Raw genomic sequence first — 54,683 nt, forward strand, 5'->3', positions numbered from 1 at the left:
GGCTAGTGTGATCAGATGACAGAATTCAGCATCCTTGGTGACACCACGCAATGACAGAAGGACTTCGACCGGCGGCTGCACGCCTCCTACACGGCGGCCGGGCTCGGCACAACCACGGCGAAGCACATGCTCGAGGATGTACGCACCGGCCTCGGCGACTGGACCGTCGCCGAGATCACGGACGCCGGGACCCGGGTGGGATACGTCGCCGTCGTCGTGGCTGACGACAACGGCGCGCTCGCAGGCCGTATCGGCGACCTTTGCGTCGACGCGCTCCACGCCGGCCGGGGCCACGAGCACGCCGCCCGGGACTGGGCCGAGCAATGGTGCGCGCAGCGCGGCGCACGCCGGCTGGACATACGGCTCACCGAGCCCGCCGGCGAACTGTTCGACAGCTACCGTGTCCGCGGCCAGCTCAGGACACGGCCCCTCAGTTCCCCGCCAAAACCACTCGATGGCGTCACCGCACGGCCGATGACACAGGCCGAATATCCCAAGTGGCTCGCCTCCGAGAAGGTCGCCTACGCCGGCGACATCGTCCGGGCGGGAGCCCTGAGCCCCGAGGAGGCCGTACGCAAGTGCGACCACGACTTCGCGAAGCTGATCCCCGACGGCCTGACGACGCCCGACCACACGTTCCTGGTGCTCGAGGCGGCAGGCGAACAGATCGGCACCGGCTGGTTGAAGCACGGCTACCTCCCGGAGGTCACCTACGGCTACTCGCTGAACATCCAGGACCAGCACCGCGGCAAAGGATACGGTCGGGCCGCGATGGCAGCCGGCGAACAGACAACGCTCGCAGCCGGTGACTCGGCACTGATGTTCACCGTGTGGGGCGGCAACGAGGTGGCAATGAACCTGTACACGAGCACCGGCTACCACGTCATAGAGGAAATCCGTTCCATTGACCTCCCCCGCTCCGCGGCCTGACACACATCACCAGAACACAACGAAACCACGCCCCCGCTACCCGACTTCACAGACCGACCGCACGAAATGCCATGTCCCTCAGAACCGCTCGCACGTCAAGAGGCCTCGTGGACCGGCCAGATGACGAGCAGCGACCTCACGGCCTCACCCACGATCGACAGCGGGAGAAAGAACGGCGCCCGCGGCCGTCGAATCCACAGCGCAGGAGAGAGAGCGATGGCGGGCGGGGCCTCCCCTGCTCGAGCGAAGCCGAGAACTCGGGAAAAAACACCGCGACCGACGACAACGCCGAAGGCGAGGACCCCAGACACCGGAACACCGCTGCCAATCGTGAGTCAGGCCATAAGCCTGCCCCGCCTGCCCACGAGGCCTCCAAACTCACCGTCCGCCAAGGACATTGTGCTCCAGCCCGCCCCGGCACGCAGACGATCCGGGTCGAGCAGCCGTCGCTGTCCTCGCCGATCCAGTGCCGGAAACCGTCGCGCTCGCAGCCGTCACGAACCCCATCCACTGCCCGGATCCTCGCGATCGCCCCTGCGAGAGACAGGCCGCCACCCCCCGCCGAAACGCCGGACACCACGGGCACGCCGCTCCACGAGGAGGCAGACGAGGGTCTGTGTAGCGAACGGTGGAACTCGTTCGGATTTCTTTAGCGGCGTCCGGCGGTGAGTCGTCCGTCGAAGGTGATGTCGAAGGCCTGGAGTGCGGCCTTCCAGCGCATGGTCCAGCGTTTACGGCCTGCGCCGGTGGGGTCCAGGCTCATCACGGCCAAGTACACGCACTTAAGGGCTGCTTGATCGTTGGGGAAGTGTCCGCGGGCCCTCACGGCCTTGCGGATGCGTGCGTTGACGCTCTCGATCGCATTGGTCGTGCACACGATCTTGCGGATCTCCACGTCGAACTGGAGGAAGGGCACGAACTCCGCCCAGGCCGTCTCCCACAGCCGGACGATCGCCGGGTACTTCTTGCCCCAGGCCTCGCTGAACTCCATGAAGCGTTCCAGGGCCGCGTCCTCGGTCGGCGCGGTGTAGACCGGCTTGAGCGCCTTGGCGATCTTCTCCCAGTCCTGCCGACCCGCGTAACGGAAGCTGTTCCTCAGGAGGTGGACCACGCAGGTTTGGACGATCGTCGCAGGCCAGACGGTGTTCACCGCGTCCGGGAGCCCGGTCAGACCGTCGCAGACCAGCACCAGGACGTCGGCCGCGCCGCGGTTCTTGATCTCGGTCAGGACCTGCAGCCAGTACTTCGCGCCCTCGCTCCCGTCCCCGACCCACAGACCCAGGATGTCGCGGTGCCCCTCGGCGGTGACCGCCAGGGCCATGTAGACCGGCCGATTGGCGACCTGTCCGTCCCTGACCTTCACGTTCACGCAGTCGATGAAGACGACCGGGTAGACGCGGTCCAGCGGCCTGTTCTGCCATTCGGCCATGCCGGCCATCACGCTGTCGGTGATCGTGGAGATCGTGGACTTGGAGATCTCGGTGCCGTACACCTCGGCCAGATGCGCGGAGATCTCCCCGTGCGTCAGCCCCTTCGCCGACAGCGACAGCACCATCTCGTCCACTCCACCCAGGCGCCGCTGCCGCTTCTTGACCAGCTGCGGCTCGAACGTCCCGGCCCGGTCCCGCGGCACCGTGATCTCCACGGGACCGGCCTCGGTGGTCACCGTCTTGGACCGGTGGCCGTTGCGGTAGTTCTCCCGGCCGCCCTCGGCCCGCTCCCCAGGCTCGTGCCCCAGGTGATCGGTGAGCTCGCCCTCCAGGGCAGACTCCAGCACCCGCTTGGTCAGCTGCTGCAGCAGACCGCCCTCCCCGGTCAGCCTCACCCCGTCGGCCTGGGCCCGGGCCACCAGCTCGGCGACCAGTCCGTCATCCACAGCGTTCGTCGCCTCCACGGCGGCCTCCCCGGCCTCGATGTCACTCGTCACGTCAGTCATCAACTGTCGCTTCCAGCTCGGGAGTTACACCACTCACCGTACAGACCCGCAGACGACGCAGCATTGGTAGACGCAGGCGACACTGCATTGGTAGAGGCAGGCGACACTGCGTTGGTAGAGGCAGGCGACGCTGCGTTGGTAGAGGCAGGCGACGCAGCATTGATGGAGGGCGAGCGGCGTTCGGTGGCTCGCACGGCCCGGTGGGGCAGATGGCAGACAGACAGACTGACAGTTCCAGGCGACAACGCACCGGTCATGCCGAGCCAGGCCATCGAATAACGCCGTGCCCTACCGCCGGTGAACGTGCAGACTCGTTCCATGGCGCAGATGCAAACGCTCCGGGACGAGGTCAATCGCTGGGCAGCCGGCGGTCCCGGCGAGACGGCGAGTGATCTGGCTTCGCAGCTGGGAGTCCACACCGCAGTGCTGCTGGAAGGACTCAGCGACCTCGCAGCCATCGAAACACTCGCCGCCCGGCGCGGCCGCGACCTGGCGGCCGAGGGAATATGCGTCGTACCGATGGGCGGAGCAACGAACGTAGGCCGCTACGCCCGCCTCCTAGGACAGCCCGGCCTCGGCCTGCGCCTGGCAGGACTGTGCGACCAGAGCGAACAGCACTTCTACGACCGCAGCCTGAAACACGCACGAACACCCCACCAAAACATCTTCGTGTGCGTAACAGACCTGGAAGACGAACTCATCCGCGCGCTCGGCACGACAAGAACCCAGGACGTCATCCAGGCCGAGGGCGACTTCCGCGCCTGGCAGACCTTCCAGCACCAACCCGCACACCAGGACCGCACCCCACAACAACAGCTACGACGCTTCCTCGGCACAAAAAAAGGCCGCAAGATCCGCTACGCCCACCTCCTCATCAAAGCCCTTCACCCCGAACACATACCAACCCCGCTCAACGACCTCCTCACAAGCCTCTGACACAAAGAAACAAGAAAGCACAACCACAAACGAAATCAAACCAGAACATCAACGAACCAACCCACCAACACCAACACACACAAACCCCCGCAACCACCTCAATGAAAGCCATGATGTCGCGCACTCCCATGCCCGCCAGGCCGGTGCCCCCGCTGACCGAATGGATCAGGATGCGTTCCCCCCGCGCGCGGCCGGGCGACGTGGCGCAGCGCGTACCAGGCGGTGAGGAAGGCCGTGCGTAGTCCTGCCGCAAAGACGGAATCGAGTCCGGCCGGAATCGGTGCGGTCACGGTCGCGGGCCCAGTGATGAACGAAGCGAAGGCGCCGCCTTCGAGGTGAACGGCGAGGACCGGGCCGCCGACATTCAGGTATTCGACGCCGGGTCCGACTTCGGTCACCACGCCTGCGCGCTCAAACCCGATCCCGTATTGGATGTCCTCTTCGCCGGGCAGGAGCCCCATGGCTGTGAGTACGTCGCGGCCGATCGAACCCACCGGAGACATGAACTGATGTACGCATTCTGATTCTTGGGACGTAGGTTGTGCGTTGACAGTTCACTCCTCGGTTGAAAGACGGACGGTACCCATGACCGACCACGCGACGTCGCTCGGACCGGCGGTGCATCAGAAGATCGATATGTCGGTGCCGCACTCGGCCCGGATCTGGAACTACTGGCTGGGCGGGAAAGACAACTACCCCGTTGACGAGGAAGCCGGCGACGCGTACAGCGCCGTCTTCCCCGGCATCGTCACCATCGCTCGCAGCAGCCGCGCCTTCCTGCGCCGCACCCTCACGTACCTGGTCACCGAGGAAGGCATCCGGCAATTCCTGGACGTCGGGACCGGCCTGCCGACCGTGGACAACACCCATGAGGTCGCCCAGCGGCTCGCCCCCGAGACCAGGATCGTCTACGTCGACCACGACCCGATGGTCCTTGCACACGCCCGTGCCCTGCTCACCTCCACCGCCGAGGGGGCTACCTCCTACATCGACGCCAACCTGTTCGACCCTGATCGCATCCTGGCGGCCGCCGCCGAGACGCTGGACCTCACCCGCCCCACCGCCCTGATTCTCAGCAACATCCTGGGCCACGTCGCCGACTACGAACAGGCACACGCCATCGTCACCCGCCTGATGGACGGGCTGCCGTCCGGCAGCTACCTCGCCATCAACGATGGTTCACGGGGCACCGACGCCGACTACGAACAGGCCCAGGACGCGTACAACGAATCCGGCGCCGTACCATACTTCCTGCGCCCCGTCGACGAAATCGCGGCGCTCTTCGACGGCCTGGAACTTTTGGACCCTGGCGTCGTCTCGGTCCCCTTCTGGCGCCCCGACCCCACTTCGCCCACCCCAGAACCCATCGGCGAGCACGGCGGCCTTGCCCGCAAGCCGTAACACCCTGACGGAGCAGGGCCCGCACACGGCTGGACAGACCGCCATCCGCGACGTCAGCGCGACCTCGGTCCACCCCGCTCTGCACCTCCAGCCGCCTGCCCGTGCCTACGCCGACATCTCGCTGGCCCCATGAATGCATGCCGCCGGTCCCGTACACCCTGCCGATCACTGGGTGTACGGAACCGTGCGTGCCGGTGCTCGGTCACTTGATGAGGCGGCCGATTCCCCACCGGCCGATCGACTAGGTCCTGTCGATCTTCGTGGATCAGCCCGGGGCGTCTGGTGCGGTGCATCGCAAGGCGGAGGATCGTCCTCGTACTGGACCGTACTCGGGCGACTGACGACAACGCGGCGAGGTGCCGTGCCAGGCGTTCCGGGCCCGCGAAGATTGGCAGGACAGGGCCTATTCACTCGAAGCCGACCTCGGCGACAGGCACCCGTACAGCCCGGCAGACCCGGAGCTGAGCTGGGTCGAGGAGCAGTCCGGCAGTCCCTGCTCCTACAGCCTGATCGACGCCGAGGGCCGGTCCGTCGGCGGATAGGGCACGGGTCGCGTACGGGTGCGGTCCAGACCCAGCCGCAGCACCATGGCAAGCAGAGCGGCGACCGCGAACCCGGCCCCGGTCCATGCGAGTTGGCGCGTGCCGTACGTCGCCATGACCCAGCCGCCGACTGCGGTTCCGACGGTGATGCCGAGGTTCGAGAACGAGATGAAGAGGCTGTTGCCGAACTCGGGCGCGTCGACGGCGTCCCTCCCCAGCCAGCTCTGGCTCACGATGAGCCCTCCGGAGTGCACGGCACCCCAGATCAGCACGGCCGGAACCATCGGTGCGAACAGCGGGCCGACGGCGTACAGGAGCACGTAGACGAGCAGACACAGAACGGGGTAGGCGATCACCGTACGGATCAGGTTGCGTCGCAACAGCCCACCGAAGACGAAGTTCCCGAGGATCATCACCATCCCGAACGCCATCAGCATGGTGCTGACCCAGGTGCCGTCCATGTGCGTGACCTGACCCAGGTATTCGGCGAAATAGCCGTAGACCGAGAACATAGCCGCGAAGACGAGGACGATCGACGCAATGGTCAGCCACATCCGGAACCGCTTGAGAACGCTCAACTGGGCGCCGTAGGAAACTCGTTGACCGACGGGCATGGGCGGGACAAACCGCAGGATGCCGAGGAAGGCGATCAGGTTGACGAGTGCACCGAACCAGAACGCCGACGGCAGGGACACATGCTCGGCGAGGTACGAGGTCAGCGGCACGCCGAAGGCGAAACCGACGGTGACTCCACCGAACACGGTGGCCGTGGCCCGGGTCGCGTCCTCGGCCGGCACCAGCCGTGCGGCGGTCGCGAGCGCGACCGCGAAGAAAACCGGGTGGAAGAGGGCAGGGATGACGCGGAAGGCAAGCATCACCTCGTACTGCGTGGTGAGCGCGTAGACGGCGTTGGAGACGGCGAACACCGCGATGGCGGCGGCGAGCACCTTCTTGCGGTCGACGCCGGAGGCGAGCAGCGTCGTAAACGGCCCGGATATGGCGATGACCAGGGCAAAGGCCCCGACGAGCCACCCGGCGGCGGATGGCGAGACACCGAGCTCGGCCGAGACCTGGGGGAGCACGCCGACCATGCCCATCTCGGTGGTGATGATCCCGAACACGCCGAGGGCGAGCACCAGGACGGTGAGGGAGGCCTTCCTCATCGCAACCTTTCATCAAATCTAGAAACGTAGATATACTGACACCCAAGAGAGGGTGGAGCGCATGCATGACATCCGGGCGTGCGTGTTACAGCTCGTCGCGGACGTGTGCCGCGAACTCTTCGATCACCGGCTCATTGCGCCGGTAGTACGTCCACTTGCCGATGCGTTCCGAGGTGAGCAGTCCCGCATCCTTCAAGGTCTGCAGGTACCCGGACACCACCGACTGCGCCAGCCCGGCACGCTTCTGGATGTCGCCGACACACACGCCGATGTGGAATCCCAGCCCCTGCTGCTGATAGGAGTCCTCGTCGAAGTACTTCTCCGGCTCCCTCAGCCACTGCATGAACTGGAGGCGTGCGGGGTTGGCGAGTGCCTTGTGTACGGCCAGGGGGTCCACCGTTCATCACCTCTCCGTGCGACTCATGGGATATATCCAGTTTTCTCGATATGTAGGGGCAAGTCAAATCACTGGGACCTTCGCCGGTCGATCGTGCTCGGCCCGGCAGCAAGCACCGTCTGATCGTCGACCGGCAAGAATAAGGCAACGAGACCCCGAGCCCAGAACCCTGCTGTCCTTCGCCCGGTCCGCGTCGGAATGAGATCAAGTCAGACTCCGAAGAGTTCCGCAGCCAGATCGTCCAGCGTCGCGATGTCTTGCAGCGGGAGAAGTGCCGCTACCGGTTCAAAGACATCCATCGTGTGATGCTGGGCGATGCCACGCGCCTGGCGGTGCAGGGCGAGACCCATCGCTTGGCGCGCGAAGTTTTTCTCGGCCGGCCATGAACTGGCATCCAGGAAGGCCCGCAGTAACGTCTTGTCGCAGCGGAAGACGTCGCGGTGCACTTGACAGAGTTCGTAGTGCCGGTCGGTCACCATGGTGTCGCCCCAGTCGGTGATTCCGGTGAAGCGGCCCCCTCAAGAAATATATGACGTGCTGTCAGGTCGCCGTGCACGACGACGCGGTCGAAGGGCTGGAGTCCATCGAGGTACTCCTCGACCTGCGCGACCAGATGCTCCGGCAGAGAACTCTGTGTGCGCGTCCGGCTTCGGCTTCCGCTTCACATCGGTCACCTTCACGTCCTCCGTCTCCGGGACCCCGAACGCTTCGACAATTGCCCCGCTGCTGGTGCCGTTGACCTCCAAAGCCAAGTGGCTGCCCATCATGCGCAAGTCCAGCCTTGCCCGGGGTGCGCCAGCATGGTTCGGCATCTGATGAATCCGCGACGCCGGGTAGTCCAGGCCCGTCAGCTTCTCGTGCATCGCGTGGTAGTCGGTCGTCTTCGTGTTCTTGAACGCCTCGCTGACACGCTTTGCGTGCTCGCTGCCGCTGCACTTCTCGATACCGGTCAGGGGCACCTCCTTGACCGGCTTGGGCCCGGTGGAGTCTGGGGTCGGCTTCGAGGACGCGGGATCACCCAGGGGAACCGGTATATCGTCCTCGACGTTTGAAACACCCGGTGGGGTCTCGCCCGGCCCGTACCTCGGTGTGGGCGCACCCTCCCGACTCGGCAGGTCCTCGGGCTTGGGCACGCCACCGCTGCCGCTGGGGACGTCCGGAGCGCAGCCCTGCGTGATGCGGGTCATCAACGCAAGGAACCGCATCTCCGGATCGTTGTTGCTCGGCGGAGCATCCAGCGGGGTTGTCGCCGAGACGGCGCTGCCTGCCGAGGTCTGATTGCTGGTGGTGTTCTGAGTGCCGCAGCCGGACAGGACCATGCAGCCGAGCGCGGCCACCAGCACAGGCTTCGGGAGAAATATCGATCGCATGCACGCAACATGCAGGATGCTGACCATTGCGCACATGAGTTCTCATACTCACCTTCACTCGGAGCTAACGCTCGGGGCGCTCCACCTTGACCAAGGGCATCGCCGACGGCATAGGCCCACAGCTATCAAGGAAGCCCCATACCTGCCCATTGGGGGTGCCACCAGCCCGGGTGCCTCCCGTTCTCGTGAACACCAACTCTGACCGTGGCGGGCCGCCTCCCGGACTGCTGTACATCTGATGTCGGAACTCGGGTTCTGGCGCAACTCTGTGGTGTGTGCACTCCGAGTAACAGCTGAGGCTCTTCAATGGACTTGGGAAGCTGTCCAGAATTGTGTGGACAGACCAGGCTCTGCCCCAGGACGACTCAGCCCGCGTCCGCTTTGAAAGTCACCTCCGCTGTATCGGCGGTCCCCGCGCGGCGTCCGGGTGCACTTTGCCACTGCCAGTAGAGATTGGTGTGCGCGATCACCTGGTCCGGGGCCGGCGCGCCGTACTCGCTGAGGTCCTGCGTCGTATGGGCGTCGCCGACCAGCGTGACGTCGTACCCGCGGACGAAGGCCCCGTGTAGCGTCGATCGGATACACCCATCGCTCTGGGCACCCGTCACGACAAGCTGGCCCACACCACGCTCGGCGAGCAGCGCCTCCAACGCGGTGCCCTCGAACGAGTCACCGTAGGTCTTGTGGACGAGAGGCTCTTTATCTCGGCGAACCAGCTCTGACACGTACTGCCAGGGCCCGCTGTCTCGCTCGAGACCGTCGTCGGAATGCTGCACCCACACCACGGGCACGTCCTCAGCACGAGCCTTACCCACCAGGATGTTGATGTTCGCGATCACGCCGTCGCGGTTATGGGCGCCTGCCACCACCCCGTTCTGGACATCGATGACGAGCAGGGCGGTGTTCGGCCGATCGGGCAGAGTCGTCAAGGGAAACTCCTGTTCATGGTCATGGGACTTGAATCGCCCCCAGAGTAGGCTGGGCCACCGACAGCGGCACGGGGTCGGGCGGGCCCCCAAGAGGCCCCGGCATTTCATTCACGCCAGCAGGACCCGCTTCCGGAGAAGTCGGAAGCCTGCATGACCGAAATCTGGCGCTTGAGCATTTTGATTCTGTTGACATGGCCTTCGACGACACCCGAGCTCCAGGGCAAGGTGAGGTGGGCGATGACGGCACAACGATGGTGGTCGATGCCCTTGGCGAGGAGGCGGAGGCTGGGTAGGTCGTCCTCTCCGCGTCGGGCCAGTCCGGCGGGAACTGGCCCTGGCGTTCGGTGAGCATGTTTGCGAAGGAACGGACGTGCAGGGTGAGGGCGTCGAGTTCGGGGCAGTGGGCCCGTACGTTCTTGAGCTGGAGCTGTTCGGGTTCGGTGAGGGATTCCGGGCGGAGCAGGATCCACCCGGCGACGGTCCGGGGCGAAGGCGGGCGGGCAGTCACCGGTCGTGGCGACGTGCGTTTAGGACTGGACCGGCGGCCGAGTCCGTTTGCGGCCCGTGTGGCTTCGTGCGGTCACCTCAGCACCCCAGGCCCCTGGTGTACCGGCCGGATCGCGCCCTACCGCACCTGACGACAAGTCCGGACCCTTTCATTCATGGGGGACACCGAGAACACCGCACCCTGGCCCGGCCACCCCGACGACGAGCTGCAAGCCCTCCGCGAAGGCGCCACCGCACCAGCACCGCCCGCCCCGCCAGAATGCCCGGACTGCGGACTCCGACAAGACCGGTACGCCACCTTTCACGACGGCCACTGGGTACTTCTCGAACCCGATGTCACGGTCCCCTCCCATCACCTGCCGCCCCGCCGGCGATGGCTCATCACCCTCGACGGCATCGCGTGGAACACGTGGGACGCCGAACCGACCCCCGGCGCGCTGTGCCGTGTAGAATGCGGCCGTCGCTGGTGCCGATGAGGAACCGGCCGGTGGCTGTGACGGTGAGAGCGGTCGGTACAACGGAGACCGCGCCGACGGTGAGGTGCTGCCGCCAGCGCACCGTGCCGTCGCCCAGGTCGAGCGCCACCGCCTCTCCATCGTCGTACCCGACGTAGACGGTAGCCGCGTTAGCGTCCAGTGCGGTGGCTTTCCGGTCGGTACGGAACACCCACCGCGAGCGCCCGTCGGTCGGCTCACGCCGGACAACGAACGACCCGCCGGGCTGAAGCCCTTGGCCGTGGTACACGGTGCCGGCGTGGACCAGGGTTCCGCCTGCGGCCTCGATACCCGGACCGCCGAAGTGTGTCTCGCCGGGCTCCCAGGAGTACGGGAACATCCACCGGACGGAAGGATCGAGAGGCTCGACCGGTCGCGCGGTCGTGGGCCCTTGCAGGTCCATGGCCGTAACCCAGCGCTCTCCCTTGTAGGGGTTCCGTTCGCCCGGGGGCTGGAGGGTCGACTGGAAGTAGATGCGGCTTCCACCCCGCACGGGAAATCGGCTGCGGGCACCATTGCGCCCGTCCGGTGACAAGGCCGGCCGACCGTCAGCACAGCGCACCAGCGAGACGAACGACGACGGGACGATGCTGTCGAGTTGTTTCCCGTCAGCGAGAGAGAGCCGGACGACCGACTGCGGCACGGAGTCGCGCATGCCGGGGCGGCGTACGAGCCCGACCCACGCGGATCTTTCGTCCGCAGCGACGACGATCTCGCTCCCGCCCTCCTCGTCCGGAACCATCCACGCTCGCTCCCCCGAGGGCAGCCAGGATTCCAGTTGTACCCCGTCGAGCGTGGACAGGATCCGGCCGTCCGACAGTGCCTCGACCGCGCGGACATTGCGGCGCGATTCCCAGTCCGCGCTCAGCTCCGTGACCATCCGGCAGGCAGCTGCGCTGCCGTCGGGACGCGGCGCCGCCACCCGCGGGCCGGCCAGGTCGTGACTGGTGAGGGACTTGGCAGGCACGGCGGTCCAGTCCAATCTCCGCACCACGGCGACATGACCCTCGACGCTTGCGGTCTCGTCCTGCCAGTCGTCAGGCGGCGCCATCACCACCCGCAATGCCTGTTCGTCAAGCCATTCCAGCTCCAGGACCTGGCGGCCCAGCCCGTGCTCGATGAGCGATATGGCCGTGCCCGTCTCCAGGTTCAGAAGGAGGAGCTGGCCTTCGAAGAAGTAGCCGCCGTCGTATCGGCCGGTGCCGATCACGAGCAGCGGACGCGTGGGATGGAAGGCCATCGCGTGTACTGGGTAATGTGAGCGGACGAGGGCACAGCAGGCCAGGTCACCCGTGCCGTAAACACCGACGGGTGCAGTACCGCCGAACTCGTACGCACCGGCCACGGCCAGCAGGCCACGTCGCTCGTCGGCGGTGGCCAGCACAGGGTCACCGATCTCGGCGAAGGAACGGTTTCCGAGGATCCGGTCGACGGAGAGCGGGATAGTCATAGCGTCGATCTTCGCAACATCCAGGACCTGCGCCCACACCCAAAGCCTCGGCTCACGCTGACACCACATGTCGCCAAGCACTGACATTTCCGTGTCGCCCGACAGCAAAATGCAGGATCGCGTTGGACGCGTTCACCCGCGCCCATGCAGATCTACTTTGCGAGCGACAGGTCACCGCGTACGGCACTCGCAAAGCTGTGCTGTAACGGACACCACTGTCCAGTATGTGGGCCGACACGAGAACGTCAGCGGGTTCTGACAGCTGACGTCAGTGCTTCCGACATGAGGTGTGTCGGTAGGCAGGTGGAGGCTCGTCGGCGTCGAGGGCGCGGAGGCCGTACCGGACATCGTCGGCCAGGACCTCGATGTCGGCGTCGATGAGGACTAGGAGCCCGGCGTCGAACAGGCCGGCGATGGCGACGTCCTCACCGATCTCGACGCCACGGTGCTGCACGAGCAGGCAGTGGGACCATCCCCGCGGGTGCAGGGAGCAGCCCGTACGCGTCATCAGCAGCTTGATCGTCTCGGGACCATCCCCGCGGGTGCGGGGAGCAGGCCGCCGATGCTCTCTCCCGTGGCCGCGCCGGGGCCATCCCCGCGGGTGCGGGGAGCAGACTGCGCTCCTGCTGCCTGGCCAGCAGGTGAAGGGACCATACCCGCGGGTGCGGGGAGCAGGCGGTCATCCGGCGCGAGGGCAAGACCGCCGTGGGACCGTCCCCGCGGGTGCGGGGAGCAGCTGGCCCAGGAGCTTCGGGAGCATCCCGAGGAGGGACCATCCCCGCGGGTGCGGGGAGCAGCGTCGTCTCCGCTCTCAGTGGTTGACGGTGGTGGGACCATCCCCGCGGGTGCGGGGAGCAGTGGGCGAGACGGATGCGGAAACCTCGGTTTGAGGGACCATCCCCGCGGGTGCGGGGAGCAGGTGGCGAGCTCGGTTGCGCGCGCCTCGGCCTGGGGACCATCCCCGCGGGTGCGGGGAGCAGCGGTTGGAGTGCGGGCCCACCCAATGCGCCTTGGGACCATCCCCGCGGGTGAGGGGAGCAGTACTGGTCGTTGCCGTCGAGGGCGACCTGGAGGGGACCATCCCCGCGGGTGCGGGGAGCAGTAGCTCTCGCCGGTCTCGGAGTCGGTGAGGTAGGGACCATCCCCGCGGGTGCGGGGAGCAGGATTCGTAACCCGTCAACCGAGCGCGTACAAGGGGACCATCCCCGCGGGTGCGGGGAGCAGGGCGTCATCTATGCATACAAGCACTGGGATTGGGGACCATCCCCGCGGGTGCGGGGAGCAGCGGGAAGCCCAAAGCTCCGGAATGAAGGTACCGGGACCATCCCCGCGGGTGCGGGGAGCAGATACCGGGCGACGCGCTCGGGGGTTCCGGTGAGGGACCATCCCCGCGGGTGCGGGGAGCAGGACGATCCGCCCGCCCGGGTCACGGTCACGTCGGGACCATCCCCGCGGGTGCGGGGAGCAGCGCCGCGAAGCAGCCGAGGGGTACCGGCACGAGGGACCATCCCCGCGGGTGCGGGGAGCAGAGCCCCACGGAATGACCTCCCCTGGGGCTCTGGGGACCATCCCCGCGGGTGCGGGGAGCAGCGCAGCATCATGCCGACCGTGGAGGAGGGCCTGGGACCATCCCCGCGGGTGCGGGGAGCAGAGGTGCCGCAGCAGTACGGCCCCTCCGGTGTCGGGACCATCCCTGCGGGTGCGGGGAGCAGGGCGAGACGTCCGAAGAGAGGAAAGGTGCCATGGGACCATCCCCGCGGGTGCGGGGAGCAGCGCTGTTGCTTGTAGCGCTTGCTCGCGGTGCGGGGACCATCCCCGCGGGTGCGGGGAGCAGAGGACTCCGGGCAGCTGCGGGTAGCGCAGCATGGGACCATCCCCGCGGGTGCGGGGAGCAGCCGTGCTGCGGCGCCTGGCGGTCGAGCACGAAGGGACCATCCCCGCGGGTGCGGGGAGCAGAGATTCCGTTGCAATGTCTCGTGATCTCAAAAGGGACCATCCTCGCGGGTGCGGGGAGCAGATGGGCCCCGACTGTCCTGGGTGAAGGGGAAGGGACCATCCCCGCGGGTGCGGGGAGCAGGCGGCCATCTTCAGGCCGTTGGCGATGGCGTAGGGACCATCCCCGCGGGTGCGGGGAGCAGGGTCTACGCCGACGCATTGTGGTCCAGCATTGCGGGACCATCCCCGCGCGGCTGGAGACGTGCTTTGTGCTGCGGGGGCTCGATCGCGGCGGTGCGCCGGGGCGGACGGTGGCCAGCGTGACGCCGCCCAGGACATTGGCCAGCTCGACATGGGCGCTCATCGGGTCAGCAGCAGTCCGCAGCCGTACGCCCGGCCGTGACCGATGCCTTGCGACATCGCGTCGACCAGAGCGGCGGGGTCGGTGACCGTGAGCGTGCCCCGGATCTCCGCGCGGGCTATGCGCAGGTCCTTGTGAGGACCGGGACTTGTGACAGCCGGAAGAATCCTTACAACCAGGGAGTCCTCCTCGGCGGTGGCGCCGATCCGGACGACGCCGTCGGGCCCTCTTCGCGGATCGCCCGTTGGCTGAAGGCGGCGCACGAACCAGTTCCGTACGTGGTCGGGTCGGGTGTGTGCCGTACGACGGCCGCGAGGGCGGTCGGGGGCCGGCGGTCCGGACGGGCGGCTGCGGGTAGGGCTGACGACGGTGCGGAAGGTCAGGGAGTCGCCGGCCCGGAGAGTGCGGTCGACCGTGATCACGTGCGGTTTGTCAGTGAGCGCTCCGCGCGGCATTCTCGCCCAGTCCCCCGGCACCCTGGACTGTACGACCAGGACAAGCACACCTTCCTTCAAGTCAACGGACCAGGTCGACAGCACCCCCATCTGGGCCCGGGCGTCGGGGTCTCCGTCCGCGACCCAGCCGCGGAAGCCGCTCATGACGGTGCGGTGCATGTCCTGGGCGTCGAGGAGGGACTTGGCGGTGTACGGGTGCCGGGCGTCCATGGTCAGCACACTGTGCGTGGCGACAAAGCGGGCAGCGGCAGGGGGCTTGGTCACGGGATGACGTCCCATTCGGTGGCGTTCTCGGCGATGGTGACGCGGGTCCGTGTCTCCCATCGCGTGGTGTGTGTACGAAAGTCCGTGTCGAAGGTGACGGGCTGGTCCTGTACGGGGGCCGCCGATGCGGTGCCCGGTGCTGCTTCGACCCAGGCCCAGGGCCGGGGCGAAGGCTGCGGCCCGACGCTGTGCGAAGGCAGCAGGGCGGTGGACTGGAAGGCTTCCTCGATAGTGCCGCTGCTGAGCGGTCCGGCCAGCGTGCCCGACGGCGGACAGGACTTGCGGCCCAGCCACAGCAGGCGCTTGGGGTGTTCCAGCGCTGAGGCGACGTCCTCGAGAAAGGCATGATCAGGGTGCTGCAGGGCGGCGACGAAGGCTGCGTCGGCCAGGTACCAGCGCTCGGTGACAAGCGCGTCCCGGGAGAGCTGCTTCGAGACCAGAACACCCGAGTCAGGTTCGGAGACAATGTACTTGGGGGCGCCGTACCAGCCGGCGAGTTCGTGGTGTCCGAACGCGGTGCCCTCTGAGTTCGAGATACTGGCGGCCAGGGCCGTCGCCCTGCGGTGATCGGTGATGACGTCCCGAGGGCGTACGGGGTACCGGCCGGCGCCGACGACGTGGTAGTCGCGGACGGGGGTGCCGGGATGGTCGGCACGGACCCCGAAGCGGACGGCCGCGAGCTCGCCCAGATCGTCGGCCCTGTCATGTCCCAGGGCCGCTGCGCACAGGCCGATCACCCCGGACTTCGTCGGACGGCTGTGGGTGTCGCGACGGGAGAACCGGGACACCAACCCCCAGGACTGCAGGGGGGCGGCGAGCCTGACGAGCAGGACGTGTGGGCTCACGCCGTCAGCTCCTCGACGGACTCCACGTCCTTGATGTCCAGGTCCTGCAGGACGGCGTGGATGGCCGGCTCGTAGGTGAGGACACGTCCAGCGGTGATGTCGTCGCGTCGGCTGCGGACGAAGTCGTGGTGGGTGAGGAGCCGCCGTACGGCGAGCTCTCCGGCCGGACCTCCGTCGGCGACCTCGTCGATGGGCCTTTGGAAGGCGGCCGCGTAGTTGAACGGGCGGTCTCCGTCGAAGGCGAGGACCAGGGCGGGCAGCGCGCCGGTGGAGGCGGTCGAGTTCTTCTTGGCCTGTGGGAAGGCGTTGACGAAGGCGTTGACAAACTCCGCCTCGGCGCCTGCGGCGGCGGACTCTGCATCCTGTTCGGACATGCCCGCGGCACGCAGGTTCTGCCGGAGTTTGAGGCGGTCGAGGACGGCGTGCCGGTAGAACGTGCCGGAGATGAGGGACTGGTAGCCGGTCATGCCGGCTCCGGAGTCGTCGGTCGCGTCGAGGAAGTCGAGGGCATTGCTCTTGCGGCTGAGCTTGGCGTCGTCGGCGGCGGCGTAGAAGTCGTCCGTGTGTTCGGCCTCGTGGACGGTAAACGCGTGACTGCTCTGGATCGCGCCGTCGACGTTCGGGGAGTCGGCGATCTCGGCGAGGAAGCGGCCGTAGAGCGCGATGTCGATCGCGTCGCGGGGCGCGAGCGCGGTCAGGACCGCGTTCCGGGTCGCTTTCGGAAGTGCGGGAAGCTTGGCAGCTTCTGTGTCCGCCTCGTCCATGCTCGCCTCGGCATCCTCCTCAGCGCTGTTCTTGCGCCGCCCCTTTGGCTTCTTACGGGCCGCTGCCGCCAGGGAGAGGGCGGTGTAGTTTTCCGCCCAGGCAGTGATGGATTCCCGTTCGGCATCGAGGTGTTCGGCAATGCGGTCGCCTGCGTCCTCTGGTGCGAAGAGCAGCACCTTGGTCAGGTTGGCGACCGTCTGCTTGGCCGGGTCGCCGAACTTGAGTCCGATGCCCTGCAGCACGGCACGTGCCGTCGCCAGGGCCTGCTCCTTGGGCCAGCCGTGCCCGGTCTCCAGGGCACGGGCGGTCATCGGCGCCCATTCGCGGGTACGGACGCCCATGGTGTGTCCGGCGAGCGGCCCCTTCTGAGCGTTGGCCCGGTCGCGCGAGTACACCCGCTCAGCGCGGCGGCGTGCCTGGCTGGTGATCATGTGCCGTTCCACGCCGCCGTAGACGATGGACTTGGGCGCACCGTTCTCGTCCCGTACGGGGAGGACAGCGACGAGCGTCTCCAGCACATGCAGGGAGAGAAATTGGTGCCCGGTCAGGGTGACTTGGGTGCTCACGTCAGTGTGTCCTTCGTCGTGGTCGTGGTGGCCTTGGTGTTCCTGGCGGTTCTCGGCGGTGCGTGGAAGTCGACGGCCCAGCGATAGCGGATGCGGGCCTGACGGTCGGTCCAGCGAGCCAGGTCGTCCGCGAGACGTGCCCACGACGGTGGCGGCTCCCCGCACGAGCGCAGCCGGGCGATGGTGTGCTGGAGGTGGCGCAGAGGAGGCCGACGACTCGAGACGATGCGGTCCATCAGCCGGCCGGCGCCAGCGTCGTCGGGCCCGCGCCCGATGCTGGAGCCGATCCGGCGGGCGGCATAGCCGAGGCTCCCGTAACCCCACGACGGATCTACGGCACCCCGGTGGTAAACGGCGAACAGGAACGCCACTTGCTCGAACACCTTGCGGCGTTCCTCATCGTTCCAGCCCGCTTTCCACCCCGCTTCGATGTGGGCGTTCTCGCTGATGCTCGGCCGACGAAGTTCCGCGAGCCTGCCGTAGTCGCGGCTGTTCACCAGGCCCACGAGCCACTGGGTGAGCTCCTGGCTGCGCGCGGGCTCGCGCGGCTCTGTGCCGTCGGCTGCCGCCGTCCGGACACCGGTCTCCGGCACGTCGGCGATCACTTGCGGTCCCCCTTCAGTTCGTCCGGTGCCTTGGCTCCGGTGAGGTCGTCCTCGAAGCGGCGGAGCGCCTGCGCATGCGCCTGGTATCCGCGTGAGTTCGCGGGCAGGGAGTCGAGCCGGTTACGCAGAAAGCGCCCCGCGGCCTCGGCGAGCACGGCCGCGTACTCGACGAGCGCCGCGTCCACCTGCTCGTCGTTCTCAGCCGCTGCCGTGTCGTCCAGCAGCATGTGGAAGGGTTCCTCGGTGTGGGCCCAGTGCTCCGGTCGCGCGTCGAACCGGGCGATCTGACCGCTCTTGTCGGCCGGTTTCGGGTTCGGGTACGTCACGGTCCAGGCGACGTACGCCGCCCGGGACAGGCTGGAGGCCAGGTACTCGGCCACGAGTGAACCCCGTTCGGCCGCGTACCTGAGGTCGCGCTCACGGCCCGGCACGAAGGGGAACGTGTCCGACACCCAGGTGACGGCCGTGGTCTGCTTGGCGATCAGTCCGACGGTCCAGAGGTTGAGCCGGCGGCCGCTGAGCCTGGCGAGGCGGTCGTAGAGGTCGGGCCCATGGTCCCGGTCCGCGACGGCGGCGTACAGGGCGTGCGCCTCGCGCCACAGGGCCCGGGACGCCGAGGGCCGCAGCGGCCTCGGCGTCCCGTTCGGCGCCTTGTCGTACACGGCGTCCTGCATGTGGTGAGGGGCCAGCGGTTCGAGGAGTTCACCGGCTGCCAGCAAGACGCGGTCGACGGCCGGCTGCCCATCCTCGGTGAGGGTGGGGCGCATGAGGATCGAGCGTCCGAGGACGGTGTGAAGGTCGGCCGGACCGTCCACCCGCCGTCCCGACGGCTTGGTCAGGAATCCCCGGCGGGGCTGGGGAGCCACCGTCCAGGTGCGGTTGAAGCGGCCCGGGGCGTCGTCGGTCGGTACGAGGTTGAGCCGCAAGGTGTCGCCGAGGGTGTCCCCGAGCGCGATGACGCGGATACGAGTGCCGAGACGTCCGGCGGCCAGATTGGTGAGCGTGGGTCCAAGGGTCTCCTTGCCGGAGATCCGGGCACGGCCGCCGGGTCCGTACGCGTGCTGCGTGAGCATCGCGCGGAAGGCGGCGTCGGCGGACAGCGGCGCCGGGTGCTCGAGGTGGTGGTGGTCGAAGAACTGGTTGTAGTCCCCGGCGTGTTCGATGACCAGCTGGGCGGGCCCTGCGCCGTGTTCGTCGAGATAGGGCGCCAGGAGGGCGTTCTGGCCCAACGGCTCGGTGGGGTGGAAGAGATCCCAATGCTGTTCGGGACGGCTGTCCAGCCAATCGGCCGCGTCGCTCAGCGGGCTGCTGTCGTGCACACGGCCAAGCCACTCGTCAACGGTCGCAGGACAGGTCCGCGAGGCGTAGCAGACAGCGAGAAGGTACTCGATCAGCGCGACCGACTCCCCCGCGGTCGTCCCCGAGACGGTGCGTAGCTCGTCCGCGTGCCGCAGAGCGTCGACCAGGGTGACCGAGGCGCTCTCCCCGCCGGTTGTCAGTGCTGGAATGCATGCTTGTCGTCGAGGGTCCCAGCAGGGACGTAACTCCCCTGCCGGAGACGGACGTATTTCGGACAGTGTCACCTGATCCGCACTCCAGTCACCACAGTTGTCTGATGAGATGCGGCAGGACCGTAGCACGTCGGATGAGGGCAAAGTGAGCGAATCCGAAGAACTCAACAGCTCCCATCAATGGTGTTGGGGGACAGTCCGCCTCCCCGACCACATGGCGCCAGGGGACGGACCCGTGTGGCATCCGCTCGTCGTCGAGATGGTCACCGCAGGCGCCATCATGCTCGAACTGTGGGACCAGGTGCTGAGCCCGGGACAACGGGCCGACGTCACGGAGGGCTTCGCGGCCAAGGACGAGCAGAACGCCCGCCTGGCGGCTGGATTCCTGGCAGGGGTCAGCCGCCTCGGCCACGCCTGCCCGTCGCACATGGTCTCGTTCGGCGCGGGGCTGCGCCCCTCCCCCGCACTCGAAAAGGCCCGAGCCGACTGGCAGGAGCAGGCGCTGCACGCAGGCCTGCCGCTGCCACCGGCCGGGGCCCGGGTCCGCCACGCGGATCCTGAGCACATCACGGCGGCGGTACTGCCGCGGCTGACGGGATGCGACTGCGCGGACCACGTCGACGGCGAGCGCTGCCGAACCATAGAACACCAGGGCCTCTACGCGGTGGCGTACGCCCTCAACCGGCATGGCACGGACGTCCTCCACGCCGACAACGTCGCCAAGGCCTACCGGGCGACCGGCGGCCCCGCTTGGGACGCGGTCCGCGCCCTCCTGGTGGACGCCGTTGCCCGCCACGTAGGGCTCGACGCACGGAGCCTTCCAACCCTGATCCGGCCGACGGATCCCGCGCGCCTGACAGTCTTCAGCGGCCTTGTCGCCCAGAGCAGCGGGCTGGCCCGTGGGGACGCCTCCCGTGGCTTCGCCTCCCCTCACGACACGTGGGAGGCAGTGTCGGACGGAGCACGGCTGAACGCACGGGAGGCGGTAGCACGGATCAGGGTGACCGGCTGACAGCCGCCGGGCGGCTGTGGTCCCCACGCAGCGGGGCTGATGCCGCTTCAGTCGCCACAAGGGCCATCTCCGCAGACGCGGAGCGAATGGAGCGCGGCTAGCTACGGCGAGCCGATCGTAGTGGGCGCGGTGCTCAGTGACCAGGTCTTTCTCGTTGCTCCGCCCACGGAAACGCGGTTGCCGTCGGCGCACTCGTCGTGGCGATCATCGCAGCGGCGGGACAGTTCATGCAGTAGAGGTGCCGCGCCAGGCACGGGACCCGGTCGCGACCGGAGAGAACACACCCGATGCCCGTCGACGGCTCGGTCGTGCTCCTCAGGTCCACAGCCTGCCCCGCCCGCACGGACGGGGCAGGCCGACAACCGGTCGGCAGTCGGCAGACAAACTGTGTCCGTCCGCATCAGCACGAAGCGGGTGCCCAGTCTCATCTGGGCCCCGACCCGCGACAGCCTGCTTGGCACAGGCTCAATCGGCCGCGCTCTGTCCCGCGGCCTCCGCGGTCTGGCGCAGACGAAGCGTCACCGCGGCAGTCCCGGCGGGGCCGCCGAAGGCAACCAGGGGCTGCGAGGCCCCTCGGACGCTGCAGGACGGCAGTACTCCGAGGGACGTCAGGGAGGCCGCGGTGACCAGCCGCATCACTTCTTCGCCTGTGTGGAAGTCCCAGAGGCGCAAAGTGGTATCGCTCAGGCCGGCGCTGACGATCAGAGGACCGGAGTCGGGCGGCCGGACGATACCGAGGGCGGATACCGGCCCGTCGTGCCCGGCCGAGAGCGTGAACGCCTCCTTCCCCGGAGTGTCCGGTGCCCACAGGTGAACTCTGCCATCCGTTCCCCCGGCGGCCAGATACCACTCGTCCTCCCTGTCCCCCGGACAGACGGCAAGGGACTCCACAGCGCCGATCCGGCCCGGCCATTCGTCATGCGGCGCCCGCAAGGGGCGGCACAGCAGGACGTCTTGATCGGCGGCGACAGCCAGAACGCCGCCCGTGGCCAGGGGCAGGTGCGCCAGCGCGCGGATGGGCCCCCCGCTTCCCCCACCGTGACGCCACCCCAGAACCTCGCCGGTGGCCAGGTCGCAGTACGCGATCGAGCCGCGGCTCGTCCCCACAGCCAGTACGGTCCGTGCGCCGTCGGCAAAGGCAGTGAACGCAGTGGGACAGTCCTCTGTCGACGTCCAGGCGTTCATCGTCACCCACTCACTGCTCCAGCAGCCGACTGTTCCGTCCGGCAGTCCGACGACGACCGTTGTGAAGCCGTCCGGCGCTGTGTGCGTGGCGAGGGCCGTCACCGGGCCGTCGACTCCTGTGCGGGGCAGGTCGATGGTGCTCGTGACCTCGCCGGTGTCGGCCGATCGCACGACGAGGTTCCGGTCGGGGCCGACCGAGACGAGCTGGGCCGGCCCGGGGCTGCCGGGCAACACCGCGAGCAGCGTTCCCCCGACGGACCTGGAGCGCGGCCGCACGGTTCGCCGCTTCCATGCCTCGGCGTTCCAGACACGAACGGTCCGGTCGAGCGAGCCGGAGACCAGAACCTCGACTCCCTCGGGGCCCTGTACGACGGCGAGCCCGGTCACTTCGCTCGTGTGGTCGGTGGGGAACCGGCAGGTCTCCTCCCCCGTTTCGGGATCCCACAGCTGCACGGCGCCGTCGTCGCAGCCGAGCGCGAGCAGGGTGCGGGAGCCCGGCTGCTGGTAGGGCGTCAGTACGGATGCGGCCTGCCAGATCGTGCGGTGTGGTCGTTCCGTACCGGCCAGGGCATCCCAGAATCTGACCCCACGACCCGGCGTTCTCGTAGCCACAGCGAGCAAGGGGCTGCCATGTCCTTCGTCGATCATTGCGAGTGCGGAGACGTCCTGCCCCAGCCCTGGCACCGTGCACACCGGTTCGAGGGAGACGCCGTCGAGAACGGCGACGGCGTCCGCGCTGTGCACGGCGAGGAGCGTGCGGCCTCCGGGAAGCTCCAGGACGGCGAGTGCGTTCACCGGGACGTTCCTGGTTGCCGCGTCGGCAGCCAGGACGGTCTCGGTCAGGGGATCGCACAGGACGAGACCGCCCGACGTACCGATCGCTAGCAGCGCTCTCCCGTCCCTGTCGGTGTACGAGGCCATGCAGTGCACGGATGCCGTGACCGGCAGTTGTGCGTACCGGCCGCTCAGCGGGTCGCACGTCCACGCGCCGTCGTCGCCGCCCACGGCCACCAAAGGCTCGCCGGACAGGTGCGGTACCACGGCCAGAGCCCGCACCGATGGGCCCGGCCCCTGAATCGGTGGGCCGAGGGCAGTCACGGTGGAGGGATCCCACACCTGCACGGTGCCGTCGTCGCCGCCCACGGCGACCAGCGATGTGCCGTCCCGCAGGGTGAAGGACACGAGAGAGCGGACGTCCGTGTCCGACCTTGCCAGGACATTGCCCGGCACTGCGAGGTCCTTCCAGCGCGGCTGGAGATTCCCCGGGACCGAACCGCCGGTCGTGGGCGTACGCGGACGACGGACACCATCCGGCTCCCACAGCGAGAAGCGCAGGCTCTCCGCACGTGCGAGGGGCGGTGCGTCGGCCAGGAAGGGTTCGATCCGCGTCCACGCGAAAAGGCACGTCGTGTCCTCGGCGTGCTCTGACAGAAGCCCGAGCGCCCCCCGCACGTTCCCGCTCGTCTCGTAGGGGAGGAACTTCTCGGTGACGACGCGGTCGTTCAGCACGCCTCCGGCTGCCGCGTGCTGCACGAGATGGTGACACAGGTACGGATGCGGCGGGCCGTTCTTCGCCTCCTGCAGGTTGCTGAAGGCAATGGCCAGCCGCCGATGATCTTCCCCGACGGCATCCGCCCCAGCCGCCTCGAGCGGCCTGGATGTCGTGGCGTCACCGAGGAGGACATGCGGAGTCGCACGCAGCACGTCGCTGATGCGTGCGTGAATGGGCCGATAGACGAACCTGCCGTCCTCGACGCCTTTCGTCAGATATCCGGCCAGCCGGGTCAGTTGTACCTGTCGGATCACCGTCTCAGGAGCGAGGGCGTCGTCTTCCGCCAGAGCCGCCAGCGCACACGGCCACACTTCGGCCCACGGCAGACCTGCTCCTTGGGCAAGTGCCGTGGCCCGCAGCGCTTGGACGACCAGCTCTGCTGGCAGGCCGGTGTTGCTCTGCACCTCCTCCAGGTCCTGCCGCAGCAGTTCCTGTGTCCCCTGACGCAGGGTATGCCGCCATTCCGGATCGTCCGGGTTCGGGAGCCGGCCGCTTATGTGGAGTGCCTCGGCGGCGAGGCGGGCGTCCAGGAATGAGGGCGCCACCTCCTCCGCCACGACGGCCGCGAGCTCGTCCAGTCTGCGGGCGTCCGGATGGGCCAAGGCATCGTCACGCTCGAACAGGTCTCCCAGCAGCGAGCGCGTGTACGCGGCGATGTCCTCTGTGGTACCGGCGTCCGTCCGCAGGGGTTCGCCGGAGTCTGTGGAGCGGACCAGCAGGTTCAGCAGGTCCGATGTCCGGTCCTGCGCAGGACGCAGTCGGCCCTCTGCTCCTGCGTGCGCGCTGCGGATACCCAGAAGCATCCGGACGACGGGCTGACCGTCGTCCGTCCACTGCTCGGCCAGCGGGCGGACGAGGTCGGTGATGATCCTCGTGGGATTCTTCGCCTCGTCGATCCCGTCGATGACGATCGTCAGGGGCCGGTCCTCGCGGCGGACGGTGTTCAGCGCGCGGTCGAGAAGCTGGTCGAGCGGGCTGAACCCTTGGTGCCTCGAGGGCGGGTGACCGGTGAGTGCGGTGTACAGCGCTGCTGTCAGCTCGTCGGCGTCTGCGTTGCGGGCGAGCACCGCGGCGTCGACGGATCCCTCCGGCACGAGGAGGTCGGACGGTATCTGGTCGATGAAAGTGCGGTAAGTCTCGTTCTCCCTGAACTGCCGATCGCTGAGGGTGACCGCCCGGGCGAGCAGAGCTGACTTTCCTGAGCCGGCCTCACCGGTGACGATGAGCGTGCTCTCCTCCCCCGCGAGGAACTCGGTGATGCGTCGTACCTGCGCTGCCCGACCGGTGAAATACCAGTCGGCCCCGCCATGGGAGGGCTGACCGGAAGCGCGGGAGCGCCAGTACGAGTCCAACTCGGCGGGACTCCACGCCACGGCGCTGCGGGCCTTGCCCACGAGGGCGGACTGCGGCTTGTATCCCGGGTTGGGAAGACAGGGGCTGGGCTGCTGGTGGTCTTTGTTCCGCTGCGGCGACTCCTCTTCCGGCCACAGGGTTTGAACGTTGGCCATGAACGAGGGCTCGAAGACCGTGGTCATGGCGGCAAAGAAGTTCTGGAAGCTGAGATGCGGAAGTGCGTACCCGGCGGCTTCGTCCCTGAAGTGGTCCATCATCGCCTGCAGGAGGCCGGAGAACTCCCCCAGGCGGGGTGACGTGTACTCACTTGCCGAAGCCAGGACGACAAGAGAGTGCAGACCGCGTCGCTCGTCGTTGAGGGCTGCGAGTCGCCGACTCAAATCCTTGCGCAGCACTCCCGAGAAGCATGAGTCGACCATCACGAGGACATGTGTGGCGCGGGAGTCCAGGACAGCCGTGACCAGATCGGCGGTCTGGAAGGCAGTGCTCAGGACCCGGTCCCGGTCGGAGTCGGGCAGAAGCAGGAAGTGGACTTCGGAGTTACGGCTCACGCCGTGACCCGTAATGTAGACGACGAGGACTTCGTCGTCGTCCGCGTCCTCCAGCTTCTCCTCATCCAGGAAGCAGCGCAGATCGTGAACCGTGCGCAGATTCTTGGGCCTCACCGGGTCGAAGCGACGCTCCTCGTCGATTGTGCCGTCGGCCCACCACTCCTCGACGACGGCCACTTGGGCCTCGATGCCTCTCCTGAAGTTCTCCTGGTCGTCCGGTGTGCTGTAGTCGCCATCGTCGTACTCCGAGATTGCGATCTCGACGAGACGCTTGGTGCCCCACTCGGGAGCAGCCGACTGGCTCACCGCACGTCGCCGGCAATGGCGCGAGCGACCGCAGCGGTTCGCAGGTAGGTCAGGGCCTTGTGCGGATCAACCAGGCCGTTGCGGACTTCTGCGTCCGTAATTCCCGACGACGTGCCGTTCAGGCCCCGGCCTCCGGTGATGAAGTCTCCGGGATCGAAGGCGTTGACCCACTCGATGTCACCAGGCAGCTTCAGAGGCTCGCCGTCGGCGATGCCCAGCCCACGCCGTACCGAGGGGATTGCCAACGGGGAACCGCATGTCACAAGCGTGCGCACCCGGGCCATCCCATTCGGAGGGATCTCGCCCCGGCACAGCAGGTCGTAGGCGATCACGCTGCCCAACGAGTGTCCTACGACTACGAACGTGTCCTCGCCGAAGGCCTCGGCGACCAGGGTCCGGACCCGTGCGGCGAGCTCCGGCTCGTACAGGTAGAACCGCACCTCCCGCATCGCAGACACGAAGAGCTTGCCTCCGCCCCGGGGAAAGCGCTGGTCGTATGCCATCACCAGACGAGTCAGACGGGCGGGCCAGAGCCGTGGCAAACCCAGTGTCTGCAGATCCAGTTCCTCGACACGTGCCAGGTATTCCCCGTGGACGACTTCCTCGAGTGCCCCGGCGACGAACTCGGCTTCCTCCTCGCTCAAGGGCACCGTGGTGTCGAAGGGATCGTCCTCGGGCCCGAGGCGGTCCGCCCCTCGTGCCAGGAGGCTTGTCCAATGGGGCAGTTCCAGGTCGCCCGTAGCGATCCCCGGCCGCTTGATCCCGTCGAGACCGCGGTTGATCGCCTTGCCCCATTCGGATGTCAGCCGTGCCCCCGACGTCCTCGACTGCCGAATGCCGTGTACCCCAACGATGCGCGCCACAACCGTGATTCCCCCACCTACATGCCGTTTGGTCAGGCAACGAGAGTAGTGCGACTGTGCTCGACGGGCTTGCCCTCGCACCGACAGGGGCCGCATTTAGGGCGGAGTGCTACCGTGTGGCTGCTGCACCTGCGGCGATGAAGTCAGCGGGCTCCGATCTGTAGCCTTTCCCAGACCCACTGAGCACATACATCGCACCTCGCCCTTCTCCCTGAACGGGGGATGACCCCGGCGGCTACTTCGCCATAAACGCACAGATGCTGTGCATCCCGCACCCGCGGGGATGGTCCCGCATGTACGACCTGCCGCCTGACCTGCCACGCCTGCTCCCCGCACCCGCGGGAATGGCCCCCAGGAGTACCAGCTCACCATCGATGCCCTCGTCTGCTCCCCGCACACGTGGGGATGGTCCCCTCGTCATCTGAGTCAAGGCCGCTGGCGAAATCTGCTCCCACAACCGTGGGGATGGTCCCTTCCGCGCCACCATGGACATCTTCCTGCTGGACTGCTCCCTGCACCCGCGGGGATGGGCCCAGCGTGCCCTGGCCCGGGGGTTTGAAGGGGCTCTGCTCCCCGCACCTGCGGGGATAGTCCCGACGCAAAGTTCCTGGACACCAACCGCCGGTCCTGTTCCCCGCACCCGCGGGGATGGTCCCTGTCCGGAGTGATGTACTCGGGAACGGTTCCGCTATTCCCCGCGCCCGCGGGAATGTCCCCATCGCCGAGGAGACGCAGTCGGGCATCTATCACTGCTCCCCGCATAGTCGCGGCCTGCTCCCCGCACCCGCGGGAATGGTCCCGGCGTCGTGGATCTCCGCCGGAATCGTGGGCGCTGCTCCCCGCACCCGCGGGAGGGATGGTCCCCCCGAGCGGAACCGGTACCTGATCTACGTGGCCTGCTCCCCGCAACCGCGGGGATGGTCCCGAGGTCGACACCGTCCGCGCCCGCTACGGCCTCTGCTCCCCGCACCCGCGGGGATGGTCCCTCGGCGGGCACTCCTTGGAGGCCGCCGCCTCCCTGCTCCCCGCACCCGCGGGGATGGTCCCGAGGGAACCACCCCGCTCAGCCCGGACGTACGCTGCTCCCCGCACCCGCGGGGATGGTCCCGACCCCTGGCCCAGGGCCCAGTACGACGCGATCTGCTCCCCGCACCCGCGGGGATGGTCCCTTCCGGGCGTCGGCCTCCCTCTTCGCCGGGCACTGCTCCCCGCACCCGCGGGGATGGTCCCCTGATCTACGCGGCAGGTACCACGGTTCTGCCCTGCTCCCCGCACCCGCGGGGATGGTCCCGGTGAAGCGGTTCGCGTGGCGCTGCAGGTCGTCTGCTCCCCGCACCCGCGGGGATGGTCCCCCGTCGAAGGGTGTCGTGATCGAGTCCGTGGCCCTGCTCCCCGCACCCGCGGGGATGGTCCCGGCGCCGAGCGTCGCAGCGTCCACTCGGTCCTCTGCTCCCCGCACCCGCGGGGATGGTCCCCTTCACAAGTTCCCCGCAAGACCTCACGCAACCTGCTCCCCGCACCCGCGGGGATGGTCCCTGTTCCAGGTGGGCGAGAACCCAATTGCTGACCTGCTCCCCGCACCCGCGGGGATGGTCCCGGCGCGGCCACGGGAGAGAGGGCGTCGGCAGCCTGCTCCCCGCACTCGCGGGGATGGTCCCCGTCCTCGCCATGCGGGACAGTAGCGCCAGCACTGCTCCCCGCACCCGCGGGGATGGTCCTAGAAACGGCCACCTCGTCTGCCCCTACCCCACCGCCGACGAACCCCTGTGGCCCTGGCCCTGGGGAACCGCGCAGCGCGAGAAGAACGACCGCCAGGCGCAAAGCCTGTTCAACCTCCCCGACCTGCCCGACCTGCCCGACCTGCCCGACGCCAGCTGACGGTACCGTGTCCGTCGGCCGGGTTCGGTTCACCACCCGGTGATGCGTTCTTCACCCCGGCCACGCGCCCCGGATCAGTGCGCTCTGGCCCGCGACGCAGCAGTGTCTCCACCAGCAACACGGCCTGTTCCGGCACTCTGTGCCCGTGACCGACGTCTTTGAGCACGCCCCGCAGGTCTGGAACGCCGCGCAGCTCCGCGACGCCCTCAAGGACCTGCCCGATGACGCACCCATACATGTCGGCGTGGCAGGCGATCCCGGTGACTTCGCGGGATACCGGGACTTCGTTCTCGTGGACGCACATCAGGTGGAGAACTGGTGGCCGGCCACTTCCACGGCGCCGGAGCGTACCGAGACAGCGGAGGCGCTGACGTTGTTCGCCGACTGGGAGCCGGGCGCGTACGACCGTCTGGACTGACCGGCCGCGGTGTCGCTCGGAAGAACGCCAGCAGTATCCGTCGCGCGTTGGCCGGGGCCGGCCGACGGCCTGCGTGCGCTATAGTTGATCTTGGCAGTTCGCCGCAGATCACGGTGACAGATCTGCGTTGGTGGTCCAAGGAACGACGCCCCGCTTCCTGCGGGGAAATGCAGGTGCAAGGCCTGCCCAGCGCTCGCTCACGAAGTCCCTTCCCCCCGCGGGGGGAAGGGACTTCGTCACGTTCCCCAGCCAGTCCCACCTGCGCCGGGCCTGGGCCCGTACTCGGCGCGGCGCGGCGCCGGGACGGTAGGCGTCGATCTCAGTGACCAGCATCGCTCCCGTCTCACGTTCCTCGTCCGTCCAACCGGTCACCTGCAGGAGCAGCGCGTCCGCCACGTCACCACCTGTCGATGCCCATCGTCTTCGCCGCGCTGTGGATCGCGTTGTAGTGCGGAATCGACATGTGCGACTTCTTTTGCTTCGGCGGAAGGTTCTGGTCGGCCTGCCGGAACTCGTCACGCGCCGCGGTCAGCAGGATGGTTCCGTAGCCGACCGGCACGTCGACCTTCCCGTGAATGGGATGCCACTTGGCGGCCGTCTGACTCCCGGCGTTGGCCAGGATGCTCCGCGCCCGGTTGCACGCGGCCCCGGTTTGATCGCCAAGGCGGTCTGGGTGGCCGAGGCGGTTCGGACTCGGCCCGCAGCATCGCCACGTCAGACAGGCAGTCCCCGCCCAGCACGACCGCCAGGGCGAGTTCGAGCAGGATCTTGCACCGCCCGGGGCTTGCGCCACGGCTTCAGGCCCGCCGAGATCGCGGCGTCCAGGCCGAGGCCGGTGCGCCGGACCGTCTCCACCAGCAGCACCCCGCCGGCCTGTGAGACCTTCACAGCCGCCGGACGCGCAGCACGCCGGTCAGCATCGGGAGAGTGAACTCGCCGCGGGCTGTCTCCGGTCGACTCGCAAGGAAAGCGCGGATCCGGCCCAGCGTGGCTTCTTGTTCCTGTTCTGGCATGACCAGCAACCCCGCGCGCGTCGCGATGGTCGCGACGAGAGAGTCGGCGGTGCGGCGCTGCCCGTGCGGGAACTCGGCCTGCTCCGGCAAGCCGAACCGGGCGGCCACGCCATTCTTTGGAAGGTGCGCGTTGGTCGTCTCGGCGCGCCAGCTGGTGGGCGTGTCACGCGGGCCGATGGCCGCGCTCCCGCTGACCCGTGCGAGCCCGGCAACCCACTCGACCTGGTCGTCCATGACGTTCCACAGGCCGGCCAGGATGCCGCTGGGTGCGAGGACCCTGGCGATCTCGGGTCCCGCGACGGCCATGTCGAACCAATGCATGGCGTTTCCGGCCAGCACGGCATCGACGGAAGCGTCCGGGAGCGGTATTGCCTCGGCGCTACCCGGCAGGGCACGGACAGCCGACAGCGAGCGGCGCAGCTCGGTCAGCATCGCCGGGTCGGGCTCGACCGCGATGACTTCGGCACCCAGCGCGACCAGCGTGGCGGTTAGCTTGCCGGTTCCGGCACCGAGGTCGAGCACGCGCGGGCCGGGCGCGGGCTCGAGCGCCCAGCGCACCGCGGCCTGCGCGTAGTCCGGACGGTGCTCGTCGTATGCGACCGCCGCTGCGCCGAACGCCGAGGCGTGAAGCAGCCGTTCGTCGTCGCTGTCCACGCGGTTACCGTATCGGTGCTGCTGGCGGTCGGCTACCCCGCCTCACCGCTTCGGCGGCGCCCGCCCGATAACGCTACTAGGCTCGCGCTCACCTGAGAAGTGCCTCCGGTTGGTGCGGGAACGAGGGCCTTGACAATCCGTGTTCTTGCAGGTCAGACGCGCTTTTCACTGAGCCGACCAGCTGCCGGACCGCCCGCTTCACGAAAGCGCGAGGCTAGTGCCGGTGGGGATTGAGCGGCAGGATTGTAGACGCAGGAACTGGACCGAGGCATGGCGACGGCCACGGATCGGGGGATCTATGCAGGAGCCGCGGCAGGCACGGCAGTTCGGATATGAGGTGTCGCCCCAAGCAGCCATCGCGACACGGGGAGGACGTAACTACGCGCATGTCCTCCGGGACCAATCCGCCCGGTTCCGGCGGGGAAAGGCCTGGATCAAGCTGCTGCTGGCCGGGGTCGCCGTGGGTGGCGCAGCGCTGTTCCCGGGCCGGGACGCGCTCCCCACAGTCGTCCTCGCGGTCGTCGTCGGCCCGCTTGCCGTGGCGGCGGTTGTCTTGGTGATCATGCTGGTGGACTCGGGTTCGGAGAAATCCGACGTCGGAGCGTGGATCCGGGAACAGGCCGAGGCACTTGAGGTGCGGAGATCGACGCGGCCGGGCAGCTGCCGGCGCTTGCCGGAGGCGCTGTGGTGCAGCCCGAGGACGCGCAGATCGATGACGTCCTGGTCGATGAGGGTGATCCCGGAGAACTCGCTGTATCCGGCGCGGGCGGCGGACTGCAGGTTCTCCACTGTGCGGACGGCAGACTGATGCGGCTTGGCGAGCCGGGCCGTGTTGGTGGCGTCCAGAAGAGTGTCGGCCGTGGTGAGGTGTCTGATCACGCCGCGGATCCAGTGAGGTTCCAGGGCACGTACCCACTGGTCCATCTGCTGCACGGCGTAGAGCACTTCCCAGCGCAGCAGCTCGGGCAACGGGGCGAGATGGAACTGGTGCGCCAGCAGATACAGCGGCTGCCCCGGCGCCAACTGCGCAGCAGGGACGGGGGCGGTGCTGGAGCGGCATTCTGCCCTCCAGGCACGCCAGTGATAGTTGCACAGTCCCCGGGAATTCATGGATGCGCCGGCACAGTCGGCGACCATGCAGACGGGCACGTCGGTGAAGGGCATAGCGCGCTCACGGAGCCAGCGTTCGAACGTGCCCCTTGCCGCGTGGTACTTACGGGAGTTGTCGTGAGCCGCGCACAGGCCTCCCGATACCTGGGGCCGTACGCACCGCACGCCGTCCCGGGTGAGCGTGCACGGCCCGACGACCGTCAACGGCAGGGATCTGGAACGAGCGGGGATGAAAGTGGCGGCGAACTCTTCCCGCGGCAGACCACTCTTTCTGCGCTGGTCCGAGCAGTAGGTACAGAACGTCTCCTGAGCACGCACGATCACGTCGCAGCGCCGAGTGCGGCACCGGGAGGACGAGGTGCGCGGGTTGTCGAGGTCTCCGGTGAACAGCCATCTGGCGCCGTCCCACTCCCCCGGCCGCCACACGGGATCGATGTGGGCACGCAGCCACGTCTCCCACGACTTCTTCGTGGCCTTCGTCGGTGCGGAAAGTGCGACGGCAGGCGCACCAGCCGCGCTCACTGGTCCTCCCCCCATGCCTGGGCCCGGTCGACAGCCGCCCGGGTCTCGGACTCATCGACGTGACGTCGTTCTGATGGAGCGCAACGCCGGTGGCAGGACGGGCCGTACGGGCGTTCCCTGGACGTCGTGCCGCGTGCCGACCGTTCGGGATCCGGGCCGCCGAGGTACGAGTGGGCGGGTGACGTACGACTTCGGCTTCCGCTTCGACCAGGAGCTGGGCAAGCGCTTCGGCTCGTCCGCCGGTGGCTGGCCCGAGGCCGGGCAGCGAGTGGCCTCGTTCTGCGGGATCGTCGTGGACGCCTTGGGCACAGCCGACGCGCAGCGGTGGTTCGAAGCAGCCCGCCGGGCCCACCAGCGTGTCGTCCACCCGGCCCAGGGCTGGTACAACCTCGGCTTCGCCCGCTACCTGGACCTGGAGACCAGTGGCTTTATCGAGCAGCTGTGAAGTCACTTCTCGAAGTGTTCGGGAGGCGCCCGTTCTGCACCGACCACGGTGTCGACGAGTACGGGAGGCGATCCCCCACCAAGGGCTGGCGGGCGGCGGCGCAGCTGGTCCACCCCGCCTCCTAGACCCGTAGCCAGCGTCTTTGATCTCGCGTCTTTGATCTCGGCTCGACTCAGGCGCAGACAACGGTCGGCCGTGTCGCCATTGGCGAGTGCCGCCGGCACTCATCGACATTCCGGCCGCTTGACGTCTGCCAATGCCTCCCGAACCCGTCGAGAAACGCTGCTCCTTGTCATCTACGGAGCCAGCAGTAGTTGTTCAACACTTCCGACAGCACCCCGAACCACCACTGTTCGATTTTCAAGTACTGGGAGCGCATACTCGCGTCAGTGCTGGAAGCCGCCGGCACGTTCAGCACCCCGCAGCTGGACGTGACCCCCGCAGCAGCGCGCCGGCGTCCCGCTGGCGCCGGCCGCGCTCGTCGCGATGGCCCCGGGGTCCCAGCCCAGACATCAGCCGCAAAGTAGGGCGCGGGGAGTTGGACGAGCCCCGTTTTTCCCGTCCTGGGCGTCATCGGTCTGATCGAGGGATCGAGGCCTTCGAATCAGCCGGCGGCGTCGCATTGCCTGTGGTCGTAGCCGTCGCGATGGGTGAGGACCTCCTCCATGTGGCCCTCCGCCCATTCCTTGATTCCCCGCATGACTCCCTGGAGCGAGCGGCCGAGATCGGTCAGCTCGTAACTGACGGTGACGGGCACCGTGGGGGTCACGGTCCTGGTCACCATCCCGTCGCGCTCAAGTGCGCGCAATGTCTGCGTCAGCATCTTCTGGCTCACGCCCGAGATCCGGCGTGACAGCTCGGAGAAGCGCATGGGCTGCGGTTCGTCGACGGTGGTCTCCCCAGGACGCGGGCCGTCCCCGCCGAGCGCGGCGAGCACAAGGGCGACCCACTTGTCGGAGATTCGCTCCAGGAGCTGGCGGCTGGGACAGACCGCGAGGAACGCGTCGTACTCCCGCTTGGCCACGGCCCGCCGCTCGGATGCGGTGCTGGTCGCCATCAGTCAGTCATCTCCTCAGCTCGGTGACTTACTTACTTCAAGGTGCCTACTTCCCCCTGGAAACAGGGCTCTTCCATGCTGGTGCTGCAGCACAGGGATGGCAAGACCCCACAAAAGTCCTCCATGAAGGAGTAGATGACGATGGATCAGATGACCTCTCGGCGAGCTGTGGTCCGCGTTCCGTCCGGTCCCAAGTCGATCGAGACCGTCGACGTGCCGGTGGCCGAGCCGGGGCCGCAGGAGATCCGCGTCAAGATCGCCGCAGCAGCGATCAACCCGGTCGACCTGGGCGTGGCCGCGGGCGTCTTCCACCAGCTCGGCATGGTCCACCAGCCGTACTGGACCGGTCTCGGCTGGGACTTCGCCGGCACCGTCGAGGCCGCCGGCCCCGGCGTCGAGCTGCCGGTCGGCACCCGTGTCGCCGGGTTCCTCGACGGTTTCGACCGCGACCACGGGTCCCACGCCGAGCACGTCCTCGTCCTCGCCGCGAACGTCGCCGTCGTTCCGGACGGAGTCGACCTGGCCGCGGCTGCGACGGTGCCGCTCAACGCCACCGCCGCAGCCCAGCTCGTCGACCTCCTCGGCGAGGCGCCGAGCCAGGCTCGGCGCCTGCTGGTGACCGGCGCGGCTGGTGTGGTGGGCGCGCACGTCGCCGTGCTCGCCCAGGACAGCGGCTGGCAGGTGACCGGGCTGGCCCGAGCGGCCGACGAGCCGTTCGTCCGGGGCCTGGGCGTCGACTTCGCCACCGACCTCGGCCAGGGCTGGGACGCCGTTGCCGACGCCGGAGCCCTGCAGGAGCCCGCCCTCCGGGCGGCGCGTGACGGCGGCCGTTTCGTCGGCGTGCAGCCCGCTGCGAGGCTCCCCGAGGAGCGCGGCATCACCGTCGAGGTCATCTTCGCCCGTCCCGACGGTCCGCTGCTCGCCGGCTTGCTCGCGCGGGTCGCGGCGGGAGAGCTGCCGGCTCGCGTCCACGCCGTTGCGCCGCTCGACGAGGCGGCCGACGCATACCAGGCGATGGCGAAGGGCGGCGTCCGCGGCCGGATCGTCCTCGTCCCCTGACAGCGCGACACGAACGCGCAACAACCGCTTCGTCAATAACGATTCCCTCGACAGACAGGACAGCTGATGCTCACCACCATCGCCACCGTTGTCGCCGGCCTCCTCGGCGCAGGCCTCATCCTCATGGGCGGGAGCGCCATCACGAGGCCGCAGGGCCTCTCCGGTTTCGGCATCCCCGACGCACCGGTCGACGACCCCGGGCTCCGTCCCTGGCTGCGAGTGAAGGGTCTGCGGGAGATCGCGCCCGGGGCTTTCGTCTTCGCTCTGATGCTCACCGCGACCTCGTCGGTGCTGGGTTGGTACCTGCTGGTGTTCGCCGCGGTACCCGCCGGAGACGCGCTGGTCGTGCTGCGCAGCGGCGGGCCGAAGGCCACCGCCTACGGCGTCCACGCCGCGACGTCGGCGGTGATGCTGGTGACCGGCACCTGCCTCCTGGTCTGATCCCCCATCGAGATCCGATCCTGACTACGAGGCTCCGTAGGGCGTGTTCCGCGGGGGCTTCCCGCAGCAGGCTCGCCAATATTCCTTCCACCTCGACAACGACCCCGGCTGCGAACGCAACCGGGGTCGTCGAGTATTCCGGAACTACGCCCTCACGCGACAAGATCTCTTCCGGTGGGCAGCGATCAAGGCGTTCGAATAGGCGGCCCTTCGGGGTGCTGTCGGAAGTGCCCAACAACTGCTGCTCAATCTCGGGTTCTGGCTCGATTTCCGTGACGCGTGCACGATGAGTGATCTCCGCTGGGAAACCAGTGGGACCGAAGATGGGTCTCAGGTGCAGACGATGGGGCAGCCGCGTCGGATCGAGTGCTGGGCAGCGCGCAGGAACAGCGCGACGTAGAAGGCTGTGTCCAGGTCCTTGGTCCACGGTCCTGTTCGAGCAGTGGCCAGTTCCTTTGCTTGGTGTCTGGCTCGGAGAGGTCGAAGGACTCAAGGTCAGCCTCGCCGGAGCCGTGCAGAAACTCGCCCAGCTCGACGCGCGGAACGGAAAGGGCACCACCGTCAACCTCGGCATGCCGCCCTTCCGCGACATCGCCTGCCGAACCGTCACCGCGGCCAAGGACAACGAAATTGCTTGCCCGCCCTTGCCGACCGTGGAAGAGTGGCATGCGCTCTGTGATCTTGCAGACCCACTCACGGTGAGGAACGACAGCCAATGATCTCGGCGTCCCAAAGCGGCCGCCGTCGGCACTGAGCAGCCCGCTCCCCAGCGGTCAGCGGTCTCCTTCTGCCACGTCCGTTACGCACGGCGGCCCCATGATGCAGTGCCCGAGCACCGTCACTCTTCTCCGCCCAAGTTCACCTGAGTTCGCCTTGGGCTCACCCTGAGACTTCGTGAGGTCAACACCCACCATGGACATCCAGGTCCAGAGCTTTGCCGTCGCCAACCTCCGCCGCCGCCCCGTGGTCGTTGAGATGGGCGGCTTCGTCGCGGGCTTCAACCCCGACACCGACAGCCCGTACCTCAACTACGCGACCCCGCTGCCTGGCGCCGAGCCGACCGAGGCTGACGTGACGGCCCTGATCAGGGTCTTCCGGGATCGCGGCCTGCTGCCGCGACTGGAGTTCGCACCGGAGGCCGCGCCCGGCGTGGCACCGGCGCTACGGGCAGCGGGCTTCGGCACCGAGGCGGTACACGAGTACCTCGTCTGCGTCCCAAGCACGCTGACGGCCCCTCACTCCGCCGACGCGCCGCATGTGGAGACCCCAGCCACCGACGAAGAGTACGCCGCGCTCGATGCCGCGCTCGCCGAGGCATTCGGCGGCGTCTTCGCATCCTCCACTCAGGGTGCCGCCCGGCTGCGGCGCACCCAGCAAGGCGGCGGGGCGGTCCGCTTCGTCCGCACCCCGGAGGGCGGCTGCGCCGGCGGAGCGTCCTGCTCCCCGCCCACCGAAGACACCGCCGAACTGTCCGGCGTCGGCACCCGCCCGGCCCACCGCGGCCGCGGCATCGCCGCCGCTGTGACCGCCGCGCTGACCGAAGCCATGTTCGCCCAGGGAACCGGCTCGGTGTGGCTGGAGTACTCCGGCGAGGGCTCCCGTCGCGTCTACGAGCGCGTTGGTTACCGGCCGCAAGGCACCCGCCTCTACCTCTCGCTGCCCGAGGAATAGCGGCCCTGACTACATAGACCCGCTCGAGGGCGGCCACCCGTCGTCGCCTCCGAGCTCCGATGTCTCACTGCTTCTTAGAGGAGCTCACAAAATGGGCGTCCGGCTCGCGACGCCTGGCACGCACGCTCGCTGCGTTACCGAAACGCCCTAGTAGCTCCGCTACAAGGACCTTCCAGCGCCTTGCGATCGCACGCACCAGACGCCGCGAGCTGATCGGACTCCCATTTTGTGAGCTCCTCTTAGTTCAGAGAACGTCAACACCCTGCTCCTCCAGGACATCCTGAGCGAGGAGAAGTGGCAGAAGCGGCTCACCGACGCCGACCGACGGGCCCTGTCACCGCTGTTCTGGACCCATGTGAACCCCTACGGCCGGTTCGAGCTGGACATGAACTCCCACCTCGACCTCGCCGCCGCGGCGCCCACGGTGCCCGGCCCCCGCACCACACCAGATACGCAGACTCCCGAACCGGCGGCAGGGGGTGCGGGCAGGTCGGCATCCTGAAGACGTCGTCACCCTCACCACCTGCGCCTTGGCCCTATCCCTGCAGGGTGAGCCCATGACTACTCGTCGTCCGCGCTTCCGCCCGGTGCGTCGCACCCGGCCAAGGCACCTACGCCTTCACCCGGTCGCAGCGCCGGCTCGCAGGACGGCCCGCACGGCGTTGGCAAGCGGGGTCACCGGGCGGTCGAGGAGGGCGAGGAGGTCGGCCGAGTCGCCATCAAAGTGGCCGGCGGCGATGTCGTCCTCGAGGCACGCAAGGAAGCCGGCGGTGTAGTTCTCGGTGTGCCAGCCGTGCCGCAGGATCGTGTGGGGAACGCCGGAGGCGGCCAGCATCCTCTTCGGTGGCCCTGTGTTCGGGCGCCAGAACCATGGGGTTCTCCGTCGCGTGGAGGACCGATGTGTAGTACAGCCGGCCGACGCCGGCGGCCTTCGCCGCTTCGATGACGTTGCGGTGCTGGGGTACGCGCCTGCCCACTTCGGTGCCGGAGACGAACAGCAGGCGGTCCACGCCGACGAAGGCGTGTTCCAGGGCCTCACGGTCGTCGTAGTCCGCGATGCGGACGGTGATGCCGTGTTCGGCAAGGGGTGCGGCCTTCTCCGTGTTGCGCGCGACGGCGACGATCTAGGAGGGTTCTGCGTTCTTGGCCAGGAGCTGGTCGATGACCAGGGTGCCGAGGTGCCCAGTTGCTGCGGTGACGCCGTAAGTCGTCATGTTGTCCGTCCTTCGGGGTGTCGTGTGCGCGGGGAATGGGAGGCGGCACTCCGGCCGCCGAGCGCGGACGCTGCGTGCTGCGGGCAGGTGTTCGTCGGCTGCGTGCTCTGCGCGCCGCGGGTGGAGGCCGACGTCCTGGGGATGCGGGGGTCGGCCATGCTGAGGAACAGCAGTCCTGCTCCGAGAGCGGCGAAGACCGTTCCGAACAGGACGATGCCGCCATCAGTCGCGCCGCCCAGGAAAGTGGCGCCGATGAGGCCGGTGGCGACGAACCCTCCGAGGTAGGACGAGGTGCGGTAGAAGCCGCTGTTCACGCCGATCTGGTCCGGCGTGCTCTCCAGATACAGCATGGTCTGGTTGCCGACGTTGCTGAGTCCCATCCCGGTACCCAGCAGGGTCACTGCGAGCACCGGCCAGATCAATGCGTCCTGCGCGCCGGAAAGCCACAGGAAGGCCGCACCGGCCAGGACGAAGGCAGCCGACGCCACGACCACGGGCTTGACCCATGGTTTAGGGCCGATCAGCAGGGAAGCCGCCGCGCTCATGACCGACATCGGCAGCATCAGCAGGCCGACCGTGCCCGGGGCGATGCCGCGCGCCTCCTCCAGCCACTGCCCGACGCCGTACAGCGCGCCGTACATGACGGTGAACGTCATGATCAGGCGCAGGTAGGTGCGCAGCAGGGAGCCGTTTCTGGCGAGCATCCGCACGTCGACGAACGGGGAGGGGCGGCGCCGCTCCCAGAGCGTCAGCGCGACGGCGGCTCCCGCGATAGCGGCGAGCAGCCACCACTGGGGGTGGGCCATGTCGCTCCGGAAGGCGAGCAGTGCGGTCACGACGGCGGCGAACAGGACGATGCCGAGGGGGTCGATGTGCTGCGTGAGGGGAAGGCTGCGGTCCCTGCGGTCGAGGCCCGTGCGGGGTACCCACCGGGCGGTGAGGAGCAGGCTCAGGGCAGCGAGGGGCACGTTGACGGCGAACACCGACCGCCAGCCGAAGGCTGCGATCAATGCGCCGCCGATCGGCAGACCGATCGCGGCGGTGACATGGCCGGCGGCCGCAACCAGGCTGAGGATCTTGTTGGGGAGAGGGACGCCCGCGGCCTCGGCCCTGAGGTTGATCATCATCATCGCGGTCGGATACGCGGCCGAAGTCCCCAGGCCGATGATCATGCGGGAGGCCACAAGCCAGGAGATGTCCGGAGCGGCCCAGCCGACCGCCCCGCCGACGCCGACGAGCACGAGGCCGGCCATGAACACCGACCAGGCCCCGTACCGGGTGGCCAGGCGGCCCATCAGCGGCTGGCAGATCGCGCTGATCAGGTACAGCGCGGACACCAGCAGAGCGGTGTCGACGGCGGTGACGTGCAGGTCGTCGGCGATGCTCACCAGGGCGGTCGCGATGATGGACGAGTTGATCGGGTTGAGGGTGACCCCGAGCAGGAGGGCCGCGGTGAACCCGCGGCCGAAGACACGACGTTCTACGGTGGTACCGGCCATGACTCAGGACAGGTTCTGGCGCAGGGCCGTGAGGACGTCGGCGGTGGTGCCGGTCTCGGCGATGGCAGGCAGCGCGAACGCGAGGCTGAGCCGGCCGCGTTCGGCGCTCGGGTCCGTGACGGCGTCCGTCGGGACCGTGACGGAGTACCCGGCGTCGTAGGCGGCCCTGGCCGTGGACTCCACGCCCATGCCCGTCGCGATGCCCGTGACGACGACGTTGGTCACCGCGCGCTCCGCCAGCAGCCTGTTCACCTCTGGCGAGGTGAAGGCGCTCAGGGCCTTCTTCGCCACCCTCAGGTCCGTCCTGGCGACGGGCAGCCGCTTGTGCAGGACGGCGAAGTCGGCCGGCGGCTCACCGCCGGGCAGCGGAACCTCGGTACGGCCGGCCGGACGGCCGAGGGCGGTTACCCAGATGACGGGCAGGCTGGCCGCGTGGAAGGCGTCGGCCAGCTCGGCCGTCCGCTCGACGATCCGCCGGGCGTCCTCCGGCTCGGCCATGGCGACAATGCCGTTCTGCAGGTCAATTGCGATCAGGGCACAGTTGGGGTCGATCGTGGTGATGCTCATTGCAGTCCTCCCGAAGACGGGACAGTCGGTGTCGTGTCGGGCTCGAGCAGGCGACGCAGCAGGACGAGGGCGTCCGCCAGCTGCCGCTGCTCGGCCGTGGTGAGTTCGGAGACGAGCCGGTGGCGCAGCCAGTCGGTCTTGCGGGCGCGCACCGCCTCGATACGTGCGTTGCCCTCGTCCGTCAGGTCGAGCCTGCGGCGGCGGCCGTCGCGCGGATCGGGCGTCACGGCGACCAAACCGGCATCGACCAGAGAGCCCACCGTGCCGCTCATCGACTGAGGGGTCACATACTCCGCCCGGGCCAGCTCGGCACTGGTCGCACCCGGTGCCTGGTGCAACCGGGCCAGCACGGTCTGCTGCGACAGGGTGAGACCGTCGGCGCTCTGCGACTCGCCGCTCAACCGGCGGGTGTAGGCCCATATCAGGGCGCGAATGTTCTCCGCCAGATCGACGGAGTCCGAGGAATCCAGCATGAATGCATCGTACACATACTCAGGTAAACTTATCAAACAGCCGAACTATTCCTTGTGCCTCAGCGCACCTGGACGGCCGGACGCTCACTGAGCCTCTGTTCGGCGGCGCATCAGCGGGGCGGCAGCAGTCGCGCGGCAAACTCTCACAAACGGGGGTCCTTTGCGCGAGTAAGATCAACAATTGTCCGCCAAGACCCGCCCGACCCCCGATCGATTCTCAGAACCAGTTCTCACTCAAAAGCGGGACGGGCCCCTGCGGGCGGCCTTGGCGAAGCGCACCAGCGCCTGGATGCGCCCGGGCGGTATCGCCGTCAGGTCCCAGGTCGGGCCGCCGAACGCCTTCAGCGCGTCGCAGCGCTCCAGCGCCTTGAGCACCCCGCGGGAGATGTCGCGCGGCGACCTGCGCAGCCGGTCCAGCTCCGAGACGCGCCGGGCGCTCGGGACGATGACCAGCTGCTGCAGCCGCTCGGCCTGCTCGGCGGTGCGAGCCGGGGCCAGGGTCGCCCACAGCCGCTTCTCGGCGCGCTCGCGGGTGCCGGAGACCAGCCGCTCCCGCGTGGTCGCCCCGGGCAACAGCACCTGCTGGTCGAGCAGGCGCTTGGTTGCCAGGTCGAACAGCAGGGTCGGCCGCTCCGAGCCGATCCACGCGCGCTGGTACATCCAGCGGGCCAGCGAGAACCACGGGTCGAACTCGAACTTCGTGTACCCGTAGGTGGTACGGATCTCCTCCTGGTGCTCCCAGCGGGCCTTGCCCGAGCCGTAACCGGCGAAGGCGGTCACCGACAGCCCGAGCTGCTCGGCGACGTGCTCCACCACGATGTCGGGCACGTCCTCAGGGTCGTCCGAAGGTGCCCAGGTAGCGCACCGTCCCGAGCTGGACGGGAGCAGGGGTGTCACAGCCGTAACCAACCTCCCCGGGGCGGTCCGGTATCCGAGCACGGCGACCATCCGCCATACAGCGCGGCACCGGTCGGGACCCTCGGTCCAGGACTTGGGCAGGTAGAGCTCGCGGTCCGCCAATGCCCGGACCTTGGCGGAGGCAGAGGCGGCGAGTACCCCGATCTGGCAGTTCTCTGGCAATCACCGAGCTCGCCTCGCCCCGGGTAAACCTCTCGGCCGCCCGGAGCCTCAGCCCCCTCGCGGAAATGCTGGCGTTCGATGGTCAGCCCGCTCCCTTGCGGATGCCGCATGCCTCCGGTGGTACCGCAGCCAGCCGTCAGCCCCTATGACACCACGAGTTCAACCTCAGTAGCTGTCGCGGGTGGCAGCGGTCCGGGCATCGGTGAAGGTCTGTCGGCGGTCCTGGTGCGCGCGTTCCAGGGGTTCCAGTTCGGTGTGGTTGACGGTGTCGGTGGCGGGCAGCACCAGGCGCTCATAACGTGCCTCTATGTCTTTCGTCAAGCCCGAGCTGGTCGTGCGGCGGCTTTTTCGGGGAGGCGTGGGTCGTAGAAGGTTCCGTCGCGGAGCATGGCGAACAGGACGCTGATGCGGTGGCGGGCGAGGCGGAGGAGGGCCTGGGTGTGGGTTTTGCCGCGGGCCCGGCATTTGTCGTAGTAGGTGCGGGAGGCGGGGTCGTGCAGGGCGGCGAACGCGGAGAGGAACATCGCGCGTTTGAGCTGCCGGTTGCCGCCCCGTGGTGCGTGTTCGCCGTGGATCGATGTGCCTGACTGCTTCGTTGTCGGGGCGAGGCCGGCGTAGGAGGCGAGGTGGGCTGCGGTGGGGAAGCTGGTGCCGTCTTGGACAGTGACCAGCAGGACGGCGGCGGTCCTGACGCCGACGCCGGGCAGCGACGTCAGGACCTGGGAAAGAGGGTGAGCCTCCAGCAGTGATGCGGATCTCGAATTTTCCTCAGACCTGCTCTTCGTCTCAGTTGGTTCACGAAGTGAAACAACTGAGGAAGGCGGGAAGCGAGGCTGAGCACGACTGGTTGCTCTTCGACTGGTGTCAGACCCGTGGGCGATGATCGGGCCATGCTGCAAGCGAGAGATGAAAATGGTCGCCGGGTGGGGAACCCGAAGACGTCAGCGTTGAGCCGGATGGTGGCGAACCTCGGCCGGGGAAACGCCTTCGTGATCGTCGAGCGAGTCGATGAGGCGGACGGCGACTGGTATGTGCAGGTGTGGCTGAGGGATGACAACACCTACCAGTTGGAGTTCCGCGATGGGACCGCTGCGGAGCACTACCAGACCCGGACGATCTCCCAGGAGAGGGTGATCGCCGCCTTGAGCGGCTGGGCTGAAGGGCGTCCGGAATGGAAGGACGCCTTCATGTGGAACAACATCAGCACCTTGTTTGAGGACGCCAACTGACCTTGTCGTCCAATAGGCCAACAAGGCCAGTGACATGCGACTGTTCAGTTGCGGCGCATGGGGATGACGTCCGGGTTCGCCATCGGGATAGTGGGTCGTGCGGCCTCGGGAGTGGCCAGCAGGGCAACGATGGTGACGGGCTTGTCGCAGTGCGGACAGTTCCGGACGGCCGTGGGCGCCAGGGGTGTCGGGTCTGGCGACGCCGGCGTCATCGTTTCGCCTTCAACCGTGTCAGCGGCTTCGTCGCGTTCGCGGCGCCGGCGCCGGCCTGCTTCTGCTTTGCAGCGGGGTGTGCAGTAGGTGTGCCGGGCCGCCGCATTGGGGCTGACCTGGAATGACGTCCAACAGATGGGGCACTCCCGGAATTCAACCAGCACGTCCGGTCACCCCTTTGCGGAGGTTGTCGGAGTGGGACTGGTGCGAGCGGAGACCGTAGGACGGGCCATCGATGCCGACCACGGCAGCACGGTGCAGGAGCCGGTCGAGCATCGCAGCGGCAACGGTCGCGTCGCCGAAAGCGCCTGCCCAGTCGGCAATACCGACATTGGTCGTGAGGATCGTGCTCGACTTCAGATACCTCTGATTGATCACCTGGAACAGGGCTGAAGCGCCGTCGCCCGGGAGCGGGAGGTAGCCGAGCTCGTCGATCACGAGCAGGCGGGGTCCGGCGAAGAACCTCATGATGCTTGCCCAACGGCCTTCGAGCGCGGCCTTGTGGCACTTGGCGGCGAGTTCGGCGGCGGTGGTGAAGTAGACGCGGTGGCCGGCGTCGACCGCAGAGCGGGCGAGGGCGACGGCCAGCATCGTCTTGCCGACGCCGGGCGGGCCGACCAGCAGGACGTTGGAGGCGTTGTCGAGAAACCGCAGGGTGGCCAGGTCGCGGATGAGTTTCTCGTCGACGCCGGGCTGGGCTGCGAAATCGAAGTCGTTGAGGGTCCATGGTTCTGGCAGGCAGGCGAACCTCAGACGAGAGGAGAGTTTGCGGGCCTCAGTCGCCTCGACTTCGATCTCAAGGAGTTTCTCCAGGGCGGTGGTGAGAGTCATCCGCTCGGCTCGAGCCTGGTCCAGGACGCGGGGAAGGGCTTCGGCGGCGTCGTTGAGTTTCAGATAGGACAGGTGGCCTCGCAGCTGCTGGTAGCGGCGGGCCTCGCTCATCGGCATGGGGTCACTCACTCTCGCGCTCCTGGTCTTCGCGGGTGGGGTCCTGCCGCAGCCGGTCGGCGACGGCGGCGTAGTGGGACAGGTCGATCACGACCCGGTTCGCGACGTCCGAATCAGGTCGGCTGCGAAGCTTTTCGGCCTCCGCCTGGGCCGCGGCCGATGGAGGCCGGCGGACCTTGGTGCGGCAGGGGGCTTTGTCGGAGAACGAAGCGAGTACGGCTCGTTCGAGGGCGATGATGTGTCCGGCGTCCCGGACGGTGTGCCCGGCTCCGTCCGGTGCCCGGCGGTGGTGGGCGATGACCGCGCGGCCCGCGGTGACCACGTGCAATTCGTCCTCGCCGAGGCGGATCCGGACCGTGACGTGGGCGCCGGTCAGCCCAGGAGGGACGGAGTAGTGGTTGCCGGCGAAGGAGACCAGTCCTTGCGGGCTGACGACGCGGGTCTGCTCCAGCTCGGCGGGGAACGGGCGGGTCGGCAGTTCCAGCAGCGGCTCGGCTTCCGCGAGCTCGGCAACGGTGGTCGACGCTCCGTCGAACTTGCGCTTGCGGCTGTCCATCTGCACGGCAAGTTTGTCAACGCCGTTCTGACCTGCCTCAATGCTGATGCCGTCAGGGACGGTTCGCCACCAGCGTTGGGCCGCTGAATGGTTAGCCTTCTCTACGACACCCTTGCGGTTGCCCCGTCGTGGCGGACAGATGTCGACGCCGGCTCCGTAGTACTTCGCGACGGCGGCAAACGTCGGCAGGATTCGTCCGGTTGGCGGGTGGCAGACGGTGGCCATCCTGTCGAACCGCCACCTTCGGGCGGTTCCGCCCAGGCGCCGCAGCACGGCATCGATTGACTGAACCAGGTGCGGGAAAGTCTCCGCCTCCGCGAGCACGGCTCGCCATCGTCCCGAGTGAGCCAGGGCACCGACGAGGAGATGCGCGTTGGCACCGACGCCCCACTCAGCGGGCGAATCAGGGAGCTCGACCCAGTCGAACTGGATCTCCTCACCCGGAGGATGCGCGATGATCGCCACGTCTCGGCCGCTCGAAGCCCGGCATGGTTCGCAGTGCGGACGTGCTTTGTATCGCCGCAGGGCCCGGGTGAAGGTGGAGTAACCGCCCAAGTAGCCGAGTTCCACCACTTCATCGAAGAGCGTCGAGGCCCACAAGTGGGGGTCATCGCTGAGTCGTTGGCGGCTGTATTCCAAGAAGGGAAGGAACGCGTCCGGCGACTGGCGGCGATATCCGGAAACTCGTTCGCCGTTCAGATAGGCGCGGATCGTTTTGCGGTCGTGCCCCAAGTGCCGGGCGATCACCGAGATCGACCAGCCCTGGCGACGCAGTGCGTGAGCATCCACGTCTTCCTCCCAGGTAAGCATCCAGGGCCCTTCAAACAGGCCGAACTCCGTGCTCACGCAGGCTCTCCACGAAACGCCGACACCAGCTCGACACGCCGGGAAAGATCACGCAATGGGTGGGGAGATCACCTGAGCAGGTTTGGCCACCGCAAGAGCGACACCTGGGGAGATTCAAAGAGCGCCATCACCCCGTACCCACGGCGTGAAGTTCCGCCTCGCCCTCCGCGACCGTGACGTGTGGGTCACCAGCGTCACCAGCAGCCGATCCAGGAACACCAACTGGTGTTTCGGGCCGGCTCCTTCGGCACGCCGCCGATCGCCCCCGCGTCGCTGGGCCAGAGCCGATTCCTGCTGCGCCCCCCACTTCGGGGCCAGTTCAGCGACAAGCTCGCCAAGATGCTCCCGGCTGATACCGGACAGGGGAGGATGGGCGAAGGCCACGCGGGCCCACGATTTCGTCACACAAATCCCACCCGCGCGGCCATATTCACGTTACGGCCGTAGACCGTCAGCAGTAGCGTTCCGCCATGGCCTCCTACTCTGCGCAGGACTTCTACGATCAGCTTGCCGAGGACTACCACCTGATCTACGCGGACTGGTCGCTGTCGGTATCACGGCAGGGGAATGCCCTGGACGCGCTGGTCCGGCGGTATCTGGACGGTGCCGAGCCACTGGAAGTCCTGGACTGCTCATGCGGGATCGGGACGCAGGCGATCGGCCTGGCCGAGCACGGGCACCGCATCGTGGGCAGCGATCTGAGTTCGGCTGCCGCGGTTCGAGCGGCTGCGGAAGCGCAGCGGCGGGGGTTGGCGGCAGCTACGTTGGCGGCGGACATGCGCTCGCTGCCGTTCGCTGACGCCTCGTTCGACGTCGTGCTGAGTGCGGACAACGCGCTGGCGCACCTGCTGACCGAGGACGATGTCCGCCGTGCGGTGGGTGATATGCGGCGAGTCGTGCGAGACGGCGGGCTGCTGGTGCTCTCGGTAAGGGACTATGGCGACGCCCGACAGGCTCGGCGGCAGTCCACGGTTCCGCAGGTGACGGACAGCGACGCCGGGCAGGTGGTCACGTTCCAGCTATGGCACTGGCACGACGACGGCGTCTACGACTTCGATCACGTGCAACTGCTGCCAGATGGCGAAACCTGGCAGGTCCGGGTCCGGCGGGCGACGTCGCGGGCCTGGGCACTGGAGGAACTGGCGGAGCTCGTGCGAGAGTGCGGGTTCGGCAACGTCACGTGGCACGGTGTCGAGGATGCGCACTTCTTCCAGCCGGTGTTGACTGCGCGGCCTGTGGCCTGACCCGCACACCCAACAATCACATCCTCACGTCAGGGCCACAAGCCGCCGAACTATCGCTCCCCGAGTCGTTAGCGCGGGTCCCTGATGGCGCGGCACTGGTCGTCCTGGACCACGTCCTGGCCGTCTCTCTGAAGCGTGACTTCGCGGGTGTCACAGGTGCGTACTGGGTGATCCAGTGCGGAAACTTCGCCCTGCTGAAACCAGGGACATCGTTCTCGTCGGCAATGACAAGGCCCGCGAGGAGCTCGCAGGCCTTGGTCGCGTCCGGCGGCTCGAACAGTTCACGGAGGGCCGGTGCCTGAGTGGTGGGGGTGGGGGGGCCGCTGCCGCGGTGGCGGTGGTGGGAGCGGCGGTGAGCGCCAGACCGGCGAGAGCCGAAACGGCCGTGAACAGCGCGGTACGGCGCAGATGACGAATCATGCCGTTCATGCTCCGGCCCCTGCCCGGCGCAGAATCGTTGTTCCTGTCTCGAGGTCACTCCGGCGGGCGGGAAGTCGTACCGGGGCCGCTGATACGGGGCGTGGCAGTACGTCAGGCGGTCCCCGCGCAGCCGGGGCTGCCGAAGTTCGGCGTTCCTGGTTGCGTGGAGTTCTGGCCCGCCGGTTGGCGCGCCATCGTGCTCGCCCTCGGATGAGCCGCCCTTGCCCAGGCATGGAGCAGCACCACAGCTGCGTGCTGGCCTGGAAACAGCCAACGGCAAACGTTAAACGACAAGCTCAGGAGTGGTGGCGCGGGTGGGTGGTCGGCAGCGGTGGTACGGGCTTGAACTTGACGGGTCGGGGGGCTCGGGGGCGTCGGTTGAGGAGGACGAGGCCGGCGACGGTGATGAGTCCGCCGAGGATTGCCGCCGGTTCGGGTTGCTCGCCGAGCCACGTATGGGCCACGGCGAGGGTGACCACGGGGACGAGGTAGGGGGATGCCGTGGCGGTGGTGACACTGAGTACCGCGTAGCCCCACATAACGAACCCGGCGGCTGAGGGCAGAAGGCCGAGGTAGACAGCCGCGACGGTGGCTCCGGTGGGGACGTCAAGGACGGCACGGGCGGCGCTGGGGGCGAGAGGGACAAGCAGAGCGGTTCCGGCCCACATCGTGTAGGCGGCGACTTCGAGTCCGGTGTAGCGGCGGAGCAGGGGCTTGATGGCGAGGTGGTGGACGGCCTGGCTGAGGGCTGCGGCGAGGACTGCCCAGGCGGCTGCCGTGTATCCGCTCTCCTTGCCGGTCACGGCGATGAGAGCCGCGCCGGCGAGGGCGACCAGCGATCCGCCGGTCTTGGCCGGGGTGAGCCGTTCGCCGAGGAGAACAACCGCCAGCAAGGCACTCATCGCGGGGACAGCGGCGACGATCAGGCTGGCGGTGCCAGCCGGTACATGTATCTCGCCCCAGTTCAGCAGCAGTTGGTAGGCACTCAACCCCGCCGCACCTGCGACGGCGATACGCCACAGGTCTTTGCGTGCCGGGCGGTGTACCCCCAGCAGCGGGGCGACAACCGCCAGGGCGACGGATGCAACAGCGAGGCGGAGGAAGGACAGCTGGGCGGGCCCGTAGCCGTCCAGGGCCACACGGATCGCGGGAAATGCGGATGCCCACAACAGCACGGTGGCGGCTAGGGCGAGCAAGGTCTTGTTGAGCTTTACAGGAAGGGGACCTCAAGAAGTACCGCGATCTGCAAAAGCTCATGCTGAGAAGCCGCAGCAACACGCTCGTGAGCGTGAAGAGGGTGACAGCCCAGGGTCGGCCGTCCCGGTACCCCGCCGTTGAACCGTGCATGGCCCATCACCCAAGAAGGGCGGAGATCTGCATCACGTTGCCGCGGGTCGAATATCACCTTCTGTGTCGGAAACCGAACGAATGAAGGCGTTCGTGCGTGAACGCAAGCCTTCGCGTCGTGCCTCGACGTGGTCGTCGACCGGGAGATCGAATCCTTGGCGGATCGGCTTGGCGTTCACTTTGACCGCACAGTCGAGATCGGTGCACAGGAGAAGACCGAGCGCGTTCAGGCGTTCGCGTTTGTCGCGTGATGGGCGTCGAGCGGTGAACAGCGAAACCTCGTTGAACCGGCGGGAGGACCGGCACAGGTCGCACATCACCGCGCGCGATCCGAGTGCGGCTTCATTCGGCGCCTGCCGCAGCAGCACTCCCAACGCCTGGCCGTCGGCTTCGGTGACGAGGTAGGCGAGCTTCGGAGCGCGCAGATCCCGCCACCCGAGGTAGTCGATCCGGTGCCACCGGACGTCGTCGAACCAGACGGGAAGTCGGACCCTCTTTGCGGCGGGGTCCCGGTTCACGATCGCGCCGCGAACTTCTTCCCTGGTCATGGGGCGCATTGCTTCTCCTGACGAGCTGAAGGAATCGTGGACGTGGAGGCATCGGTGTTCTGTCACACGACGCAGGAAGGTGGGGCTCGGGCCGCAGTGCGGGCAGCATGCGATCGGTGCTGGTGTCCCGCAGTTTTGAGCACCAGGCGTACCAGGGCCAGTGCGTTGACGTCGCCAGCGATGCGGTTGGCGCTGAGCTCGCCGCAGGACAGGCACCGGTGGCGGTATCTCGTCAGCTGTCGCGGGTGGCAGCGGCCAGGGCATCGGCAGGGGTCTGCCGATGCCCTGGTGCGCGTTCCCCATGGGGATCCGAGGCCCGGTAGCACGTCGGTGGTCCATGCCCGGTCGAGGCCCTGGTGGTCGCCTGCGGCCCAGGAATCGACCATCTGGTCCCACTTGCGGATGTTCGCCGTGCGGTACTCCACCACCCACTGGAGCGGGCGCGGCACCTGTGACCGGTTCAGCGGGTGTATCTCCACCCAGGTGCCGCCACCCGCATTGAGACGAGGCAGGACGTGGTTGGCGACGTTCTCACGTCGTACGGTCCGGTAGGTGCCGTCGATCCGGTCGAATCGTGGCGTCCTGCCGGCCGCACATCTACGACGTGGGCGTCTTGGCGGGCCGTTCGTTGGCATTGTCTTGGCCGCCGTGTCCTGTCGTGTGCTCCGGCTCCGCTGCTGGGGCAGTCACGGAGCCGGGCCGTTTGGCGTTGCGGAGCAGGGAGGCGATCAGAATGGCTCCGCCCGCCGTTACTACGACGCTGGCGACCGCGGCGATCCGCATCTCGTAGCTGAAGGCGTCGAAGGCCACCTTGCGCAGAGCCTCTGCGGTCTGGTGCGGCAGGGTCGCTGCGGTGTCGGCGGCGCCGCCGAGGGTTTCCGTTGCTGCTGCCCGCTGCCCGGGGGTGAGGCCGGCGGGGGCCTGCGACTCCATCTGCGAGCGGTAGACGGCAGTGCCGATGCTGCCCAGGACCGCGATGCCGAGCGCACCGCCGAACTCGGCGGAGGTCTCCGCCAGTGCCGAGGCCGCCCCGGCTCGCTCCGGCGGTGCGGCGGAAAGGATCACCTCTGTGACCACGGCGGAGACGCCCCCGATGCCGATGGAGACCACGGCCAGGGCGCTCACCAGGTGCACGATGCCCGAGTCGGTCCGGATCAGTGCGAGGGCGATGTAGCCGGCGGCCGCCACGGCCAGCCCGGCGGTCATCACGTTCGGCTTGCCGATGCGCGGCGCCATCGCCGTGGCCAGGGCGATGCCCACAGGCATCACGAGAAAGGTGGGCAGGGACCACAGGGCCGACTCGAACGGCCCCATTCCCAGGACGATCTGCATGAACTGCCAGTTGAACAAAGAGAATCCGACCATCGCGAAGGTCGCCAGGGCATCGATGAGCAGCGGCACGTTGAACCGACTGGTGCGGAACAGCGCGAGGTCGATCATCGGATGGGCAGCCGTGCGCTGACGGCGGACGAACAGGGTTCCGGCACTCAGTCCTGCTGCCACGCACACAGCCCCGGTCCAGCCGAAGCCGTGTCCCGCCGTCGTCTTGAGGCCGTAGATCACGGCGAGGACGGCTGCCAGGGACAGCAGGGCGCCGGGCAGGTCGAAGCGTCCCGGCTCGGGGTCTCGGTACTCAGGCAGCAGCAGTGGTCCGATGACCACCAGAAGGATCATCACGGGGACGTTGATCAGGAAGACCGAGCCCCACCAGAAGTGCTCGAGGAGCAGACCGCCGATGATCGGGCCGACGACGGCGCCGCCGGCGAAACCGGCCGTCCAGACGCCAACGGCAGTGGCCCTCTGCCGTTCGTCGAGGAACATGTTCCGGATCAGGGAGAGGGTGGAGGGGGCCAGCGAGGCTCCGGCGATGCCCATGAGGGCGCGGGTCGCGATGAGCATTTCGGGGCTGGTCGAGTAGGCCGCGAGGACCGAGGCGAGGCCGAAGGCCGCGGCGCCGGTCAGCAGTACCCGTCGCCGTCCGATCCGGTCTCCGAGAGTGCCCATCGTGATGAGCAGACCAGCCAGCAGGAACCCGTACGAATCCATGATCCACAGCTGTTGCGAACCGCTGGGCTGAAGGTCGGCCGACAGCGACGGGAGCGTGACGAACATGACCGACATGTCCATGGAGGCCAAGATGCACGGCAGCACCAGGCCGGCGAGTCCGATCCATTGCCGGGTACCGGCTTTCTTGTTTCCTTGCGTCATGTCCTTCACTCGTGCTCCTAGGGCCGACAACTGGGGGCGGATCAGCCCGATCAGTTACGTCACTTCCTGCGTACTTAGTACGCGTCACGGTGTACAGCATACGCATGCGGGCACCTCGGACAGCAAATATGTTTCGGAAGAGACGACCACTGATTCTCAGGCCGTTAACCTCGTCGGCGAGTTAGGATTTCGTCACGCGTACAGAGTGTGACGAAAAGGAGTGTGGTGATGCCGGAGCAGACGGTCTGCGCGGCCTGCGGGAAAGATCTGGAACCTGCGGAGCGGGGGCGACCGCGGCGCTTCTGCTCCCATGCCTGCCGGGCGCGGGCCTACCGAGCGCGGAAGACAGAGGCATTGACGGAGGCGAGCAGCACGGAGAACGGTGTCCCGGAGAGCGAGGCCGGCGCACCCCATCTCACCGTCGGGCGCATCACGCGGGCCGGGATCGCCATCGCGGACGCGGAGGGGCTCGACGCACTGTCCATGCGGCGGGTCGCCACCGACCTCGGCGCGAGCCCCATGGCCCTGTACCGGCACGTCGCATCCAAGGATGACCTGGTGGCCCTGATGGTGGAGGCCGCACTGACCGGCACCCCGCTGCCCGACACGCCGCCGCGGGACTGGCGACACGGCCTCGAACGGGCTGCCCACCGCGACTGGGAGCTGTACCACCGTCACCCGTGGATCCTGTCGAAGGTCCTCGTAACGACCCGCACGCACTCCAGCCGGGCACTGGCCGCGGACAGCGAGAGCACCTTCGCCGTATTCGACGGACTCGGCCTCGAACCCGCCGACGCCTTCCGTTACATGTTCATGTTCGCTTCCTACGTCCAGGGCGTGGCCCTGACCTACGTCAGCGACGTGGAAGCGGAGCGGCAGGCTCGACATACCGCCCGGCGCACGGCGAACGCCACGGACGATGCACGCAGTTCGCTCTACGAGCCCGGCGCGTACCCACGACTCGGCCCCGCGACGCGCGCGGGCGCCGACCCTTGGGACCTCGACACCCTCTTCATCTCGGGCCTTACCGGCGTCCTGGACGGCATCGCCGCCGACCTCGAACGGCGCGGCATCGGGTAGAGGACAGAGCCTCACCCGCGGTGTTTGCCAGGTTGAGTGGTGGCCTCCTCGGGCGGCATGATCATCCCTCTGGTCGGATGTGATGACGCCGTCGTACCGGGGTTTCCGCTTCCCGCCGGAGGTCTGGCTCTGTTCACGGGTAGCGACAGCAGATGTTCACGGGGTTGGGTCTGGCTCACTTTCCGTGGAGGGCTGACTGACCGTAATGTCGACCCCCTATGACCAGCAGTGAGAGGCTGACGTGAGCCAGTACTACAAATTGGGCGACCAAACCCTGTGGAACCCGTCCAACGGGGCATCCCGGCTGTTCATGAGCCAGGTCAGCGTCTATCAAGCCGAAGTGGGTCTGCCATCCGGCGTCGGCCTCATGGAAGCTGACGAGTGTCAGATCGACCCCATCGCATTCGCAGCGTTCGTCGACGCCCTGCTCGCCTGGCATAGCAAAACCAGGCACGCCGTCATGGCCACCCTGTCCGAAGGGTTCGTTGCTACGGTGCTGGCTTTGGCTGAGAAGGCGAACATCGAGGTGAACTGGCAGGCGGCCGAGAGTGCCGAGAGCGCCTATCTCAAGACGGCTTCGGATCCCCATGCAAAGGAATGGACAGCCGCGCTGCAGCAGAAGTCACGCGAGCTCACCCGACACATAGCGCCATGAGGGACTCGCTGGGCTGAACCATGGCGGTCCGGGGCGCGGGCCGGACCCCATCATTCACGGCTCACGCCGCCTTCGTAGCTCTCCACGATCTGGCGGGCCCGGTCCACGACGACCGGCCACCGGATCCGTTCACGTGCCACAGATACATGTACCCGCGCCTTCCTTGAGGGTCGCAGGCCCGCACGAGGGTGCGGCCTTGCGGAGGTCTACTGGTCTCCGGCCGCTCGCTGGGCCCGCGCCTTCGTCGCTGTTGTTCGTCGTCGGCGGGCCAGGGGACGGGCGCCCAGCAAGCGGACTGCTGATGGGCATCGGCACGGCCCCTGGCGATGGTCAGCCGGCCCGGTCCTGTCGGCGGGCGCGGCTGCCCTTCATGTCTACGGGCCGGGGACGGTTCGCGCGACCGGTGCCGGGCGAGTCGGTGACCGGGCTCCCCCGTACGGATGCTTCCTGTCCGGTCGGCGAACCGTAGGCGCGGTCGGGGCCGTCGGTGAGGGCAAGCCGATCGACGGGCAGCCGCCGAACCAGGGCTCGGTAGTGACGGCGTTCAACGCGGCCGCCGCCGGGAGTAGTGCCGATCCGGCTGAGCAGCGCGCCGGCGGTCTGCCGGCCCAGTCGTCAGCTCCGGCTCAGCCGCCGCGTGATGGCCTCCAGGAGTTCATCCAGCGCTGCCTTGTGCGTCCGCCCTCGAGGCCGGGCCAGCCCCACCCGGCTCGGTGAGACCCCGCGGACCGGACGGAACACCACGTCCGGGTGGGCGTAGAAACGGGCCGTCGACGCCGGGGCCAATGCCACACAGCCGCCGGCCACCGCTCCGAGCCACTCGTCGGGACGGCTGGTGACGGCGCCGACCCGGACGGGGTGCCCGTCCCGCTCCTCCGCCGCCAGCCAGTGCTCCCTCCAGGCTCCGGTCTCGGCTCCGGCCGCGACGAACGGCTCGTTCCACAGCTCCCGGAACTCCACCGTCTCGCTGTTCGCCAGCGGATGCCGAGCCGGCAGGAGCACCCCACGCTCCTCAACGAACAACTCCCGCACCGTCAGCCTTTCCTGCCCCGGAAACGGCAGACGCACCACTGCCGCATCCACCTCGCCCCGGGCCAGGCCGACGCTCGGGTCCGACCAGTCGAACTGCCGCAGTTCCACCCGCCACTCCGGCCGCGCCTGGCGGAACTCGGCGATGGCCTCGGGGACGGCACCCACTGCGCCCGCGTCCAGGAAGCCCAGGCGCAGCACCCGCGCCGCCCGGCCGGTTGCCTGCACCGCCTCGTCCCAGCCGTCCAGCAGTGCGGGCACCCGCGAGGCGAGCTCTCGACCAGCCTCGGTCAGCGCCATCCCCGACCGCGAACGTACGAAGAGCCGTACCCCGAGGTCGTCCTCCAGACGCCGGATCTGCTTGGTCAGCGCAGGCTGCGAGACGAACAGCCTCTCCGCTGCCCCGGTCAGGCTGCCCTCATCCGCCACCGCGGCGAAGTACCGAAGCAGACGCGTGTCCACGTCCATGCCACCAGGTTATAGAAGCAGGCATTGGACGGTGTCGAACCGCGCGCGGACCCTGAAGGCATGATCAGTACCCAGCTCGCACTCCTTGTTATCACCCTGCTCACCGCTGCCATGAACGTCGGTATCGCCGCCGCCGACCTCGCCGGGGCGCGCTTCGTGCTGGCCAACTCGGCGGAGGTGGGTGTCGCCCGATCCTGGCTGCCCCGGCTGGCCGCCCTCAAGCTGGCTGGTGCGGCGGGCCTCCTCCTCGGCCTCATCGACGCCGCCCTGAGCCCCCTCGCCGCCGCTGCGGCCTGCGGTCTCGCCCTGCTCTACCTGGGCGCGCTCATCTTTCATCTGCGCGCCCGTGTGCTCCACAACCTCGCGTTCCCCGGTTTCTACTTCGCCACCGCCGTTGCCTCGCTGGCCTTGACCGTGTCCTCTTGATGGCGCAGGACAGCAGTCGGTCATTCCTGCGCGTACGCGGCTGGCCGGCCAGCCCTGCTCTTGCCGAATACCTCATCCATGCTGGTCAGGCGGCATGTTGGTACTCGTGGAGGATGCCGCCGAGTCGTGCTCGTCGCCGTATGTCCAGATGGTCGATCCGGTCCGGATCCTCGATCGGAGC

The 54,683-nt window shown here is 68.1% G+C and carries 53 protein-coding genes, 5 pseudogenes and 2 CRISPR repeat arrays; of the genes and pseudogenes, 20 read left to right on the forward strand and 38 right to left on the reverse strand.

Annotated features, from left to right (window positions below; genetic code table 11):
• Window positions 1–126 precede the first annotated feature (126 nt).
• Window positions 127–930, forward strand: coding sequence for a GNAT family N-acetyltransferase (locus tag ACZ7L9_RS34455; protein ID WP_471421473.1), 804 nt, complete (start codon window positions 127–129; stop codon window positions 928–930).
• 649 nt (window positions 931–1,579) lie between these two features.
• Here the strand turns inward: ACZ7L9_RS34455 and ACZ7L9_RS34460 are convergent.
• Window positions 1,580–2,866 (reverse strand): IS256 family transposase, encoded by a 1,287-nt coding sequence (locus ACZ7L9_RS34460; RefSeq protein WP_471421474.1) that lies wholly within the window; start codon window positions 2,864–2,866, stop codon window positions 1,580–1,582.
• A 318-nt stretch (window positions 2,867–3,184) separates the two neighbouring features.
• On the opposite strand from ACZ7L9_RS34460, the gene ACZ7L9_RS34465 reads away from it, so the two are divergent.
• Window positions 3,185–3,802 carry a TOPRIM nucleotidyl transferase/hydrolase domain-containing protein gene (locus tag ACZ7L9_RS34465; RefSeq protein WP_471421475.1) on the forward strand — a complete coding sequence of 206 codons (618 nt, stop codon included), beginning with the start codon at window positions 3,185–3,187 and terminating at the stop codon, window positions 3,800–3,802.
• A gap of 98 nt (window positions 3,803–3,900) precedes the next feature.
• Here the strand turns inward: ACZ7L9_RS34465 and ACZ7L9_RS34470 are convergent, their stop codons facing one another.
• Window positions 3,901–4,263 carry a hypothetical protein gene (locus ACZ7L9_RS34470; RefSeq protein WP_471421476.1) on the reverse strand — a complete coding sequence of 121 codons (363 nt, stop codon included), beginning with the start codon at window positions 4,261–4,263 and terminating at the stop codon, window positions 3,901–3,903.
• Between the two features lie 124 nt (window positions 4,264–4,387).
• Here ACZ7L9_RS34470 and ACZ7L9_RS34475 point away from each other — a divergent pair, with 124 nt between their 5' ends.
• Both ACZ7L9_RS34475 and ACZ7L9_RS34480 read left to right on the forward strand, forming a co-directional pair.
• On the forward strand, window positions 4,388–5,203 hold the full coding sequence (locus ACZ7L9_RS34475; protein WP_471421477.1) for an SAM-dependent methyltransferase: 816 nt from the start codon (window positions 4,388–4,390) through the stop codon (window positions 5,201–5,203).
• The gene (locus tag ACZ7L9_RS34480; protein WP_471421478.1) at window positions 5,187–5,336 is read left to right on the forward strand and encodes a hypothetical protein; all 150 of its coding nucleotides are present in this window, start codon (window positions 5,187–5,189) and stop codon (window positions 5,334–5,336) included. The genes ACZ7L9_RS34475 and ACZ7L9_RS34480 overlap by 17 nt, the downstream gene beginning before the upstream one ends.
• A gap of 366 nt (window positions 5,337–5,702) precedes the next feature.
• Here the strand turns inward: ACZ7L9_RS34480 and ACZ7L9_RS34485 are convergent, their stop codons facing one another.
• The 5 genes from ACZ7L9_RS34485 to ACZ7L9_RS34505 form a co-directional block, all read right to left on the reverse strand.
• Window positions 5,703–6,908, reverse strand: a complete 1,206-nt coding sequence (locus ACZ7L9_RS34485; protein ID WP_471421479.1) for an MFS transporter — start codon at window positions 6,906–6,908, stop codon at window positions 5,703–5,705.
• An 85-nt stretch (window positions 6,909–6,993) separates the two neighbouring features.
• On the reverse strand, window positions 6,994–7,305 hold the full coding sequence (locus tag ACZ7L9_RS34490) for an ArsR/SmtB family transcription factor (RefSeq protein ID WP_471421480.1): 312 nt from the start codon (window positions 7,303–7,305) through the stop codon (window positions 6,994–6,996).
• A 209-nt stretch (window positions 7,306–7,514) separates the two neighbouring features.
• Entirely contained in the window at window positions 7,515–7,784 is a 270-nt protein-coding gene (locus tag ACZ7L9_RS34495; RefSeq protein WP_471421481.1) for a hypothetical protein, read from the reverse strand.
• Between the two features lie 39 nt (window positions 7,785–7,823).
• The gene (locus ACZ7L9_RS34500; RefSeq protein WP_471421482.1) at window positions 7,824–8,702 is read right to left on the reverse strand and encodes a hypothetical protein; all 879 of its coding nucleotides are present in this window, start codon (window positions 8,700–8,702) and stop codon (window positions 7,824–7,826) included.
• A gap of 338 nt (window positions 8,703–9,040) precedes the next feature.
• A complete protein-coding gene (locus ACZ7L9_RS34505; RefSeq protein ID WP_471421483.1) occupies window positions 9,041–9,604 on the reverse strand; it encodes an isochorismatase family protein in 564 nt (187 codons plus the stop codon).
• A 662-nt stretch (window positions 9,605–10,266) separates the two neighbouring features.
• Between ACZ7L9_RS34505 and ACZ7L9_RS34510 the strand changes: the two genes are divergently transcribed.
• The gene (locus tag ACZ7L9_RS34510) at window positions 10,267–10,587 is read left to right on the forward strand and encodes a DUF6083 domain-containing protein (RefSeq protein ID WP_471421484.1); all 321 of its coding nucleotides are present in this window, start codon (window positions 10,267–10,269) and stop codon (window positions 10,585–10,587) included.
• Here ACZ7L9_RS34510 and ACZ7L9_RS34515 read toward each other — a convergent pair.
• From ACZ7L9_RS34515 to casA, 7 genes are all read right to left on the reverse strand, one after another.
• A complete protein-coding gene (locus ACZ7L9_RS34515; protein WP_471421485.1) occupies window positions 10,493–12,055 on the reverse strand; it encodes an outer membrane protein assembly factor BamB family protein in 1,563 nt (520 codons plus the stop codon). The genes ACZ7L9_RS34510 and ACZ7L9_RS34515 overlap by 95 nt on opposite strands.
• 268 nt (window positions 12,056–12,323) lie before the next feature.
• Window positions 12,324–12,509, reverse strand: coding sequence for a hypothetical protein (locus ACZ7L9_RS34520; RefSeq protein WP_471421486.1), 186 nt, complete (start codon window positions 12,507–12,509; stop codon window positions 12,324–12,326).
• A gap of 11 nt (window positions 12,510–12,520) precedes the next feature.
• A CRISPR array of direct repeats spans window positions 12,521–14,193; the repeat unit is 29 nt; unit sequence GGGACCATCCCCGCGGGTGCGGGGAGCAG.
• A 157-nt stretch (window positions 14,194–14,350) separates the two neighbouring features.
• Window positions 14,351–15,070: a type I-E CRISPR-associated protein Cas6/Cse3/CasE gene (locus tag ACZ7L9_RS34525; RefSeq protein ID WP_471421487.1), complete on the reverse strand. Its 720-nt coding sequence runs from the start codon at window positions 15,068–15,070 to the stop codon at window positions 14,351–14,353.
• Window positions 15,067–15,915, reverse strand: coding sequence for a type I-E CRISPR-associated protein Cas5/CasD (gene cas5e / locus ACZ7L9_RS34530; RefSeq protein WP_471421488.1), 849 nt, complete (start codon window positions 15,913–15,915; stop codon window positions 15,067–15,069). Before cas5e ends, ACZ7L9_RS34525 begins: the two co-directional genes overlap by 4 nt.
• Window positions 15,912–17,246, reverse strand: a complete 1,335-nt coding sequence (locus ACZ7L9_RS34535) for a type I-E CRISPR-associated protein Cas7/Cse4/CasC (RefSeq protein ID WP_471421489.1) — start codon at window positions 17,244–17,246, stop codon at window positions 15,912–15,914. Before ACZ7L9_RS34535 ends, cas5e begins: the two co-directional genes overlap by 4 nt.
• The gene (casB, locus tag ACZ7L9_RS34540; RefSeq protein WP_471421490.1) at window positions 17,243–17,851 is read right to left on the reverse strand and encodes a type I-E CRISPR-associated protein Cse2/CasB; all 609 of its coding nucleotides are present in this window, start codon (window positions 17,849–17,851) and stop codon (window positions 17,243–17,245) included. Before casB ends, ACZ7L9_RS34535 begins: the two co-directional genes overlap by 4 nt.
• Complete coding sequence (gene casA / locus ACZ7L9_RS34545; RefSeq protein WP_471421491.1) at window positions 17,848–19,434, reverse strand: type I-E CRISPR-associated protein Cse1/CasA; 1,587 nt, start codon at window positions 19,432–19,434, stop codon at window positions 17,848–17,850. Before casA ends, casB begins: the two co-directional genes overlap by 4 nt.
• Window positions 19,435–19,597: 163 nt before the next feature.
• On the opposite strand from casA, the gene ACZ7L9_RS34550 reads away from it, so the two are divergent.
• Entirely contained in the window at window positions 19,598–20,374 is a 777-nt protein-coding gene (locus ACZ7L9_RS34550) for an HD domain-containing protein (RefSeq protein ID WP_471421492.1), read from the forward strand.
• Between the two features lie 465 nt (window positions 20,375–20,839).
• Here ACZ7L9_RS34550 and ACZ7L9_RS34555 read toward each other — a convergent pair whose 3' ends face one another.
• Both ACZ7L9_RS34555 and ACZ7L9_RS34560 read right to left on the reverse strand, forming a co-directional pair.
• Complete coding sequence (locus ACZ7L9_RS34555) at window positions 20,840–25,321, reverse strand: AAA family ATPase (RefSeq protein WP_471421493.1); 4,482 nt, start codon at window positions 25,319–25,321, stop codon at window positions 20,840–20,842.
• Window positions 25,318–26,280, reverse strand: a complete 963-nt coding sequence (locus ACZ7L9_RS34560; protein ID WP_471421494.1) for an alpha/beta hydrolase family protein — start codon at window positions 26,278–26,280, stop codon at window positions 25,318–25,320. Before ACZ7L9_RS34560 ends, ACZ7L9_RS34555 begins: the two co-directional genes overlap by 4 nt.
• Before the next feature lie 800 nt (window positions 26,281–27,080).
• Window positions 27,081–27,903: a CRISPR direct-repeat array (repeat unit 29 nt; unit sequence CTGCTCCCCGCACCCGCGGGGATGGTCCC).
• A 304-nt stretch (window positions 27,904–28,207) separates the two neighbouring features.
• On the opposite strand from ACZ7L9_RS34560, the gene ACZ7L9_RS34565 reads away from it, so the two are divergent.
• Complete coding sequence (locus ACZ7L9_RS34565) at window positions 28,208–28,480, forward strand: DUF6225 family protein (RefSeq protein ID WP_471421495.1); 273 nt, start codon at window positions 28,208–28,210, stop codon at window positions 28,478–28,480.
• A 397-nt stretch (window positions 28,481–28,877) separates the two neighbouring features.
• Here the strand turns inward: ACZ7L9_RS34565 and ACZ7L9_RS34570 are convergent, their stop codons facing one another.
• From ACZ7L9_RS34570 to ACZ7L9_RS34585, 4 genes and pseudogenes are all read right to left on the reverse strand, one after another.
• On the reverse strand, window positions 28,878–29,039 hold the full coding sequence (locus tag ACZ7L9_RS34570; protein WP_471421496.1) for a hypothetical protein: 162 nt from the start codon (window positions 29,037–29,039) through the stop codon (window positions 28,878–28,880).
• 133 nt (window positions 29,040–29,172) lie between these two features.
• Window positions 29,173–29,368: pseudogene (locus tag ACZ7L9_RS34575) on the reverse strand (IS1380 family transposase); the annotation flags it as partial.
• Entirely contained in the window at window positions 29,365–30,147 is a 783-nt protein-coding gene (locus ACZ7L9_RS34580) for a class I SAM-dependent methyltransferase (protein WP_471421497.1), read from the reverse strand. The pseudogene ACZ7L9_RS34575 and the gene ACZ7L9_RS34580, both read right to left, overlap by 4 nt.
• Before the next feature lie 378 nt (window positions 30,148–30,525).
• Window positions 30,526–31,779, reverse strand: a complete 1,254-nt coding sequence (locus ACZ7L9_RS34585; protein WP_471421498.1) for a hypothetical protein — start codon at window positions 31,777–31,779, stop codon at window positions 30,526–30,528.
• Window positions 31,780–31,957: 178 nt separating this feature from the next.
• Here ACZ7L9_RS34585 and ACZ7L9_RS34590 point away from each other — a divergent pair, with 178 nt between their 5' ends.
• Entirely contained in the window at window positions 31,958–32,224 is a 267-nt protein-coding gene (locus ACZ7L9_RS34590) for a hypothetical protein (RefSeq protein ID WP_471421499.1), read from the forward strand.
• Entirely contained in the window at window positions 32,221–32,349 is a 129-nt protein-coding gene (locus ACZ7L9_RS34595) for a hypothetical protein (RefSeq protein WP_471421500.1), read from the forward strand. The genes ACZ7L9_RS34590 and ACZ7L9_RS34595 overlap by 4 nt, the downstream gene beginning before the upstream one ends.
• A gap of 479 nt (window positions 32,350–32,828) precedes the next feature.
• Here the strand turns inward: ACZ7L9_RS34595 and ACZ7L9_RS34600 are convergent, their stop codons facing one another.
• Window positions 32,829–33,281, reverse strand: a complete 453-nt coding sequence (locus tag ACZ7L9_RS34600) for a winged helix-turn-helix transcriptional regulator (RefSeq protein ID WP_471421501.1) — start codon at window positions 33,279–33,281, stop codon at window positions 32,829–32,831.
• A gap of 150 nt (window positions 33,282–33,431) precedes the next feature.
• Here ACZ7L9_RS34600 and ACZ7L9_RS34605 point away from each other — a divergent pair, with 150 nt between their 5' ends.
• The 5 genes from ACZ7L9_RS34605 (at window position 33,432) to ACZ7L9_RS34625 (ending at window position 36,954) form a co-directional block, all read left to right on the forward strand.
• On the forward strand, window positions 33,432–34,340 hold the full coding sequence (locus tag ACZ7L9_RS34605; protein ID WP_471421502.1) for an NADP-dependent oxidoreductase: 909 nt from the start codon (window positions 33,432–33,434) through the stop codon (window positions 34,338–34,340).
• A 66-nt stretch (window positions 34,341–34,406) separates the two neighbouring features.
• The gene (locus ACZ7L9_RS34610; RefSeq protein WP_471421503.1) at window positions 34,407–34,781 is read left to right on the forward strand and encodes a DUF4267 domain-containing protein; all 375 of its coding nucleotides are present in this window, start codon (window positions 34,407–34,409) and stop codon (window positions 34,779–34,781) included.
• Window positions 34,782–35,293: 512 nt separating this feature from the next.
• A complete protein-coding gene (locus ACZ7L9_RS34615; RefSeq protein WP_471421504.1) occupies window positions 35,294–35,500 on the forward strand; it encodes a hypothetical protein in 207 nt (68 codons plus the stop codon).
• 193 nt (window positions 35,501–35,693) lie between these two features.
• Window positions 35,694–36,452, forward strand: coding sequence for a GNAT family N-acetyltransferase (locus tag ACZ7L9_RS34620; RefSeq protein WP_471421523.1), 759 nt, complete (start codon window positions 35,694–35,696; stop codon window positions 36,450–36,452).
• 262 nt (window positions 36,453–36,714) lie between these two features.
• Complete coding sequence (locus ACZ7L9_RS34625; RefSeq protein ID WP_471421524.1) at window positions 36,715–36,954, forward strand: Tn3 family transposase; 240 nt, start codon at window positions 36,715–36,717, stop codon at window positions 36,952–36,954.
• 117 nt (window positions 36,955–37,071) lie between these two features.
• Here the strand turns inward: ACZ7L9_RS34625 and ACZ7L9_RS34630 are convergent, their stop codons facing one another.
• The 9 genes and pseudogenes from ACZ7L9_RS34630 to ACZ7L9_RS34670 all read right to left on the reverse strand — a co-directional run.
• Window positions 37,072–37,287: a hypothetical protein gene (locus ACZ7L9_RS34630; protein ID WP_471421505.1), complete on the reverse strand. Its 216-nt coding sequence runs from the start codon at window positions 37,285–37,287 to the stop codon at window positions 37,072–37,074.
• Window positions 37,288–37,339: 52 nt separating this feature from the next.
• Window positions 37,340–37,576 (reverse strand): annotated as a pseudogene (locus tag ACZ7L9_RS34635) (NAD(P)H-binding protein); the annotation flags it as partial.
• Window positions 37,577–37,662: 86 nt separating this feature from the next.
• Complete coding sequence (locus ACZ7L9_RS34640) at window positions 37,663–39,165, reverse strand: MFS transporter (RefSeq protein ID WP_471421506.1); 1,503 nt, start codon at window positions 39,163–39,165, stop codon at window positions 37,663–37,665.
• A 3-nt stretch (window positions 39,166–39,168) separates the two neighbouring features.
• A complete protein-coding gene (locus ACZ7L9_RS34645; RefSeq protein ID WP_471421507.1) occupies window positions 39,169–39,732 on the reverse strand; it encodes a cysteine hydrolase family protein in 564 nt (187 codons plus the stop codon).
• Window positions 39,729–40,205, reverse strand: coding sequence for a MarR family winged helix-turn-helix transcriptional regulator (locus tag ACZ7L9_RS34650; protein WP_471421508.1), 477 nt, complete (start codon window positions 40,203–40,205; stop codon window positions 39,729–39,731). The genes ACZ7L9_RS34645 and ACZ7L9_RS34650 overlap by 4 nt, the downstream gene beginning before the upstream one ends.
• A gap of 234 nt (window positions 40,206–40,439) precedes the next feature.
• A complete protein-coding gene (locus tag ACZ7L9_RS34655) occupies window positions 40,440–41,153 on the reverse strand; it encodes a DUF4158 domain-containing protein (protein WP_471421525.1) in 714 nt (237 codons plus the stop codon).
• Window positions 41,154–41,162: 9 nt separating this feature from the next.
• A pseudogene (locus ACZ7L9_RS34660) lies at window positions 41,163–41,279 on the reverse strand (IS701 family transposase); the annotation flags it as partial.
• A 171-nt stretch (window positions 41,280–41,450) separates the two neighbouring features.
• A complete protein-coding gene (locus ACZ7L9_RS34665) occupies window positions 41,451–41,606 on the reverse strand; it encodes a hypothetical protein (protein WP_471421509.1) in 156 nt (51 codons plus the stop codon).
• Window positions 41,603–42,106, reverse strand: a pseudogene (locus ACZ7L9_RS34670) (transposase); the annotation flags it as partial. The pseudogene ACZ7L9_RS34670 and the gene ACZ7L9_RS34665, both read right to left, overlap by 4 nt.
• A 69-nt stretch (window positions 42,107–42,175) precedes the next feature.
• Here ACZ7L9_RS34670 and ACZ7L9_RS34675 point away from each other — a divergent pair.
• Window positions 42,176–42,514, forward strand: a complete 339-nt coding sequence (locus tag ACZ7L9_RS34675; protein WP_471421510.1) for a hypothetical protein — start codon at window positions 42,176–42,178, stop codon at window positions 42,512–42,514.
• A 44-nt stretch (window positions 42,515–42,558) separates the two neighbouring features.
• On the opposite strand, the gene ACZ7L9_RS34680 is transcribed toward ACZ7L9_RS34675, so the two are convergent.
• From ACZ7L9_RS34680 to ACZ7L9_RS34690, 3 genes are all read right to left on the reverse strand, one after another.
• Window positions 42,559–42,726: a hypothetical protein gene (locus tag ACZ7L9_RS34680; protein WP_471421511.1), complete on the reverse strand. Its 168-nt coding sequence runs from the start codon at window positions 42,724–42,726 to the stop codon at window positions 42,559–42,561.
• A 154-nt stretch (window positions 42,727–42,880) separates the two neighbouring features.
• The gene (istB, locus tag ACZ7L9_RS34685; RefSeq protein ID WP_471421512.1) at window positions 42,881–43,687 is read right to left on the reverse strand and encodes an IS21-like element helper ATPase IstB; all 807 of its coding nucleotides are present in this window, start codon (window positions 43,685–43,687) and stop codon (window positions 42,881–42,883) included.
• Complete coding sequence (locus ACZ7L9_RS34690) at window positions 43,680–45,077, reverse strand: IS21/IS408/IS1162 family transposase (protein WP_471421513.1); 1,398 nt, start codon at window positions 45,075–45,077, stop codon at window positions 43,680–43,682. The genes istB and ACZ7L9_RS34690 overlap by 8 nt, the downstream gene beginning before the upstream one ends.
• A gap of 470 nt (window positions 45,078–45,547) precedes the next feature.
• Between ACZ7L9_RS34690 and ACZ7L9_RS34695 the strand changes: the two genes are divergently transcribed.
• Complete coding sequence (locus ACZ7L9_RS34695; RefSeq protein ID WP_471421514.1) at window positions 45,548–46,321, forward strand: class I SAM-dependent methyltransferase; 774 nt, start codon at window positions 45,548–45,550, stop codon at window positions 46,319–46,321.
• Between the two features lie 716 nt (window positions 46,322–47,037).
• On the opposite strand, the gene ACZ7L9_RS34700 is transcribed toward ACZ7L9_RS34695, so the two are convergent.
• A complete protein-coding gene (locus tag ACZ7L9_RS34700; RefSeq protein WP_471421515.1) occupies window positions 47,038–47,937 on the reverse strand; it encodes a DMT family transporter in 900 nt (299 codons plus the stop codon).
• Between the two features lie 59 nt (window positions 47,938–47,996).
• Between ACZ7L9_RS34700 and ACZ7L9_RS34705 the strand changes: the two genes are divergently transcribed.
• Window positions 47,997–48,173: a hypothetical protein gene (locus tag ACZ7L9_RS34705; protein ID WP_471421516.1), complete on the forward strand. Its 177-nt coding sequence runs from the start codon at window positions 47,997–47,999 to the stop codon at window positions 48,171–48,173.
• Here the strand turns inward: ACZ7L9_RS34705 and ACZ7L9_RS34710 are convergent.
• A complete protein-coding gene (locus ACZ7L9_RS34710; RefSeq protein ID WP_471421517.1) occupies window positions 48,121–48,645 on the reverse strand; it encodes an FBP domain-containing protein in 525 nt (174 codons plus the stop codon). The two genes, ACZ7L9_RS34705 and ACZ7L9_RS34710, sit on opposite strands and share 53 nt — an antisense overlap.
• Window positions 48,646–49,233: 588 nt before the next feature.
• Window positions 49,234–50,844: an MFS transporter gene (locus tag ACZ7L9_RS34715; protein ID WP_471421518.1), complete on the reverse strand. Its 1,611-nt coding sequence runs from the start codon at window positions 50,842–50,844 to the stop codon at window positions 49,234–49,236.
• Between the two features lie 228 nt (window positions 50,845–51,072).
• Between ACZ7L9_RS34715 and ACZ7L9_RS34720 the strand changes: the two genes are divergently transcribed.
• Window positions 51,073–51,924, forward strand: a complete 852-nt coding sequence (locus ACZ7L9_RS34720; protein ID WP_471421519.1) for a TetR/AcrR family transcriptional regulator — start codon at window positions 51,073–51,075, stop codon at window positions 51,922–51,924.
• A 241-nt stretch (window positions 51,925–52,165) separates the two neighbouring features.
• Window positions 52,166–52,579: a DUF6086 family protein gene (locus ACZ7L9_RS34725; RefSeq protein WP_471421520.1), complete on the forward strand. Its 414-nt coding sequence runs from the start codon at window positions 52,166–52,168 to the stop codon at window positions 52,577–52,579.
• 615 nt (window positions 52,580–53,194) lie between these two features.
• On the opposite strand, the gene ACZ7L9_RS34730 is transcribed toward ACZ7L9_RS34725, so the two are convergent.
• A complete protein-coding gene (locus tag ACZ7L9_RS34730) occupies window positions 53,195–54,076 on the reverse strand; it encodes a LysR family transcriptional regulator (RefSeq protein WP_471421521.1) in 882 nt (293 codons plus the stop codon).
• A 60-nt stretch (window positions 54,077–54,136) separates the two neighbouring features.
• On the opposite strand from ACZ7L9_RS34730, the gene ACZ7L9_RS34735 reads away from it, so the two are divergent.
• Entirely contained in the window at window positions 54,137–54,502 is a 366-nt protein-coding gene (locus ACZ7L9_RS34735) for a DoxX family protein (RefSeq protein ID WP_471421522.1), read from the forward strand.
• A gap of 85 nt (window positions 54,503–54,587) precedes the next feature.
• Here the strand turns inward: ACZ7L9_RS34735 and ACZ7L9_RS34740 are convergent.
• Window positions 54,588–54,683: pseudogene (locus ACZ7L9_RS34740) on the reverse strand (integrase core domain-containing protein); the annotation flags it as partial.

The sequence above is a fragment of the Streptomyces sp. NPDC111516 genome (assembly GCF_055635345.1).

Coding starts and splice junctions, on each gene's coding strand:
- ACZ7L9_RS34650 (WP_471421508.1), bottom strand. CDS start 40,205: ATGCTGGATTCCTCGGACTCCGTCGATCTGGCGGAGAACATTCGCGCC.
- ACZ7L9_RS34455 (WP_471421473.1), top strand. CDS start 127: ATGCTCGAGGATGTACGCACCGGCCTCGGCGACTGGACCGTCGCCGAG.
- ACZ7L9_RS34515 (WP_471421485.1), bottom strand. CDS start 12,055: ATGACTATCCCGCTCTCCGTCGACCGGATCCTCGGAAACCGTTCCTTC.
- ACZ7L9_RS34620 (WP_471421523.1), top strand. CDS start 35,694: ATGGACATCCAGGTCCAGAGCTTTGCCGTCGCCAACCTCCGCCGCCGC.
- ACZ7L9_RS34500 (WP_471421482.1), bottom strand. CDS start 8,702: ATGGTCAGCATCCTGCATGTTGCGTGCATGCGATCGATATTTCTCCCG.
- ACZ7L9_RS34605 (WP_471421502.1), top strand. CDS start 33,432: ATGACCTCTCGGCGAGCTGTGGTCCGCGTTCCGTCCGGTCCCAAGTCG.
- ACZ7L9_RS34705 (WP_471421516.1), top strand. CDS start 47,997: ATGCTGAGAAGCCGCAGCAACACGCTCGTGAGCGTGAAGAGGGTGACA.
- ACZ7L9_RS34715 (WP_471421518.1), bottom strand. CDS start 50,844: ATGACGCAAGGAAACAAGAAAGCCGGTACCCGGCAATGGATCGGACTC.
- ACZ7L9_RS34560 (WP_471421494.1), bottom strand. CDS start 26,280: ATGCGGCCCCTGTCGGTGCGAGGGCAAGCCCGTCGAGCACAGTCGCAC.
- ACZ7L9_RS34465 (WP_471421475.1), top strand. CDS start 3,185: ATGGCGCAGATGCAAACGCTCCGGGACGAGGTCAATCGCTGGGCAGCC.
- ACZ7L9_RS34720 (WP_471421519.1), top strand. CDS start 51,073: ATGCCGGAGCAGACGGTCTGCGCGGCCTGCGGGAAAGATCTGGAACCT.
- ACZ7L9_RS34710 (WP_471421517.1), bottom strand. CDS start 48,645: ATGCGCCCCATGACCAGGGAAGAAGTTCGCGGCGCGATCGTGAACCGG.
- ACZ7L9_RS34475 (WP_471421477.1), top strand. CDS start 4,388: ATGACCGACCACGCGACGTCGCTCGGACCGGCGGTGCATCAGAAGATC.
- ACZ7L9_RS34655 (WP_471421525.1), bottom strand. CDS start 41,153: ATGGTCGCCGTGCTCGGATACCGGACCGCCCCGGGGAGGTTGGTTACG.
- ACZ7L9_RS34695 (WP_471421514.1), top strand. CDS start 45,548: ATGGCCTCCTACTCTGCGCAGGACTTCTACGATCAGCTTGCCGAGGAC.
- ACZ7L9_RS34735 (WP_471421522.1), top strand. CDS start 54,137: ATGATCAGTACCCAGCTCGCACTCCTTGTTATCACCCTGCTCACCGCT.
- ACZ7L9_RS34460 (WP_471421474.1), bottom strand. CDS start 2,866: ATGACTGACGTGACGAGTGACATCGAGGCCGGGGAGGCCGCCGTGGAG.
- ACZ7L9_RS34675 (WP_471421510.1), top strand. CDS start 42,176: ATGCTGCAAGCGAGAGATGAAAATGGTCGCCGGGTGGGGAACCCGAAG.
- ACZ7L9_RS34510 (WP_471421484.1), top strand. CDS start 10,267: ATGGGGGACACCGAGAACACCGCACCCTGGCCCGGCCACCCCGACGAC.
- ACZ7L9_RS34485 (WP_471421479.1), bottom strand. CDS start 6,908: ATGAGGAAGGCCTCCCTCACCGTCCTGGTGCTCGCCCTCGGCGTGTTC.
- ACZ7L9_RS34645 (WP_471421507.1), bottom strand. CDS start 39,732: ATGAGCATCACCACGATCGACCCCAACTGTGCCCTGATCGCAATTGAC.
- ACZ7L9_RS34600 (WP_471421501.1), bottom strand. CDS start 33,281: ATGGCGACCAGCACCGCATCCGAGCGGCGGGCCGTGGCCAAGCGGGAG.
- ACZ7L9_RS34495 (WP_471421481.1), bottom strand. CDS start 7,784: ATGGTGACCGACCGGCACTACGAACTCTGTCAAGTGCACCGCGACGTC.
- ACZ7L9_RS34470 (WP_471421476.1), bottom strand. CDS start 4,263: ATGGGGCTCCTGCCCGGCGAAGAGGACATCCAATACGGGATCGGGTTT.
- ACZ7L9_RS34730 (WP_471421521.1), bottom strand. CDS start 54,076: ATGGACGTGGACACGCGTCTGCTTCGGTACTTCGCCGCGGTGGCGGAT.
- ACZ7L9_RS34610 (WP_471421503.1), top strand. CDS start 34,407: ATGCTCACCACCATCGCCACCGTTGTCGCCGGCCTCCTCGGCGCAGGC.
- ACZ7L9_RS34640 (WP_471421506.1), bottom strand. CDS start 39,165: ATGGCCGGTACCACCGTAGAACGTCGTGTCTTCGGCCGCGGGTTCACC.
- ACZ7L9_RS34680 (WP_471421511.1), bottom strand. CDS start 42,726: ATGACGCCGGCGTCGCCAGACCCGACACCCCTGGCGCCCACGGCCGTC.
- ACZ7L9_RS34630 (WP_471421505.1), bottom strand. CDS start 37,287: ATGCTGGCCGCCTCCGGCGTTCCCCACACGATCCTGCGGCACGGCTGG.